General features: G+C 38.1%; 56 protein-coding genes (2 of these 56 running past the window's edge). 25 read left to right on the top strand and 31 right to left on the bottom strand.

What is annotated here, in order from left to right:
- Both HMPREF0014_RS14820 and HMPREF0014_RS14815 read left to right on the top strand, forming a co-directional pair.
- On the top strand, window positions 1-1,038 hold the 3' portion of the coding sequence (locus tag HMPREF0014_RS14820; RefSeq protein WP_002049115.1) for an MlaD family protein. Its footprint begins 630 nt before the window's first position; 1,038 of the gene's 1,668 nt are visible here — the last part of the coding sequence; its start codon lies beyond the left edge, outside the window; the stop codon is at window positions 1,036-1,038.
- Complete coding sequence (locus tag HMPREF0014_RS14815) at window positions 1,028-1,735, top strand: PqiC family protein (protein ID WP_004886380.1); 708 nt, start codon at window positions 1,028-1,030, stop codon at window positions 1,733-1,735. The genes HMPREF0014_RS14820 and HMPREF0014_RS14815 overlap by 11 nt, the downstream gene beginning before the upstream one ends.
- Window positions 1,736-1,791: 56 nt before the next feature.
- Here HMPREF0014_RS14815 and uraH read toward each other — a convergent pair whose 3' ends face one another.
- Window positions 1,792-2,193, bottom strand: a complete 402-nt coding sequence (gene uraH / locus HMPREF0014_RS14810; RefSeq protein ID WP_004886382.1) for a hydroxyisourate hydrolase — start codon at window positions 2,191-2,193, stop codon at window positions 1,792-1,794.
- Between the two features lie 13 nt (window positions 2,194-2,206).
- Window positions 2,207-2,695 carry a heme-binding protein gene (locus tag HMPREF0014_RS14805; RefSeq protein ID WP_004886384.1) on the bottom strand — a complete coding sequence of 163 codons (489 nt, stop codon included), beginning with the start codon at window positions 2,693-2,695 and terminating at the stop codon, window positions 2,207-2,209.
- A gap of 104 nt (window positions 2,696-2,799) precedes the next feature.
- On the opposite strand from HMPREF0014_RS14805, the gene HMPREF0014_RS14800 reads away from it, so the two are divergent.
- The 10 genes from HMPREF0014_RS14800 to HMPREF0014_RS14755 all read left to right on the top strand — a co-directional run bounded on the left by HMPREF0014_RS14800 (window position 2,800) and on the right by HMPREF0014_RS14755 (window position 13,112).
- On the top strand, window positions 2,800-3,471 hold the full coding sequence (locus HMPREF0014_RS14800; RefSeq protein ID WP_001221367.1) for a heavy metal response regulator transcription factor: 672 nt from the start codon (window positions 2,800-2,802) through the stop codon (window positions 3,469-3,471).
- On the top strand, window positions 3,468-4,859 hold the full coding sequence (locus HMPREF0014_RS14795; protein WP_004886387.1) for a heavy metal sensor histidine kinase: 1,392 nt from the start codon (window positions 3,468-3,470) through the stop codon (window positions 4,857-4,859). Before HMPREF0014_RS14800 ends, HMPREF0014_RS14795 begins: the two co-directional genes overlap by 4 nt.
- Window positions 4,860-4,966: 107 nt before the next feature.
- A complete protein-coding gene (locus tag HMPREF0014_RS14790; RefSeq protein WP_004708005.1) occupies window positions 4,967-5,533 on the top strand; it encodes a lipocalin family protein in 567 nt (188 codons plus the stop codon).
- Window positions 5,534-5,650: 117 nt separating this feature from the next.
- On the top strand, window positions 5,651-6,622 hold the full coding sequence (locus HMPREF0014_RS14785) for an acyl-CoA desaturase (RefSeq protein ID WP_004886389.1): 972 nt from the start codon (window positions 5,651-5,653) through the stop codon (window positions 6,620-6,622).
- The gene (locus HMPREF0014_RS25945; RefSeq protein WP_006580571.1) at window positions 6,619-7,881 is read left to right on the top strand and encodes an NAD(P)-binding protein; all 1,263 of its coding nucleotides are present in this window, start codon (window positions 6,619-6,621) and stop codon (window positions 7,879-7,881) included. The genes HMPREF0014_RS14785 and HMPREF0014_RS25945 overlap by 4 nt, the downstream gene beginning before the upstream one ends.
- A gap of 22 nt (window positions 7,882-7,903) precedes the next feature.
- Complete coding sequence (locus HMPREF0014_RS14775; RefSeq protein WP_004886394.1) at window positions 7,904-8,695, top strand: DUF1365 domain-containing protein; 792 nt, start codon at window positions 7,904-7,906, stop codon at window positions 8,693-8,695.
- The gene (locus tag HMPREF0014_RS14770) at window positions 8,692-9,891 is read left to right on the top strand and encodes a cyclopropane-fatty-acyl-phospholipid synthase family protein (protein ID WP_004886395.1); all 1,200 of its coding nucleotides are present in this window, start codon (window positions 8,692-8,694) and stop codon (window positions 9,889-9,891) included. Before HMPREF0014_RS14775 ends, HMPREF0014_RS14770 begins: the two co-directional genes overlap by 4 nt.
- A gap of 29 nt (window positions 9,892-9,920) precedes the next feature.
- Window positions 9,921-10,700 carry a DUF1295 domain-containing protein gene (locus HMPREF0014_RS14765; protein ID WP_004886397.1) on the top strand — a complete coding sequence of 260 codons (780 nt, stop codon included), beginning with the start codon at window positions 9,921-9,923 and terminating at the stop codon, window positions 10,698-10,700.
- Between the two features lie 8 nt (window positions 10,701-10,708).
- Entirely contained in the window at window positions 10,709-11,758 is a 1,050-nt protein-coding gene (locus HMPREF0014_RS14760) for a cyclopropane-fatty-acyl-phospholipid synthase family protein (RefSeq protein WP_004886399.1), read from the top strand.
- A gap of 28 nt (window positions 11,759-11,786) precedes the next feature.
- Window positions 11,787-13,112: a HAMP domain-containing sensor histidine kinase gene (locus HMPREF0014_RS14755; protein WP_004708017.1), complete on the top strand. Its 1,326-nt coding sequence runs from the start codon at window positions 11,787-11,789 to the stop codon at window positions 13,110-13,112.
- On the opposite strand, the gene HMPREF0014_RS14750 is transcribed toward HMPREF0014_RS14755, so the two are convergent.
- The 4 genes from HMPREF0014_RS14750 to yddG all read right to left on the bottom strand — a co-directional run bounded on the left by HMPREF0014_RS14750 (window position 13,109) and on the right by yddG (window position 16,041).
- A complete protein-coding gene (locus tag HMPREF0014_RS14750; protein ID WP_004708019.1) occupies window positions 13,109-13,804 on the bottom strand; it encodes a response regulator transcription factor in 696 nt (231 codons plus the stop codon). The genes HMPREF0014_RS14755 and HMPREF0014_RS14750 overlap by 4 nt on opposite strands.
- A gap of 17 nt (window positions 13,805-13,821) precedes the next feature.
- The gene (locus HMPREF0014_RS14745; RefSeq protein ID WP_004886410.1) at window positions 13,822-14,316 is read right to left on the bottom strand and encodes a chalcone isomerase family protein; all 495 of its coding nucleotides are present in this window, start codon (window positions 14,314-14,316) and stop codon (window positions 13,822-13,824) included.
- Window positions 14,283-14,855, bottom strand: a complete 573-nt coding sequence (locus HMPREF0014_RS14740) for a nuclear transport factor 2 family protein (protein ID WP_004886411.1) — start codon at window positions 14,853-14,855, stop codon at window positions 14,283-14,285. Before HMPREF0014_RS14740 ends, HMPREF0014_RS14745 begins: the two co-directional genes overlap by 34 nt.
- 274 nt (window positions 14,856-15,129) lie before the next feature.
- Window positions 15,130-16,041, bottom strand: coding sequence for an aromatic amino acid DMT transporter YddG (yddG, locus tag HMPREF0014_RS14735; protein WP_004886412.1), 912 nt, complete (start codon window positions 16,039-16,041; stop codon window positions 15,130-15,132).
- 350 nt (window positions 16,042-16,391) lie between these two features.
- Between yddG and HMPREF0014_RS14730 the strand changes: the two genes are divergently transcribed.
- Both HMPREF0014_RS14730 and HMPREF0014_RS14725 read left to right on the top strand, forming a co-directional pair.
- Window positions 16,392-17,765 (top strand): sorbosone dehydrogenase family protein, encoded by a 1,374-nt coding sequence (locus HMPREF0014_RS14730; protein WP_004886413.1) that lies wholly within the window; start codon window positions 16,392-16,394, stop codon window positions 17,763-17,765.
- Window positions 17,766-17,792: 27 nt separating this feature from the next.
- On the top strand, window positions 17,793-18,245 hold the full coding sequence (locus HMPREF0014_RS14725) for a GNAT family N-acetyltransferase (protein WP_004886414.1): 453 nt from the start codon (window positions 17,793-17,795) through the stop codon (window positions 18,243-18,245).
- Window positions 18,246-18,303: 58 nt separating this feature from the next.
- Here HMPREF0014_RS14725 and HMPREF0014_RS14720 read toward each other — a convergent pair whose 3' ends face one another.
- Window positions 18,304-19,506, bottom strand: coding sequence for an MFS transporter (locus HMPREF0014_RS14720; RefSeq protein WP_006580569.1), 1,203 nt, complete (start codon window positions 19,504-19,506; stop codon window positions 18,304-18,306).
- A 137-nt stretch (window positions 19,507-19,643) separates the two neighbouring features.
- On the opposite strand from HMPREF0014_RS14720, the gene HMPREF0014_RS14715 reads away from it, so the two are divergent.
- On the top strand, window positions 19,644-20,201 hold the full coding sequence (locus tag HMPREF0014_RS14715; protein ID WP_002049198.1) for a TetR/AcrR family transcriptional regulator: 558 nt from the start codon (window positions 19,644-19,646) through the stop codon (window positions 20,199-20,201).
- A gap of 479 nt (window positions 20,202-20,680) precedes the next feature.
- The gene (locus HMPREF0014_RS14710) at window positions 20,681-21,979 is read left to right on the top strand and encodes a dicarboxylate/amino acid:cation symporter (RefSeq protein ID WP_002049225.1); all 1,299 of its coding nucleotides are present in this window, start codon (window positions 20,681-20,683) and stop codon (window positions 21,977-21,979) included.
- 242 nt (window positions 21,980-22,221) lie between these two features.
- Here the strand turns inward: HMPREF0014_RS14710 and HMPREF0014_RS14705 are convergent, their stop codons facing one another.
- The 11 genes from HMPREF0014_RS14705 to HMPREF0014_RS14655 form a co-directional block, all read right to left on the bottom strand.
- On the bottom strand, window positions 22,222-22,425 hold the full coding sequence (locus HMPREF0014_RS14705) for a hypothetical protein (RefSeq protein ID WP_000758190.1): 204 nt from the start codon (window positions 22,423-22,425) through the stop codon (window positions 22,222-22,224).
- Window positions 22,426-22,780: 355 nt separating this feature from the next.
- Entirely contained in the window at window positions 22,781-23,512 is a 732-nt protein-coding gene (gene gloB / locus HMPREF0014_RS14700) for a hydroxyacylglutathione hydrolase (protein WP_004708027.1), read from the bottom strand.
- A 162-nt stretch (window positions 23,513-23,674) separates the two neighbouring features.
- On the bottom strand, window positions 23,675-24,370 hold the full coding sequence (locus HMPREF0014_RS14695) for a methionine ABC transporter permease (RefSeq protein ID WP_004708028.1): 696 nt from the start codon (window positions 24,368-24,370) through the stop codon (window positions 23,675-23,677).
- On the bottom strand, window positions 24,367-25,392 hold the full coding sequence (locus tag HMPREF0014_RS14690; protein ID WP_004708029.1) for a methionine ABC transporter ATP-binding protein: 1,026 nt from the start codon (window positions 25,390-25,392) through the stop codon (window positions 24,367-24,369). Before HMPREF0014_RS14690 ends, HMPREF0014_RS14695 begins: the two co-directional genes overlap by 4 nt.
- Window positions 25,393-25,467: 75 nt before the next feature.
- The gene (locus tag HMPREF0014_RS14685; RefSeq protein WP_004708030.1) at window positions 25,468-26,340 is read right to left on the bottom strand and encodes a MetQ/NlpA family ABC transporter substrate-binding protein; all 873 of its coding nucleotides are present in this window, start codon (window positions 26,338-26,340) and stop codon (window positions 25,468-25,470) included.
- 471 nt (window positions 26,341-26,811) lie between these two features.
- Window positions 26,812-28,098: a phosphoribosylamine--glycine ligase gene (purD, locus tag HMPREF0014_RS14680; RefSeq protein ID WP_004886419.1), complete on the bottom strand. Its 1,287-nt coding sequence runs from the start codon at window positions 28,096-28,098 to the stop codon at window positions 26,812-26,814.
- Between the two features lie 125 nt (window positions 28,099-28,223).
- Entirely contained in the window at window positions 28,224-29,798 is a 1,575-nt protein-coding gene (purH, locus tag HMPREF0014_RS14675) for a bifunctional phosphoribosylaminoimidazolecarboxamide formyltransferase/IMP cyclohydrolase (protein ID WP_004886421.1), read from the bottom strand.
- Between the two features lie 88 nt (window positions 29,799-29,886).
- Window positions 29,887-30,156, bottom strand: coding sequence for a DNA-binding transcriptional regulator Fis (fis, locus tag HMPREF0014_RS14670; protein ID WP_001086304.1), 270 nt, complete (start codon window positions 30,154-30,156; stop codon window positions 29,887-29,889).
- A gap of 376 nt (window positions 30,157-30,532) precedes the next feature.
- Entirely contained in the window at window positions 30,533-31,375 is an 843-nt protein-coding gene (locus HMPREF0014_RS14665) for a zinc-ribbon and DUF3426 domain-containing protein (RefSeq protein WP_004886424.1), read from the bottom strand.
- Window positions 31,376-31,388: 13 nt separating this feature from the next.
- On the bottom strand, window positions 31,389-32,294 hold the full coding sequence (gene prmA, locus HMPREF0014_RS14660) for a 50S ribosomal protein L11 methyltransferase (protein WP_004886427.1): 906 nt from the start codon (window positions 32,292-32,294) through the stop codon (window positions 31,389-31,391).
- A 155-nt stretch (window positions 32,295-32,449) separates the two neighbouring features.
- Window positions 32,450-32,752, bottom strand: coding sequence for a hypothetical protein (locus HMPREF0014_RS14655; RefSeq protein ID WP_002049150.1), 303 nt, complete (start codon window positions 32,750-32,752; stop codon window positions 32,450-32,452).
- Window positions 32,753-32,984: 232 nt separating this feature from the next.
- On the opposite strand from HMPREF0014_RS14655, the gene mnmG reads away from it, so the two are divergent.
- Together mnmG and HMPREF0014_RS26085 are read left to right on the top strand one after the other, a co-directional pair.
- Window positions 32,985-34,865 (top strand): tRNA uridine-5-carboxymethylaminomethyl(34) synthesis enzyme MnmG, encoded by a 1,881-nt coding sequence (mnmG, locus tag HMPREF0014_RS14650; RefSeq protein ID WP_004886430.1) that lies wholly within the window; start codon window positions 32,985-32,987, stop codon window positions 34,863-34,865.
- Between the two features lie 197 nt (window positions 34,866-35,062).
- Window positions 35,063-35,212 carry a hypothetical protein gene (locus tag HMPREF0014_RS26085; RefSeq protein ID WP_002049353.1) on the top strand — a complete coding sequence of 50 codons (150 nt, stop codon included), beginning with the start codon at window positions 35,063-35,065 and terminating at the stop codon, window positions 35,210-35,212.
- 33 nt (window positions 35,213-35,245) lie between these two features.
- Here HMPREF0014_RS26085 and HMPREF0014_RS26285 read toward each other — a convergent pair whose 3' ends face one another.
- Window positions 35,246-36,253, bottom strand: coding sequence for a WYL domain-containing protein (locus HMPREF0014_RS26285; protein WP_002049181.1), 1,008 nt, complete (start codon window positions 36,251-36,253; stop codon window positions 35,246-35,248).
- Between the two features lie 225 nt (window positions 36,254-36,478).
- Between HMPREF0014_RS26285 and HMPREF0014_RS14640 the strand changes: the two genes are divergently transcribed.
- The 4 genes from HMPREF0014_RS14640 to HMPREF0014_RS14625 are packed head-to-tail and all read left to right on the top strand — an operon-like array spanning window position 36,479 to window position 40,181.
- Window positions 36,479-38,029 carry a circularly permuted type 2 ATP-grasp protein gene (locus HMPREF0014_RS14640; protein WP_004886434.1) on the top strand — a complete coding sequence of 517 codons (1,551 nt, stop codon included), beginning with the start codon at window positions 36,479-36,481 and terminating at the stop codon, window positions 38,027-38,029.
- A gap of 22 nt (window positions 38,030-38,051) precedes the next feature.
- Window positions 38,052-38,648: an alpha-E domain-containing protein gene (locus tag HMPREF0014_RS14635; RefSeq protein WP_002049176.1), complete on the top strand. Its 597-nt coding sequence runs from the start codon at window positions 38,052-38,054 to the stop codon at window positions 38,646-38,648.
- A 2-nt stretch (window positions 38,649-38,650) separates the two neighbouring features.
- Window positions 38,651-39,430 (top strand): transglutaminase family protein, encoded by a 780-nt coding sequence (locus HMPREF0014_RS14630; RefSeq protein WP_004886437.1) that lies wholly within the window; start codon window positions 38,651-38,653, stop codon window positions 39,428-39,430.
- 16 nt (window positions 39,431-39,446) lie between these two features.
- On the top strand, window positions 39,447-40,181 hold the full coding sequence (locus HMPREF0014_RS14625; RefSeq protein ID WP_002049189.1) for a proteasome-type protease: 735 nt from the start codon (window positions 39,447-39,449) through the stop codon (window positions 40,179-40,181).
- Window positions 40,182-40,237: 56 nt separating this feature from the next.
- On the opposite strand, the gene alr is transcribed toward HMPREF0014_RS14625, so the two are convergent.
- The 12 genes from alr to ppsA form a co-directional block, all read right to left on the bottom strand.
- Window positions 40,238-41,308, bottom strand: a complete 1,071-nt coding sequence (gene alr / locus HMPREF0014_RS14620; RefSeq protein WP_006580568.1) for an alanine racemase — start codon at window positions 41,306-41,308, stop codon at window positions 40,238-40,240.
- 32 nt (window positions 41,309-41,340) lie between these two features.
- Window positions 41,341-42,786, bottom strand: coding sequence for a replicative DNA helicase (dnaB, locus tag HMPREF0014_RS14615; RefSeq protein WP_002049228.1), 1,446 nt, complete (start codon window positions 42,784-42,786; stop codon window positions 41,341-41,343).
- Window positions 42,787-42,988: 202 nt separating this feature from the next.
- Window positions 42,989-43,435: a 50S ribosomal protein L9 gene (rplI, locus tag HMPREF0014_RS14610; RefSeq protein WP_000382591.1), complete on the bottom strand. Its 447-nt coding sequence runs from the start codon at window positions 43,433-43,435 to the stop codon at window positions 42,989-42,991.
- A gap of 8 nt (window positions 43,436-43,443) precedes the next feature.
- Window positions 43,444-43,671, bottom strand: coding sequence for a 30S ribosomal protein S18 (rpsR, locus tag HMPREF0014_RS14605; protein ID WP_000090661.1), 228 nt, complete (start codon window positions 43,669-43,671; stop codon window positions 43,444-43,446).
- An 11-nt stretch (window positions 43,672-43,682) separates the two neighbouring features.
- Entirely contained in the window at window positions 43,683-44,066 is a 384-nt protein-coding gene (gene rpsF / locus HMPREF0014_RS14600; protein WP_002049107.1) for a 30S ribosomal protein S6, read from the bottom strand.
- A gap of 181 nt (window positions 44,067-44,247) precedes the next feature.
- On the bottom strand, window positions 44,248-45,126 hold the full coding sequence (gene cyoE, locus HMPREF0014_RS14595; protein ID WP_004886446.1) for a heme o synthase: 879 nt from the start codon (window positions 45,124-45,126) through the stop codon (window positions 44,248-44,250).
- A 10-nt stretch (window positions 45,127-45,136) separates the two neighbouring features.
- A complete protein-coding gene (locus tag HMPREF0014_RS14590) occupies window positions 45,137-45,466 on the bottom strand; it encodes a cytochrome o ubiquinol oxidase subunit IV (protein ID WP_000094534.1) in 330 nt (109 codons plus the stop codon).
- Window positions 45,466-46,086, bottom strand: a complete 621-nt coding sequence (gene cyoC, locus HMPREF0014_RS14585; RefSeq protein WP_002049203.1) for a cytochrome o ubiquinol oxidase subunit III — start codon at window positions 46,084-46,086, stop codon at window positions 45,466-45,468. The genes HMPREF0014_RS14590 and cyoC overlap by 1 nt, the downstream gene beginning before the upstream one ends.
- 4 nt (window positions 46,087-46,090) lie before the next feature.
- Entirely contained in the window at window positions 46,091-48,082 is a 1,992-nt protein-coding gene (cyoB, locus tag HMPREF0014_RS14580; RefSeq protein ID WP_002049358.1) for a cytochrome o ubiquinol oxidase subunit I, read from the bottom strand.
- Between the two features lie 3 nt (window positions 48,083-48,085).
- Entirely contained in the window at window positions 48,086-49,138 is a 1,053-nt protein-coding gene (gene cyoA, locus HMPREF0014_RS14575; protein WP_002049341.1) for a ubiquinol oxidase subunit II, read from the bottom strand.
- A gap of 315 nt (window positions 49,139-49,453) precedes the next feature.
- Window positions 49,454-50,209: an RDD family protein gene (locus HMPREF0014_RS14570; protein WP_002049111.1), complete on the bottom strand. Its 756-nt coding sequence runs from the start codon at window positions 50,207-50,209 to the stop codon at window positions 49,454-49,456.
- Window positions 50,210-50,273: 64 nt separating this feature from the next.
- Window positions 50,274-52,661 (bottom strand): phosphoenolpyruvate synthase, encoded by a 2,388-nt coding sequence (gene ppsA / locus HMPREF0014_RS14565; protein ID WP_170318176.1) that lies wholly within the window; start codon window positions 52,659-52,661, stop codon window positions 50,274-50,276.
- Between the two features lie 147 nt (window positions 52,662-52,808).
- On the opposite strand from ppsA, the gene HMPREF0014_RS14560 reads away from it, so the two are divergent.
- The 3 genes from HMPREF0014_RS14560 to pgaB all read left to right on the top strand — a co-directional run.
- Window positions 52,809-53,645 carry a pyruvate, water dikinase regulatory protein gene (locus tag HMPREF0014_RS14560; protein WP_000004354.1) on the top strand — a complete coding sequence of 279 codons (837 nt, stop codon included), beginning with the start codon at window positions 52,809-52,811 and terminating at the stop codon, window positions 53,643-53,645.
- 387 nt (window positions 53,646-54,032) lie between these two features.
- Window positions 54,033-56,471, top strand: coding sequence for a poly-beta-1,6 N-acetyl-D-glucosamine export porin PgaA (pgaA, locus tag HMPREF0014_RS14555; protein WP_004886452.1), 2,439 nt, complete (start codon window positions 54,033-54,035; stop codon window positions 56,469-56,471).
- On the top strand, window positions 56,471-57,671 hold the 5' portion of the coding sequence (gene pgaB / locus HMPREF0014_RS14550; protein ID WP_004886456.1) for a poly-beta-1,6-N-acetyl-D-glucosamine N-deacetylase PgaB. Its footprint extends 629 nt past the window's final position; 1,201 of the gene's 1,830 nt are visible here — the first part of the coding sequence; the start codon lies at window positions 56,471-56,473; its stop codon lies beyond the right edge, outside the window. The genes pgaA and pgaB overlap by 1 nt, the downstream gene beginning before the upstream one ends.

The following is a 57,671-nucleotide window of genomic DNA, read 5'->3' as shown; positions in this document are numbered from 1 at the left end:
ACCGCCTATAACTTAGCCGATGACGGTAAAAGCGTAGAGCTTCAGACTTTTATTCGTGCGCCGTATGATAAGTTTGTAACAACAGACGCTCGTTTTTGGCAGGCAAGTGGTATAGACGTCACCTTAAATGCTTCAGGCTTTAATTTAGATACTCAGTCGCTTGCAAGTATTGTCGCTGGTGGTATTGCGTTTGGTTTCCCTGAAAACTCAAATGCAACTGTAGCAGCCAATAAGAGTCACTTTAATCTTTGGGACTCAAAAGCTGAGGCTTTAAAAGAACCAGATGGACAACCGCGTGGCGTGATTATGTACTTTGATCATTCATTACGTGGGTTAGCAGTTGGTGCACCAATCGACTTCATGGGTATTGAAATTGGTAGTGTTAAATCAATTAATGCAGAGTTTTATAACAACTATAAGCAGATTCGTATGCGTGTTGAGGCGGTAATTTATCCGTCACGCGTTGAAAATGGCTTGGCACTCAATCCAAACAGTGAAATTTTCAAAGATTTTGTTGAGCATGGATGGCGTGCACAAATGAGAACGGGCAACCTCTTAACAGGCCAAAACTATATTGCGTTAGACAAGTTCCCTAAAGCTAAACCGGCAACTTTACAAACGCTAAATGATGGTCGTGTAGTGATTCCAACCACTGCAACAGAGCTAAGTGGTTTGCAGGCGCAGGTTTCTCAAATTGCTGACAAGTTAACCAAATTCCCGTTAGTAGAAATTGGGCAGGATGTTCGTAAAACGCTTAAGAACATGAATACAGCTATTGAGTCAACTGACAAGCTGGTTAAACAGTTAGACGGTAAAGTCGCACCTGGTTTACAGGCAACCTTAGACGATGTTCGTAAAACTGTAAGATCGTCCGAGTCTATCTTGTCGAGTGATGCGCCGTTACAACAAGACGTACGTAAAGCATTGCAACAGATGACTCGTGCGGCTGCTTCTTTACAGCTCATGTCAGATTATATTGAGCAACATCCTGAATCTATTATTCGTGGTAAGAGACCAGAGGCCAACGATGAAAAATAAAAAGAACCAATCATTTCAACACTTTCAAGTAGCCAAATGGCTGCTTGGGAGTGGGGTACTTTTAACAGCGGTTGCTATGACAGCCTGTTCTAGTTCGCCAACGCCAAACTACTATACGATTAGTCCTAAAGTAACTCCGGCAGTTAACTCAAGTATTCGAGTTATTGAAGTTCTACCGGTTGGTCTTCCAGACCGTTTAGATCGTGCGCCTTTGGTGCTACAGGACAGTAATGGCAAGTCAACAGTATTGGATAATGAGCGTTGGACTTCGACTATGAGTACACAATTACGTGATACCTTGTCGGCGGGTTTACAGCAAAAGTTAGGCGCTATTGATAGCTATAGCAGTGGGCTTGCTGGAAATAATCAGCCTTTATACCGAGTTTCTACAGACTTTTCTCATTTCGATATTGTAGATAACAGCAATATCAATGTTGCAGTGTCTTGGGTGGTGAAGCGTCAAATACCGCCTACTCAATTAGAATCATCTAATCCAAAAGTCATCACGAATGCGGGTTCGCAGCTCAATTGTCGAATTGCTTTTAAACAGCCGATTGATCAAAAAGCTAAAAAACTTGAAGCAATTGTTAGTGCTTCAAGTGAGGCAATGAGCCAAATTATTAATACGGTTTCTTCTTCTATTTTGGCGCTAGATTCAAATAAAAAAGTAGTCGTCAACAATGGTATTTGTTCGTAGCAAGATGTTTAACAAAACCCTTTATCTGCCTAAAAACAGATAAAGGGTTTTTTATTTTAGTTGCCTCTATAGGTTGAGTAACCGTAAGGGCTGAGCAGTAACGGAATATGGTAGTGATTTACACTGCCGTCCACTTTAAAAATCACGGGTACTTCGCTAAAGAACGTTTGCTGTTTGTTCTTTTTAAACCATTCTTCAGTTTTAAACGTAACTTTATAAACACCTTGTTCTAGTTTTTTATTTTCCGGATAGAGCGCAGTTATACGGCCATTTGAGTCTGTCACTTGTTGGTTGAGTTTCACCCACTGGTTATTGGTGTTTTTCTCCAAAATCACTTCAACCTGAGAAGAGGGTAAACCTGTCTCTAGGTTTAACACATGCACACTAAGCGGATTGGTTTGTGCAAATGTAGCTGAGGCTATAAATAAAGAAGATAAAGCAATAAATGATTTATTCATGTGATGTAGCTCCTTATGAGTTAAAAACGGTTTCAATGGCTTTGCTTGCACACTGATTGTCATTTTGCGCGCCGCCAGCACCCGCAACCCCAATCGCGCCGATCACTTGGTTCTCAAAACGGACAGGTATGCCACCGCCTAACAAAAGTAAATTTGCTACGGTGGTTAAATTTTTTGCATCGGGGTTTTGGTTACTGTTTTGGCTTAAAACTAAGGTCGATGTTTTGGTCGATAACGCGGTAAACGCTTTTTTCTCGGCAGCCATTAAATTATGCGGGCCTACCAACTCATGCCGCTCGGCAGTTAAAGTATTACCGCCACGATCTACCACAACGACCGCAATATTTTGATTTAGTTGTTTACATGCCTGTTTAGCACTGTCAGCTAGCAGATGGGCGGTTTTAAGATCTAACGAATAAACTTGATTCAAAGCAGGGGGCTGTGCAAAAGTACTATTTGCAAATAGCACTGTTGTGAGTAGCAGCCAGTTTATTTTGTTCATAATGATTGCCTCTATGTCGCTTTGAAAATCTTAAACAAATTGCCTAATTTCAAGCATGACAATCACATTACAAAGTTGTCATTTTTCTAATGAGTCTCTACAAAATGCGTATTCTTATTATTGAAGACGAGATCAAGATCGCCACTTATTTGGTCAAAGGGTTAAAAGAATCCGGATACCAAGCCGAGTGCGTACATTTAGGGCTTCAAGGTTTGGAAATGCTAAAAAGAGATCAATATGACTTGCTTATTCTTGACGTGATGTTGCCGGACATAGAGGGCTGGAGCGTACTACAGGTACTACGCCAGTTTTCAAAAATTCCGGTGATTTTCTTAACAGCAAAAGATCAGGTCATGGATAGAGTGAAAGGGTTAGAGTTAGGTGCAGATGACTACTTGGCTAAACCCTTTTCCTATATTGAACTCTTGGCACGCATTAAAAGTTTGTTAAGACGACAGCAGTATTTGCAAGAAAATGAGTTGTCTATAAGTGATCTAAAAATGGATTTGGTGGGGCATAAAGTATGGCGTAATGGCAACTTAATCGAACTGAGTAAAACCGAATTTAACTTATTACGTTATTTATTGGTCAATAAAGAACAAATCGTGACGCGTAGACAAATCGGTTCTGAGGTTTGGAATATTAACTTTGACACCGATACTAACTTTATTGACGTTGCAGTACGCCGTTTAAGAAGCAAAATTGATGAAGGATATGAACCAAAACTTATCCATACCATCCGTGGCTTGGGCTATAAAATTTCGGTTAGCTTATGAACTTTAAATTTCTGCGTTCGCTTGAAGTGCGTATTACCATACTGGTCACGCTTTGTTCGGCTCTCATTTTATGTTCAGTCGGCTTTATGACCTATTTAGGCATTAACCAAATTTTATTAAAGCAGCAAGATAAAGCTTTAGTAGACCGAATTAATCGTTTGGAAATTTTGCTACAAGACAGTGAAAATGTTGAGCAAATTATTGCGCGCCCTAAGCTGTATCAAAACATGCTTGGCAACCAAGACAACTTATTTTTACTTATTCATAAAGACAAAGCTTTAATTAATATCAATCCACTCCATATTCAGCTACCTCAGCTTGCAGAGCGAACAAATCTTCAATTTCAAGACTTGGCTAACAATTCATATCCAACGCGAATTGCGTGGAAAACCATCACTATTAATCAGGAACCTTATCTGCTTATTGCGGGTAAACAGTGGTCTGAGCGCATCAATATACTTTTACCATTTCAAAAGAATCTTTTGATGTATGTGGTAGGAGGAATTCTTGCAATTTTTGCTCTTTGTATTTTGGTATGTCATTTGGGATTGCGTTCGCTACAACGGCTTCGTAAGCAAACTCACTCAATTAACGTAAATCAGCTACAAAAACGTTTAAACCTATCAAATACATCTTTAGAAGTTGAGCTGCTTTCTAAAGATATAAACCATATGCTTGAACGTATTGAAAAGGGCTATACGCAGCTCAATCGTTTTTCTGAAGATATCGCACATGAGTTCCGTACGCCGTTAAATAACTTGATAGGGCAAACCGAGATTGCTTTAACAGATGAGCGTTCAGTAGAACAATATCAAGATTTGTTGGTGTCTCATTTAGAGGATTATCACAGATTAAAACGTATGATTGATAGCATGTTGTTCTTGGCAAGAGCCGATCAAAAAATGGTGCTTGTTAACAAACAGCAAATCAATATTCAGGACGTTTTAGATGGGCTATGCCAGATTTTTGAATATCAATTTGAGGAACAAGACTGCCACATTAGTTTTAATCTAGAAGTTCCAATGTTATTTGCAGATCCAGAGTTATTTCAACGAGCGGTTTACAACCTTGTTTTAAATGCGCTGGTTCATGGGGGCTATAACAGAACTATCTTGGTTACAAGTAAATATAAGACACTTGATCACAAGAAAATGGTGAGCCTAAGTGTGATAACCAGTGGTATTTCAATCGCTGAACATCAACTTGAACATCTTTTTGAACGATTCTACCAATGTCATTCAAGCCGAACTGATGAGAGCCAGACAGGCGGCTTAGGTCTATCTATTGTGGCTTCTATTATGGATTTACATCATGGCTCATACCGTGCTTATAACACGGCTGTAGGAGTATGTTTTGAGCTTGATTTCCCAATTGCAGATACTCCATAGAAATACAATTAACTACCTATTAATGTTGCTTAATTTTAAATTTCACACTTTGTTCACAACCCTCTGAAGTATGTTTAAACACATGAAATAAATATAGGAGGATCATGATGAAATTATTATTTAAATCAATTGTGATGAGTAGCAGTCTGGCCGTAGTTAGTCTATTGGCCCCTTTAAGTACCTATGCAGAAACTACCACTAAACCCGTAGCTGTTGACGCTATCGATATTAATAAATATGTAGGTAAGTGGTATGAGATTGCGCATTTGCCTATGTTTTTTCAGCGTAATTGTATAGCCAATACAACAGCAACCTATTCGATTAACGCAGATAAAACCGTGGGTGTTTTAAATAGTTGTACGAATAAAAAAGGCGAAGTGATTTCATCCGAAGGTGTGGCTTATCCGCAAAATGAAGGTAATAGTAAACTAGAGGTAAGCTTCTTACCTTCCGGTTTAAGATGGATTCCTTTTACCAAAGGTGACTATTGGGTGCTTAGAGTTGACCCAGATTATCAAGTCGCTTTGGTGGGTGGGCCAAGTACAGAATATTTGTGGATTCTTTCTCGTAGCCCTCAAATTGATCAAGCAACATATAACTCTTATTTGCAAACGGCAAAACATTATGGCTATGATGTTTCCAAACTCATTAAAACAACACAAACAAATTATTGAAATCGCTGATTATGTTGGCTTTTAAATTTGGCTCATAAATCTGTGAACTTCACATAAAATTCATTGCGCATTTTCTAAATTAGAACCAAAAGAAATGCTTTAGATCAGGAAGAATCAATGTCTAAATTTTTTCTACGCTGGATCGATAGCTGGTCAGATTCAGAAAATGCGCAAATGGATGCTTCTAGCGAATATGTCATTGAAAAGAAAATTCAATGGTTAAGAATCATACCTTTTATTCTATTACACATCGCTTGTTTAGCTGCTTTTTGGGTTGGGGTGTCTTGGTTTGCTGTGATCTTCATGCTTGGCTTTTACCTAATACGCATGTTTGCAATTACCGCTTTTTTTCACCGTTATCTTTCCCATAAAACTTTTCAAACTTCACGTATTGTCCAATTTATTTTTATCTTGATTGGAACTATGAGTGCACAGCGCGGACCGTTATGGTGGGCAGCACACCACCGTTATCACCATCATTTTACCGACACCGAACAAGATCCGCATTCAGCGAAAGCAGGTTTTTGGTATTCGCATGTAGGCTGGTTTTTAAACGAGCAGAATTTTGCCACTCGAAAAAAAGTCATTAAAGACTGGTTGAAGTATCCGGAACTGATTTGGCTTGACCGATTTAGCTTACCTGTTGTGATTTTGACGGCTTTGGCAATTTACGGTTTAGGTTCATGGCTGGCGCAGCGTTTTCCTGAGTTAGGTACCAATGGCTTACAGCTTTTGGTATGGGGTTTTGTGATTTCTACTGTGCTGTTAACACATGCGACTTTATGTATTAATTCACTTGCGCATCGTTATGGTTCACGAGAGTTTAATACGGCTGACGATAGCCGTAATAACTTTTTCCTCTCTTTAATTACCTTAGGTGAAGGATGGCACAACAACCATCACTTTTACGCGGGTAGTGTGCGACAAGGTTTTTATTGGTGGCAGATCGATATTACCTTTTATGTATTAAAAGTCATGTCTTTATTTGGTTTGGTATGGGGATTAAAGCCAGTACCAGAGAAGGTTTATCAATATAAAAAAATTAAAAATCTGCCGATAGAAAAAATTGAAAATGGGGAAGTGTTATGAAGATTGCCATTATTGGTTCAGGTATATCGGGGCTTTATGCGGCTTGGAAATTGTCAAAACAACATCAGGTTACGATATATGAAAAAAATAACTATTTTGGCGGTCATACAGATACGCGTGAGCTTGATATAGACGGCGCTAAGGTTGCGGTAGATAGCGGTTTTATTGTGTTTAACGACTATAACTACCCGTTATTTACTGACATGCTTAAAAATTTGGGAGTTGAAACCCAATATAGTGATATGAGCTTTTCGGTAAATAATTTGGTGAGTGGGCTTCAATATAATCCTTCAAAAAAATGGTCGCTCTTTGCTCGTCCGCAGAACTTTTTAAACCGTAAATTTCTACAAATGCTCTCAGACTTGCTGCGTTTTTACGATGATAATAAAGATATAGATGTGGCGGATATTGATCCAAATTTATCGATTGAAGACTATTTAGATCAACATAAATATAGTGCCGAGTTCCGCTATGAGCATCTTTATCCGATGTGCGGTGCATTATGGTCGGCACCGGTTGAGCAGGTAGGACAGATTCCATATCGATTTGTGGTAAGTTTTTTTCAGCATCATCGTATGTTGCAGCTAAAAGAGCGGCCACAATGGCAAACGGTTAAACACGGTTCGGCAAGTTATATTCGTGCTATTCAAAAGAGTTGCCCATCGCTTGAATGGAATTTTGCAGAAGTAAAAAGTGTGAGCCGTTCCCCTGAAACCGTGTGGATCGAAACTTCAGAAGGGCAAGCACAATATGACTGGGTGATTTTTGCAAGCCACGCTGATGATAGTCTAGATTTAATAAAAGATGCTTCATCGCTTGAACAAGAAATATTAAGTCAGTTTGGTTATCAAGATAATCATATGGTGGTACACCGCGATCTTTCAATTATGCCTAAAAGCCGTTTGCAGTGGGCAAGCTGGCATGTACATGTAACTCCTGCATCGCAAGTTCAAAACAATGAGTCTGCCATACATTATGGTTTTACTTATTGGATGAACAATTTACAAAACCTACCCTGCAAAACTCAGATTTTCTGTACTTTAAATCCCAATGTGCAAATTAAAGCCGAAGATATTTTGGTTGAACGTCATTATCGACATCCGGTATTTGATGCAAAAGCGATTCAAGCTCAATCTCGTTGGCAAGAAATTAGTGGGCAAAATCGTACTTCATTTTGTGGAGCATATTGGGGATGGGGTTTTCATGAAGATGGCGCTCGCAGTGCAGCACGTGTTGTTGAGCAACTCTTAGCGTTATAAAAATAAAACGGGAGCTTATCAAATGTTATTAAATAAACTGGCTATCGCTCCCGCACTTATTCGTCACAGACGTTATAGTCCCAAAACTCATCAATTTACATCAACCTTAAATTATTTATGGTTTGACCCAGATCAATTAAATGAAATTACACAAGATTGTTTATTTTGGTCGACTGATCATTGGAATGTATTAAAACTATCCGAAAGTGATTTTTTAAATATGTATAGCGGTTCGGTAAGGGATCGGGTAGGAAAAGCGCTACTGCAAAATAACAACTTATATATGGGTTCAGATTGGCAAATCAGAGTATTGGCTTTGCCTCGTTGTTTGGGTTTTCGGTTTAATTCAGTCGTATTTTATTTTGTTTTAAGTCAAACAGGCCAACCGTTATTTATTCTTAGCGAAATTACCAATACCCCGTGGAATGAGCGAAAAGTCTATACACACGACTGTATAAAACAACAAGGTCAGGTGGGTGATTATCAGAGTTTCGATTTTAACTTTGAAAAATCATTTCATGTTTCGCCGTTCATGCCCATGCAGTTGACTTACCGTTGGCGGTTTAGTTTTTCAGACTTACAAAATGTTATTCATATGCAGCTCTTTGAAGAGAAAAAACAAGTCTTTGATGCCACTATGCGCTTTGAACTTGTGCCCATCACATTTCCTTCACAGCAATATCGATATGCTCTTATCAACAGCCTAGCGCCTTTTAAAATGCTGTTTTCCATATATTTAGAGGCATTTAAGTTGTGGCGAAAAAAAGTTCCATTTTATCGTCATCCTAAAAAGATCAAGGTAGATAAGACATGATAAAAACATTTCTTTATGGTGAAGATGACTCGCTACCATTACTGCTCAAGAGTCTTCTTAAATTACGTCATGGACAGATTACTTTTCAGGGCGCGTGGAATGGGACGGTCGGTGAAGTTTCAGATCTTCACGCTGTAATTGAAGTTCATAATCCTCTACTGATGGATCTCATTTTAAAAAATGGTGTTTTAGGAGCAGCAGAAGGGTATATCCGTGGTGATTGGAGCAGTGAGCAACTTGTCGAGTTGATTCAGATATTAGCGCGTAATCGAGATGTATTAGACCAAATCAACCAGAATGTTGTTGCCCAAGCCAGTCAGTTTTTTCTTAAGGCGTGGTATCAAAACCGGAAGAATTCCATAAGTGGTAGCCGGAAAAATATTGCTGAGCACTACGACTTAAGCAACGACTTTTTTAAATTGTTTTTAGATCCGACTTTAATGTATTCGAGTGCAGTCTTTGAAAATGAAACCATGACTCTCGAAGAAGCATCCGATTTAAAAAAAGAGATTATCTGTAAAAAGCTCGATTTAAAACCAATGGATCATTTGGTTGAAATTGGAAGTGGGTGGGGTGGTTTTGCAATTTATGCAGCTCAACACTATGGCTGTAGAGTGACCACTATTACTATTTCACAGGCTCAATACGATGAAGCCATTACTCGCGTAAATGAAGCAGGACTATCTCACCGAATTGATGTACAACTCAAAGACTACCGTCTGCTTGAAGGTAAGTTTGACAAGTTGGTGTCAATTGAAATGGTTGAGGCAGTTGGTGCACAGTATTTATCGACATATTTTGATCAGTGTAAAGCACTATTAAAACCAAAAGGTTTAGCGTTTATTCAAGCCATTACCATTGAAGATTTCCGCTATAAAAAAGCACTCAACACTGTTGATTATATTAAACGCTATATTTTTCCCGGCAGCTTTATTCCTAGCATAACTGTATTGACTCAAACCGCGTCTGAAAGTGGTTTAAGGTTAAAGTCTTTAAATGACATTGGTCTAAGTTATGCGCAAACCATTCATCACTGGCGAGCGCGATTTTTAGCAGCCCGAGAGCAGGTTTTGGCTTTGGGTTTCGATGAAAACTTCATACGTATGTGGGATTTTTATTTATGTTATTGCGAGGGTGGCTTTAAAGAAGGTGTGATAAGCAACGTTCACTTGTTGTTTGAAAGTAGCAGTTACTAACTCAAACACATCAAGCAAGGAGAATGCGCATGTTATGGAATTTATTAATTCTGGATTTACTGATCATGTTGCTCAGTTGGCTACTTGCAACTCTAAATGGTCGTGCCGGAATTGTAGATGCCGCATGGGGTTTCTGTCTGGCAGTGAACATTATTGTTTCTTCTTTACTCATTTCGGTTGCTCCTGTCGAAGTACGACTGTTTATTGGTCTTTTCAGTGGATTATGGTTTTTAAGATTATTTTGGCACTTGTTAAGACGTTATCAATCTGAACAGAATGAAGATGGTCGTTACGCCAGTATGCGACAGGCAATGGGTAAGTTTCAGCATTTAGGTTTTTTCTTATTTTTTATCTTTCAAACCTTTTTAGTGCTTTTATTCTTTTTGCCGATGTGGTTGTTACTCAATGTAGAGGCACCTGCATGGGACAGCGGATATAAAATTACCCTAATTATTGCTGCTGTAGTCATGGGAATCGCCTTTATAGGAGAGCAGCTCGCTGATCAGCAGCTATACCGATTTAAATTAAACCCAGAACATCAGGGTAAAACCATGGACCAAGGTTTATGGCGCTATTCCCGTCATCCCAATTATTTTTTTGAATGGTTACACTGGTTTGCCTATCCAATTATTGGTTTAGCAGCAGGCCAATATTTATTGTGGATTTATCCGGTACTCATGTGGCTATTTTTATATTACGTCACGGGTATTCCATTTAGTGAAAAACAGGCAATTAAAAGCCGCGGTCAAAATTATCTTGATTATCAACAAAAAACTTCAATGTTTATACCGCGGAAACCAAAAAAATAGGTGCGCATATGGATTTTATCGTTCATCAGTCTTTGAAAATTGTTGAAAGTGGTGTGATTCCAGACCATGCAATTCGGGCTGCAATTCGAGCTTTAAGCAAAAAGCGTTTAATTCAGGAAGGCCGCTATGACCCTGAACAAGGGGCACAGCGCTATATGGATGTGCTTAATATGCTGAAAAAGAGCGAAATCGCCGTTGAAACAGATAAGGCAAACGAGCAGCACTATGAGTTACCAACCGAGTTTTTTCAGGCGGTGCTTGGAAAAAGACTTAAATATAGTGCATGTTACTTTCCCACTAAAACAACAACTTTAGATCAGGCAGAAGAGCTTGCACTTCAGCTTTATTGTGAAAGAGCACAACTTAAAAATGGTCAACACATTTTAGAGTTAGGTTGCGGTTGGGGTTCTTTAACTTTGTGGATGGCAGAAAACTATCCACGATCACAGATTACGGCTGTTTCAAATTCTGCAACCCAGAAAAAGCATATTCTCGGGCAAGCAAAGTTAAGAGGTTTAAGCAATATTGAAGTACTGACCTGTGATGTGAATGTTCTCGAATTAGACCAAGCCCGATTTGATCGTGTTGTATCGGTCGAAATGTTTGAACACGTTCGAAACTATCAGCGACTTTTTGAAAAAATTCAGCAGTGGTTAAAGCCGGAAGGATTACTCTGGTGTCATATTTTCTGTCATCGCTTTTTGCATTATCCTTTTGAAGTAAGATCAGACTATGATTGGATGTCTAAGTATTTCTTTACTGGCGGTTTAATGCCTTCGACTTCAACTTTTTTGCATTTTCAAGAGCATTTAGAGTTGGCTCAACATTGGCAATGGTCGGGTGAGCACTATATGAGAACGGCAAATGCTTGGCTTAATAATATGGATAATCAAGAGGAAGAGCTCAAGCCACTGTTTAAAAAGATCTATGGGAAAGATGCCAATATTTGGTGGCAACGCTGGCGTATTTTCTTCATGGCTTGTGCTGAACTTTTTGGTTTTGAACAAGGACAAGAGTGGGTCATTGGTCACTTTTTATTTAAAAAGAGATCATTGTAATTTCGATAGCCTATCTCGGCGATAAAATATGATAAGAACTCGAAACGATGGCAAAGCTCATCCATTAGCCCAAATGTTCAATCGATATTATTGGTTGCAGATTGGTCTAATTGCCTTATCAATTGTGGTCGGGTTGGCTTGTAGTGCTTGGGTGATTAAAGGCTCTTTACTTAAAACCGCTTTAGAACAGGAAATGGAACATTACTGGTTGCGTATAGAACGTAACCCAAATGCAGACCTGCCAGATACTAAAAATTTATATGGATATCGGTGGAATACTCAAGTAGCCCCACAACCTTTTAAAGATATGCATCTAGAAAGTGGGGTACATCGGATATTTGTTGATGGCAAAGAACGTATGACGGTATATGGTGAACGTAATGGTCAGCATGTACTGTTGGTATTTGGCGAAAGTAATGTCAATAAGCTGGTTTGGCTTTTTGGTCTCGCACCACTTATGTTTAGTTTATCTGTTTTATATAGCTTTTTGTGGTGGTCAAATCGAAGAGCAAGACGCTATTTTTCCCCTATTACCCGTTTGGCAAATGCATTAGAAAATATTGATTGGGCACACCAAGATACACAAGCTTCACCTTTTAAAGACATCAATACCAATGGCAATATGGAGGCGGAATATCTCAAACAAGCGTTGGAAAAATATCATCAGGTTTTAAGTGAATTTATTCGACGCGAGCGAGAATTTACCGGCGATGTCAGCCATGAGTTACGCACGCCGCTCACGATTTTAAAAGGCAATGTACAACTTTGTCAGACTAAATATGGAGAAGACAAATCTTTAACTCGTCTTCACAATACAATTGAAGACATGCAATTGCTCGTCGACACCTTGCTCGCAATTGCCCGTAATACGGTAAAAAATTTACCGTCTGAAAAGAATTTATTATCTGAAATTGTGAGGGATTTAGTCGAAAGTTTAGAAGGGGTAAGTGTGAGTAAAGGTATACATATTCATATTCACCCGGACTCAGCCGAACAACCACGCTGGTTGTATCCCTCTATGACTAAAATGGTTTTAGGCAATATTTTGCGTAATGCTCTGAATTATTCCCAAGGTTCACAAATCGATATTATCCAACAAAAAAACAGCTTGATTATTGCTGATAATGGTATCGGAATTTCTTTACCTAATGATATGAAAGTTCAGGAACTTAGCGACTCGCAACTTTCTTTAAAAGCCAAAGGACACGGCATCGGGTTGCAATTGGTCCAAAAGCTTTGCAAACAATTAGGTTGGCGAGTTGAGTTGTTTGATCGGCAATATTACTTAACGACTCATCCTGAGCTGGACTTAGAGATGACCACAGGTTTAATAGTAGTCGTCTATTTAAATTAATCGGCAGTATCGTCTAAAGCAATTTTTAAACCGACGCCTGCTACTGTATGTAATAGTTTAGGGTCAAAAGGTTTATCTATCATTTTCCTTAAGTTATAGATGTGGCTGCGCAAAGCATCACTTTCAGGTTCTTCATCACCCCATAGCTCCATCATAAGTTCCTGTTTAGTTACTACTTTAGGAGACTGACGCATCAAAATTTTTAATAATTTAAATTGAATAGGGGGTAATTCGATATTGTTTCCGGCACGAATAACAGTTTGAGTTGCGCTGTCGAGAATTAAATCATGAATTTGAATTTTATGATTTGCGACTTCACCAGCCGCTCTCTTGATCAGTGCTCGAATACGCATGACCAACTCATTAAAATCAAATGGTTTAACTAAATAATCATCCGTGCCAGCAGTAAATCCTTTAAGTTTGTCATCTAAAGTATCTCTAGCAGTGAGCATAAGAATTGGCATATCAATGCCTTGTTCGGTTCGTAGCCAGTTACACAAGTCATAACCTGAGCCATCGGGTAAGTTGATATCGAGCAACAAAAGATGATAATGCTGTGACTTAAGAAAAGAACGTGCCGCATCTAAATTACGCGCATGATCGATGACGTAACCATGTACTTCAAGAAATTCACACACGGTCGCCGCCAGTTCAAAATGGTCCTCAACCATGAGGATAAAATGATTACCCATGAGATTTTATTAAGCCATTAATTTAATAGTTGTTGTTTTAATTTAGCATTAAATGGTTCAGTACCAAACCAGATTTTAAAATATTGATTTGCATTCGGATTAATTATAGAACCGAGTAGCTTCTGGTTTAATTTTAGCTCTAGTTTTTGATTTTCATGGTGATAAGAAAGACTATATAAATCTCCGCTCTTGATTGGTCTATAAAGCTCATTAATATGATTAAGCGGGGATTTCGCATCAAATCCACTAATATTCTTCTTTAAATAGTGAGTTGCTGCTCGCTTAAATGCCCACTCAGGAATATCTCGGTTATAACTAAAGTCCATTTTTATGCTTTGGTTCTGCCAACTTTTTAGGCAATCTTCAGAAAAGTAGCTAACATTTCCGACTTTTTGACTCGTTACCATTAAAGGAGCTGAACTGCATTTTTTCAGTTCAGCAGCATTTGCATGAGACGCAATTAAAATACCCAGTAGTATTAAGATTCGACTTTTTTGAATGGCAATATCCATTTATAAACTCCTCCAAATACAGGTAAAGAACGGTAGAGACCATTCGCAGGGTCCCAGAAGTCTTGTTGGAAAATAATTTGTTGTTGTTCATTAATTTTGATTTGACTAATGCCATAAGAAGCCATGGTTTTTGTACGGCCTAGCATTTTAAAGTCATAAGCCATATACCAATGAATATAGGCTGTATCTTGATGGTGAGTTGCGCTAATCAGTTTTACAGTGACGTTACTTACTCGTGCGTTCATACCCTCAAAGTGTTTAATTAGATCTTTTTTTTGCGAGAACTGGGAAAGTGTATCGTTGATATAGAGCTGATCCGCATAAAGTTGACTCGCATTACTTACAAAAGAAGGTGTGCCTAAAGTGTTAAACGCAGCAACAAAACGGTGACCAATCTCCAGTGCTTGCTCATCATTTAATGTGACGCCAGTAATTTGTCGTTCGGCTTTATCATAATCACCTGAGTAACTAGGCACGCTTTTGCATGCTGTTAGACCTACTAAGGTAATCAGCCCTAGGGCAGTGGTTATAATTTTCATATTTAAATCCTAGCCAACTTTATAAAATTAACTTAAAGAGGCTGTCGTGAAATTTGCGTGAATTCTTGAGTTTTTAGTTTTCACGTTAAAGGGAGAACTACAGATTCTTGTTTGCTTGTTTGAAGATAATTTTGAGGCTGTATATTTTTTAATATTAAAAATAACTAGGCTAAGAAAAGATAAACAGCAATTTCCTTCTAGTCATGCCAAAGAAGCTGTAAATTTTGCTTTAGAGCAAAAAAACTAATGCTAGTTCTGTTACTCATCACTGCTTTTAATTCTTTTTGAAATAAGAGCGGATTACTATCCAATTTGTTGAAAGCCAGCAGATGAGTGAACCGGCTGTAACCATAGCGGTTCCTTGCCAAAAGCTGATTGATAACTCGGTTTGTAAAACCAGCATGGCCAGTAAAGATGAAATGATTGGAGTGAAGTAAGAAGCCACCACTAGCATCGTGGTGTTGCCATGAATAATGCCAATATTCCATGCTGCATAACCTAGTCCAATTGCTGTAGAGGCAAAGACGAGAGATAAAGTCGTATTTAAATCGAGTGTAGGTAAAACAGCTTGACCGCTAAAGAATAGCTTTAACCACAATGTTAGAGCGACGCCAATAAAGAAAATAGAAATAGGGTTTTGTCCTTTACCTATTTTCTTGGTTAATACACAATACAAAGCCCAAATAATTGCACCTATAAAAGCCAAAATATAACTTAGAGGATTACTATAAAAATTGTCTATAACTCGACTTAGACTAAAATCGCCATTTCCGGTCTGAATAAAAGTAATGCCGAAAATCGAAATAATTAAACCTAAAATAATAAAGATATTAAATTTTAGCTCTTTAAAAATAACAAAAGCTAAAACAGTCAAGCTTGGCCAAAGGTAGTTCACAATGCTGACTTCAATCGCTTGTTGCGCTGTCTTTGAATAGGCAAGTGCAAACGAAAAGCAGAGTTCATAAGCGATAAATAAAATTGCACCTAAAATTAAATATTTTTTAGAAATTAACTTAAAGTTTGGCACTCTAAAAATAATAAGCAGTAGCAACGCACTTAGTGAATAGATCAGTGTAATGCCAACATCTGGTCCAATCACGGTCGTAATATGTTTTACAAAACCCACCATAGAGGCCCACATCAGGATGGCACTTAAACCAATCAATGTTGCTAAATTTTTTGACATAAGAAATAAATGAACTTAGTTGAACACCTGAGCTACAGTGAAAGTTAAAATAATTAAAGTAAGTCAGGGTAAAGGAATTTTTAATTAAAAAATAGGCACGGATAGATAATTACCTAATAAATGATTATCAGCAAACATAAATACTTTAGGTAATTAAACTAAATGTAAGGTATCAATTTAAAGCTAAGCATTAAAGTAATGCTAAACGTCTAGAAAACACCCAGTTATGTATTAAAAGTTTAAAAATATAGCCGTTAATGCCGAGCACAGTTAAATAAATAAACTATAAGTCTCTCTCCTAAAGCATTACCCTGTGCATATTGCGAAAAAATAAGAAATGGAGATAAAAGATGCTTACACGTTTTTTACTGCCGACTTTAGGTACTACCGTTGTATGTGTACTTACAGGATGTGCTTCATCCTCTCAATATCCAATTACCGAGAGTTACGGTCCAGAACCAAAGTTACCTGAACCAAAAACAAGCTTAATTCCAACCGTAAATATAGCACCAGCGAAGGGCTGGCCTAGTGGTGTTGCACCAACTCCGGCAGAAGGCTTAAAGGTAAAAGCATTTGCTAAAGGACTTGAACATCCACGTTGGCTCTATGTATTACCGAATGGTGATGTATTGGTCGCTGAAACAGATGCTCCGCCTAAACCAGAAGACAGCAAAGGCATTAAAGGTAAAATTATGACTTTTGTGATGAGACGAGCAGGATCATCTCATCCGAGTGCTAACCGTATTACTTTACTTCGTGATACCAATGGAGATGGAATAGCTGACCACAAAACCGTATTTCTTCAAAATCTAAATTCACCATTTGGTATGGCACTGGTGGGGAACTATTTGTATGTTGCCAATACAGATTCACTTATGCGTTTCCCTTACCAAGAAGGCGCAACCAAAATTACTGCCAGTGGTACTAAAGTACTAGATTTACCGGGTGGTCCTTTAAATCATCATTGGACCAAAAACGTCATTGCCAATCGTGAAGGGACAAAGCTCTACATTACCGTCGGCTCCAATAGTAATGTAGCTGAAAATGGTTTAGATCAAGAAAAAGGCCGCGCACAAATTATGGAGTTTGACATCGCAAGTGGGCAGTCACGTCCATTTGCAACTGGACTGCGTAATCCAAATGGTATGGCTTGGCAACCTCAAAGCGGTAAACTCTGGACGGTGGTTAATGAGCGCGATGAAATTGGTAGTGACCTAGTACCAGACTATATGACCTCAGTTCAAGATGGCGCTTTTTACGGCTGGCCTTATAGCTACTATGGTCAACATGTAGATGTACGTGTAAAACCACAAAATCCTGAAATGGTGGCTCGGGCAATTAAACCTGACTATGCATTAGGTAACCATACTGCTTCTTTAGGCCTCGCATTTTATGCAGCCGAATTGATGCCACAATTTAGAGGTGGGGCGATCATCGGTCAGCATGGTTCATGGAACCGCAAGCCTCATAGTGGTTATAAAGTCATTTTTGTACCATTTAGAAGTGGTCAGCCTTCTGGTCCACCGCAAGATATTTTGACGGGGTTTTTAAGTGATAAAGGCAAAGCGTATGGGCGTCCAGTTGGGGTGGCAATTGATTTTTCAGGAGCTGTGTTAGTTGCAGATGATGTCGGTAATACGATTTGGCGTGTTTCACCAGTTGCTGAAACAACGTATGAGAGTCCAACCCAACAAACCATTAGTAGTTCAGTGACTCAACCTTAAAAAGGTTGGACAGAATAGGTCTATTTTATGCAAATATTACGGTTATCTGATTACCCTCAATACAAAGAAATGGCTGCACAGTGGTTCTCTGAAAAGTGGCAAATCCCTGTGGAAGCCTATCTTGAGAGTATCCAGATTTCCATCGATCAAAAGCATGCTATTCCACAGTGGTACATTGTTTTAAATGAAAATAAGCATTTAATTGCTGGAGCGGGAGTCATTGATAATGACTTCCATGAGCGTAAAGATTTAACCCCAAACTTATGTGCTTTATTTGTAGAAGAGAACTATCGAAACCAAAACATTGCAAAACACATTTTAGATTTTGTACGTGAAGACTTGAGTAATCAGGGCATCCAAACACTTTATTTAATAACAGACCATACCGAGTTTTATGAAAAATGTGGTTGGCGGTTTTTAACGTTGGTAAAGGATGAGGAAGGCGAGATGGTGCGTATGTATGTCGCAGATACTTTTTAATAGAATTTAAAAAGCGTCTATTAAAAAAATAGCCTCGAGTGAGGCTATTTTTTATGACTTATTTATTTTTAAAATTTTTAATAATCATCAGAAGGGCAACCAGTGACAATAAAATAATAAAACCAATATAACTATTTGCTGTACTCATCAGCCCAATTTTACCTACAAAATACCCCGCTAAAATCGCTGGAATACTAAAAGCCAAATAGCTTTCAACAAAAAAAGCAGCCATAAGGCCCGCACGTTCTTCAGGAAGAGCCAATGGCATTACACTACGAATGGCCCCCATAAACGCCGTACCAAAACCAACTCCAGTAATAATAGAACCTAAAAATAGAACTACAGCATTGGTTAGGTTAATGGCGATGAATAAGACAATAGCACCGATAGCAATCGAGAGCGTACCGGTTAATAAAATACGGAAATTTGTCGACTTTCTAAGCGTTAATATACCTGCCGCACCTGAAAGGGCGAGCGCCATAAAGGTAATACCATTTAGCCATGCAGATGAAGTATGGAAAATTTTTGCCAATAACGATGGCATGAGTGACAAGAAGAAACCACTAACCATCCATAGTGCAATATTAATTGGACTAATAGTCAATAAAGCGCTTTTCGTTTGTGGAGGAATCGCCATCGCAGGTTTTAAAGAGGCAAGTGCGCCGGATCTTTTTTGCGCTGTTTCAGGAGTAAGAAAACTTAAAATGAGTTCCAAAATAAGAAGAAAGCATAAGAACTCAAAAACTACCCGTAAGGGTTGAGTAGAAAACTGTAAAATAGAACAGGTCAGAAAAATCCCAACAGCCATGCCTATCATGGGTGCGATACTATTAATCAGTGAACCATGTAACTTACTAAAATCTAAAATTGCTGCCCCTATAGCAGAAACTGCAAGACCAGTTGCTATACCTTGTAAGCCTCGTGCAATAAATAACATTGAAACATCTGATGCAAATAAGAAAAAACTCATCGAAATAATTTGCAGAGAAATAGCGGCAATGATGACTGGACGACGTCCAATATAGTCAGACAGTGACCCAATAATGAGTAATGATCCCAGCAGTGTAAAAGCATAGGTTGCAAAAATTAAAGTCAGTGTGACAGGTGAAAATTGCCAGAGCTGTTGGTATAGGCGGTAGAGTGGGGTTGGTGCACTAGATGCAGCCATAAATGTCATGAGCGTAATTGTATTGAGTGTCAAAGCACTCGCGGCATCTAATTGAAAAACAGCTCTTGACCGTTTTGAACTTGAATTGTTCATAGAACATGAATAACATAAAAGCGAATATTTAGCTTTTATACATTATTTTTACACTAAAGCAAATCCTTAGCTTTAGTGTATTTTGTATATAGATATAAATATTTATAAATTTTTCGAGACCTTTACAGAGTTTATAAATGGCAAAAGTTGTTACTGGATTACGCCCTGGTGGCCGTAGCGAAAGAATACAAACCGCGGTACATAATGCTGTAAAAGAATTACAAAAAGATTTCGAGCAAAGCCAGATTACCATTCCAATGATCGCTTCACAGGCGGGAGTAACACCTTCAACTATTTATCGTCGATGGGGAGACATCAATCAGTTATTTTCAGATGTCGCTTTAAATGAACTTAAACCTGATATGGAACCCAAAGATTTAGGTTCGTTTAAACAAGATATCACAGCATGGGTTGAGCAATATTTTGAAGAATATGCTTCGGAGGTGGGACAAGATTTATTACGAGATGTTCTGTATACATCAAATTCGGATTCTAATGCACGTATGTGCGAAAGTTTAATTATTCAGCAACTCGACATTATTCAAAATCGTGCAAAATTACGAAATGAGTTCACTATACCGAACCAAGAAATTATCGAAACTGTAATTGCTCCCATGTTATTTCGGATTCTATTTACCAATCAGGAATTAAATTTAGATTATGTACGTAGTCTTTTAAAACGCCTATTTATTTAAAATCATAGAAATATGTTCGTCTTTTTAGTTAAAAATGGCTCATTTAATTAGCCTAAGCATATAGGTTTTTGTTTTTATTAAACAATTATATATCAATATTTCTTATTATTTAAAAATTAAATTCTCATAATTTAGAATAAATATGAATTTATTTTAATCATTTACTTTTGAAATGATGATTTTAGTCATTATAAGATTAATACTGAAAGCATTTAAGGAAGTTTTAAAGAATATAAATCATATAATAAACATTGAGTTATCTTGAATTTTAATTATTTTTAAGAAATTTAATTTTTTAAAAATTCCGTAAAATAATTGTTTTGTATACAAAAATATACATGATTTTTGAATTTAACATTTTTTAAATTTATGACACAGGGTGTTTTTTATTCTTTACAATGACTTCACTTCCTTTAAAGCAGCTTGTGGTGCACGCTTTATATTTTATTTTTTATCCCCATCGAACAGGTATTTAGATAATGGATTTCAATACCCTTGACCAAGAAACGGTACAGAAAAAACAGAAGTTTCACCAAATTTTGTATGTACAGGTCATTTTTGCAATTATTTTAGGCGTTTTAATAGGTCATTTTTACCCTGAACTTGGACAAAGCTTAAAACCGCTTGGTGATGCATTCATCAAGATCGTTAAAATGATTATTGCTCCCGTAATCTTTTTGACCGTGGTTACTGGTATTGCCAGCATGACGAACATGAGTCGAGTTGGACGTGTGACTGGTAAAGCTATGCTATATTTCATTACTTTCTCAAGTCTTGCACTTGTGGTTGGTATGATTGTGGCAAACATCATTCAACCTGGTAAAGGCCTAAATATTGATCCAGCGACCTTAGTCAGCGATAAAGTAAATACTTACGTTGAGAAGGCTCATGCTACCAATATTACTGACTTCTTCATGAATATTATCCCGCAAACACTGGTAAGTCCGCTTGCTGGTGGTGAAATCTTGCAGGTTCTATTTGTGGCGGTGTTATTTGGTATTTCTTTAGCTGCTTTAGGTGATCGTGCGCGTCCAATCACTGATTTCCTAAATAACCTTACTGCTCCAGTTTTCTACTTAGTTGGCATGTTAATGAAACTTGCGCCAATTGGTGCTTTTGGGGCTATGGCATTTACTATCGGCGCATATGGGATCGAATCAATTGGTAATCTATTACTGTTGATTATGACTTTCTATATTACAGCTGTGCTGTTTGTATTAATTGTTCTAGGTGCTGTGGCGCGCTATAACGGCTTTTCAATTATTGCTTTGATTCGTTATATCAAAGACGAGCTTTGGTTGGTTTTAGGTACAAGTTCATCTGAAGCTGCTTTACCTTCCCTCATGGATAAAATGCAAAAAGCAGGTTGCGAAAAATCTGTAGTGGGCTTAGTCATTCCTACAGGTTACTCATTTAACCTTGATGGTACTAATATTTATATGACTATGGCTGCTTTATTTATTGCACAAGCATGTAATGTAGACTTATCCATTAGTGAGCAGCTTGCATTACTTTTAGTGGCAATGGTGAGTTCAAAAGGTGCAGCAGGGGTAACGGGCGCAGGCTTTATTACACTGGCCGCTACTTTGTCGGTTGTTCCATCTGTACCAGTGGCAGGTATGGCGCTAATTTTAGGTATTGACCGTTTTATGTCTGAGTGTCGTGCTTTAACTAATTTAATTGGTAATGCATGTGCAACAATTGTTGTTGCTCGTTGGGACAAAGCTCTGGACAAGGACGTTCTAGATAAAGCATTAGGAAAATCTAAAACGAATTAATTATTTAAAATTTTAATTCGAAATAAAAAACCTGTAGCAATTGGCAATTTGGGAGAGGCGCCATGCTACAGGTTTTATTTTATCTAGTCGAAAATTTAATTTAAAAAAACTATCTTCTATGTAAATGCTTAATTATGGGAGGTCAGTATAAAATTTCTCACAAACTCTCATATAGATCTACTTATGAAGTAGAACTTTTGAGGTGCCTATACTAAAAATAGTATATGCAAAACAGCTCAAGCTTACGCTTTTAAGTGATCCTCAAACTCTTCACCTAATTGCATCGCTAAGGCATTACCAGCCAAATCACACGTGACTAAACCATATTCTTTTTTAAAACTGAAAGTGAAACCTTTTCCATCGGCAAGATTTTTAACCGAATATCCTAATTTTTCTAACCAAATACGGAACGCAATTAAATTTTTAGCTTTAACAACCTTTTTCACGTGAGAACTCCTTCTATCCGTGTCTTACACCTTATTTATTAATAGGGATTTACTAGGATTTTTTAAAGGGGGAAAACTTTGTTTTATTTTGCAACTTGTAAAAAAAGTAATAGAGATAAACCAATCTTCTTCATTTTATGAATTTATTCAGTTTTTGTGTAATCATTTTTATCACTAATAAAATTTAACTATTTAATTTTTATAATTATTTTAAAATATAAGAATTAGAGTAAATTTTAATCAAAACAAATTAATTTAAAATCAATAAATGTAAAAAATAATTTCACGAAACATGCCTTATTCAAAAAGATACAGTTCTTAAAATTAAACTGTATCTTTATATAAAGCCAAAAAATTAGAAATTATCTTTTAAACTACGTAATTGAGCGAACTCATCTACACTTTCAGCACGTAAAAATGGATTGGTTGCCAACTCAAGTTCAATACTACTTGGTAGGGTAATTTTACCTTCCGTGCGAAGCTTACGAACTTGTTCTGCACGTTCTTGTAAGGCATGATTTTCAGGTTCTACGCTTAAAGCAAACTCAGCATTAGAAAGCGTATATTCATGTGTGCAATAGACTTTAGTTGTGGTTGGAAGGGCAGCAAGTCGATTTAAAGAGTGATACATTTGTTCTGCCGTACCTTCAAATAGTCGGCCACATCCCATTGCAAACAAAGTATCTCCACAAAAGAGCGCATTCAACTCTTCAATAAAATAAACAATGTGTCCTAAGGTATGACCAGGTGTCGCAATAATCTCTGCTTTTAAATCATTAAACTTTAGATGGTCATCATGTTGAAGGGGATGGGTAATACCAGGAATTTTACTTAATTCGTCTCTTGGACCATATACAGCTAGAGTGGAATTTGCCATTAAATCTGCAACGCCACCAATATGATCTTTATGCCAATGTGTAAGCCAAATTTGCTTTAAAGTTAAATGATGCTCATCACAAAATTGAGTGACTAACTCAGCTTCTGTTGGATCAACTGCAACAGCTTCATGAGTTTCAGTATCTTCTAAAATCCAGATATAGTTTTGTAGGGCATTTTGCACATCAATAAAATGAATTCTATAACGCATTGTTTTTATCCTGAAACTAAATCCAAAGAGTAAATGAGTAATCGCTAATTCTGATGATAACAGAAAATGCTATTAAGCCACGTACTCAACTGTTTGATGACAAAAACTTCTAAAAACAAAAAAAGCCCCCGTTTAGGGAGCTTTGATTTGTATATAAATGATTTAACGTATCTTAGAGAGCCAGTTGCCCAAAGTCTGTACAATCTGTACTAAGAGCAAGAGGATAATCACTGTTAAAATTACGACGCTTGTATCAAAACGTTGATAACCATAAGAAATTGCTAAGTCACCAATACCACCAGCACCAACCGCACCCGCCATAGCAGTCGCGCCGATAAGGCTAATCGTAGCAGTTGTTAAGTTCAAAATAAGAGAACTGCGAGCTTCAGGTAAAATAAAGCGTGAAATAATCTGCCAAGGCGTTGCACCCATTGCTTGAGCAGATTCGATAATTCCTTCATTTACTTCAAGTAGGGAAGTTTCAATAAGTCGGCCCATATATGGTCCAACATAAATCGTTAAAGGAACGATTGCCGCCCATGTACCAATCGAAGTACCTACCAAGAACTTTGTAAGTGGAATAACTGCAATAAGTAAAATAATAAATGGCAGAGAACGCAATGCATTTACAATTGGGTTAAGCAAATGATAAATGAATTTGTTTGGTAAGATCCCTTCAGGGCGAGTTACAAGCAGAATAATGCCTTGGATGAAGCCCCAAATACCACCAAATATAAGTGCAAAGAACACCATATTAAAGGTTTCTTGTAATGCAGTTACAAACTGGTCCATAGAAAGGGAACTTTGCCAGAAAGGCTGAGTAAGTTCAGTTAACCATTGTACGATTAAATCTCTCATACTTGATCTCCTGATTGAACTACGCTCACTTCATTTTTCTCTAAAAACTCAATCGCTTGACTGATCAACTGCGGGTCACCTAAAAGCTGTACAAACATTTGACCAATCACTGTGCCATTAATTTCAGTCATATTGGCAAATAAGATATTTAAACTAATATCATATTGTTTAATAAGTGACTGAATTACAGGTTCTTGAGCCGAACGTCCTAAGAATTGTAGGCAATAGATGCTGTGGTGATGCTGATTTTCTAATTGATTTAGAATGTTAACTGGTAACTGCTGATGTAAAACAGTTTGTATAAAGTTTTTAGTTGTTGGATGCTGAGGATTACTAAAAATATCAATAGTTGAGCCTTGCTCAATCACTTTACCAGCTTCCATAACTGCAACATGGTCACAAATAGATTCAATGACATCCATTTCATGAGTAACCATAACAATTGTGATTTTCTGTTCTTGATTGATTTTCTTTAAAAGCTCTAGAACTGATTGAGTAGTTTGCGGATCTAGTGCAGATGTGGCTTCATCACATAATAAAATTTTAGGATGGTTTGCTAAAGCACGCGCAATACCAACACGTTGCTTTTGACCGCCAGAGAGTTCATCTGGATAGGCATCTTTTTTATGCTTAAGATCAATAAACTCTAATAATTCATTTAAACGCTTTTCACGTTCTGCTTTTTTATAATTTAGCAGGCGCATTGGCATTTCGATATTTTCAGCAACTGTTTTGGTTTGAAGCAAATTGAAATGCTGAAAAATCATACCAATATTTGCACGCTCCTGACGTAATGAACGTGCATCTAAAGCAGTGAAGTCCTTTTGATTAATAATAATCTGACCTTCATTTGGTCGTTCGAGTAAATTAATCAGGCGAATTAAAGTACTTTTACCTGCACCACTATAGCCAATAATGCCGAAAATACTGCCCTCTGGAATCTCTAAATTGATTTGATCGAGTGCGCGTATGGTTTGGCTTTTGAGCTGATAGTGCTTTGAAATGTTTTTAAATTGAATCATATCGTCAGAAACTATGCTTGAAAGAAAAAACAGGCAAAGATAATTTGCCTGTTTCACGTTTGGGCTATTATATTACTATTTAGCTTCTGAGAGATAGCTGATTGGTTTGTCTACGTCAACTTTTGTTCCACCAAAGTGTTCTTCAATGTATTTTTTAACAGCTGCAGTGTGGTAAAGCTTACCAACTTTTTGCAAGACAGGATCATTTTTACGTGATTCAGCAGTTGCTAGAACGTTTACACTAATTTTTGAGATTTGATCAATAGGTTCATAGAACATAGAATCTTTGAGTACGTTTAAACCTCCCTCGAGTGCTATGGTATTATTTAATACAACTGCATCAAATTCATTTTTAAGACGTAATGCAGTTTCCATTTTGATTGGTTTGATGTTGATCTTTTTGGGATTTTCGATAACATCAATTGGACTGCCCTGAACAGGATTATAGTCAGCTTTAAGCTTGATTAAGCCAGCAGTTTGTAACAAGAGTAGCGCACGAGATTCGCTGGCAGCATCATCCGGGATTGAAATAATTGCACCTTCAGGAAGTTCTTCAATTTTTTTGTATTTACTTGAATAAATCCCCATTGGCTCAATATAAGTGGTAGAAACCGCTGCAATCTTATCCGGGTTTGAATTATTAAATACAGTAAGATAAGAATAAGCTTGGAATGCGTTCAAATCTACTTCTTTATTTGCAACTGCTGTATTCATTGAAACGGAGTCTGAGAAGTTTTTTACTTCTAACTTCAGTCCAGCAGCTTGGGTTTCAGGTAAAGATGCGATATAACGCCAAATGTCAGCATCCGAACCTGTAGAGGCAATTACTACCTTTTGTACTTTGGAACTATCATTGTTTTGTTCGGCTTGTTGAGCATTTTCTTGTTTGCTACATGCTGTCAATAATACTACTGACATGCTTAAAAAAAGGCTGATCAGCTTTTTCATTTAAAAAAGTCCTGATTAAGATATAGAACAATAACGATTGATCTATATCAATATGAAAAAAGAGGAGTTGGAATTACAACTAGTCTAAACTCTGTGATCTTTTTCTGGGGTTCCATAATTTGCTTGCATATTTTGGCTATAACAGAGGGTAATTGTTTAATAAACAAAAACTGTTTCCCCAAACAGTTCATCCCCAACAGTAGCCAAACGAGCATTCATAAATTTAGAATATTAAAAAACTCTCTACAGGCATAATTTGTAGAGCAAGTCTTTATGGAAATTATTAAAACAGCAGTGTCTGATGACAGTTACAACTATGTACTAATGATAGCAATAAAAATGTAGTTGATATAGAGGGCTTTTTTCTATTTGTTGATATCTTAATAAATCTTATAAAAATTTATATCATTTTCTTCTATTGGTGTACAAAATAAAAAAGCTCCCTAAATAGGAAGCTTTTTTTGCTAACTTTTATTCAGCTTTTTCACGTGCAATCGCGCGGTAACCGATGTCACTACGGTATTGCATACCTGTGAAAGTTACTTGGCCGCATACTTCTAAAGCATTAATTTGTGCTTCAAGAACGCTGTCACCTAAAGCAGTTACGCAAAGTACACGTCCACCAGAAGTCACAATGTGACCATCTTCACGAGTTGCAGTACCTGCGTGGAAGATTTTAGTATCTTCTGGTGATTGGCCGATACCAGAAATCACATCGCCTTTACGTACGCTATCTGGGTATCCTTCTGCTGCAAGTACAACACCGATTGACTTACGCTCATCCCACTCAGCTTCGCTTGGTAAGTTACCCGCGATACCTGCTTCAACCAAATCAACAAGAGATGACTTTAAGCGCATCATGATTGGTTGAGTTTCAGGATCACCGAAACGGCAGTTAAATTCGATTACGCGTGGTTGACCTTGTTCATCAATCATTAAACCAGCATACAAGAAACCAGTGTAAATATGACCGTCAGCAGCCATACCATCAACAGTTGGACGCATAATTTCAGTCATCACACGTTCAAATACGTCTGGAGTTACAACTGGAGCAGGAGAGTAGGCACCCATACCGCCAGTGTTTGGTCCTTGGTCGCCTTCAAAAATACGTTTGTGATCTTGTGAAGTTGCCATTGGTAAAATATTTTTACCATCAATCATACAAATGAAAGAAGCTTCTTCACCAGCGAGGAATTGTTCAATTACGACACGTGAACCTGCATCACCAAATTTGTTGCCTGCAAGCATGTCATCAATTGCTGCAAAAGCTTCTTCGTTGGTCATTGCAACGATGACACCTTTACCTGCCGCTAGACCGTCAGCTTTAATTACAATTGGTGCGCCATTTTTTTCAACGTAAGCTTTCGCTGCATCAACTTCAGTAAATACTTCGTAAAAAGCAGTTGGAATGTTATGGCGTTTTAAAAAATGTTTAGCAAACGCTTTTGAGCCTTCAAGCTGCGCTGCATATTGAGTAGGGCCCCAAATTTTTAAACCAGCTTCACGTGCAGCATCTACTACACCATTTACTAATGGTGCTTCTGGACCAACAACAATCAGCTCAACATTATTTTCTTTAGCAAAAGCAATAATTGCAGGGTTGTCCAAAATATCAAGTTGGACGTTAACGCATTTTGCTTCTGTTGCCGTTCCGGCATTACCAGGCGCAACAAAAACTTGAGTAACTTTGGTATCTTGCGCGATTTTCCATGCTAAAGCATGCTCACGACCACCACTACCTAAAACTAAAATATTCATTTTTAATTTGTTCCTTAACTTTAATCCTTTTTCATCCCCCTCTATTTCTCGAAGTGGAGAGATAGTTCCATTATTGTGGAAAACCCTCCTGAATAAAAGGAGGGTTAGGGAGGACTAAATTTAAATTAGTGGCGGAAATGGCGCATACCAGTGAAGACCATTGCAATACCAGCTTCATCAGCTGCCGCAATAACTTCTTCATCACGCATAGAACCACCCGGTTGAATGATACATTTAATGCCAGCTTTAGCTGCATTATCAATACCGTCACGGAATGGGAAGAATGCATCAGATGCCATAACAGCGCCTTCAACAACCAAACCAGCATGCTCTGCTTTAATTGCAGCAATACGTGCTGAGTTAACACGGCTCATTTGACCCGCGCCTACACCAATAGTTTGACGGTTTTTTGCATAAACAATAGCGTTTGATTTTACATATTTCGCAACTTTCCATGCGAAAATAAGGTCATCAATTTCTTGTTCAGTAGGAGCACGTTTAGTAACTACTTTAAGATCATCTTTAGTGATCATGCCCAAGTCCTGGTCTTGAACAAGTAAGCCACCGTTAACGCGTTTATAGTCAAGTTGCGGAGCACGTGCATCAATTGCAGGTAATTCGCCACATAATAAAACACGAACATTTTTCTTCGCACCAGTTACCTCAAGTACGCCATCAGCAATGCTTGGAGCAATAATAACTTCGACGAATTGACGGTCAACAATTGCTTGAGCAGTTGCAACATCTAACTCACGGTTAAATGCAATAATGCCACCGAAAGCAGATTCTGGATCTGTTGCATAAGCTAAATCATAAGCAGCTTTAATACCGTCTAAAGAAACCGCAACACCACAAGGGTTAGCATGTTTTACGATGACACAAGCTGGTTTAGCAAATGATTTAACACATTCAAGTGCAGCATCTGTGTCAGCAATATTGTTATAAGACAATTCTTTGCCTTGTAATTGTTTTGCTGTAGAAACAGAAGCTTCTTTTGCGTTTGCTTCAACATAGAAAGCAGCAGATTGATGTGGGTTTTCACCGTAACGTAAATCTTGTGCTTTATTTAATTGAGTGTTGAACGTACGAGGGAATAAATCAGCTTCACCTTCGGTCTTACCAACGCGAGCGCCTAAGTAAGAAGCGATCATACCGTCGTATTGAGCTGTATGTTCAAATGCTTTAACCGCTAAATCGAAGCGTGTTTCATAAGAAAGTGAACCTGTAGCTTTTAATTCGCTAATCACTGTATCGTAATCTGAAGCATTTACAACAATACCTACAGAGGCATGGTTCTTAGCAGCAGCACGTACCATTGTCGGACCACCGATGTCGATATTTTCGATAGCATCAGCAAGAGAGCAGTTAGGTTTAGCAACTGTAGCTGCAAATGGATAAAGGTTGACAACAACTAGATCGATTGGATCAATGTTGTGTTCTTGCATAACTGCTTCGTCTAGACCACGACGAGCTAAAATGCCGCCATGAATTTTTGGATGTAGTGTTTTTACACGGCCATCCATCATTTCTGGGAAACCAGTATGTTCAGATACTTCAACAACAGCAATGTTATTATCTTTAAGCAACTTGTATGTGCCGCCTGTAGATAATAATTCTACCCCTAAAGCTGCAAGGTTTTGAGCAAATTCGACAATTCCTGTTTTGTCTGATACAGAAATCAAAGCACGTTTAATAGTCATGATGTTCAAGTCAACAATTTCAAGTCTACGGATTAAAACCAATTAGAAGCATAAAAAAATGCCCACGACGTCGTGAGCATTTTATCATTTATTCACTCATTAAACCGTGAGCTTTTAACTTTTTGCGTAAAGTGCCGCGGTTTAGTCCAAGAATCTCTGCGGCACGTGTTTGGTTGCCACGAGTATATTCAAGAACTACAGATAAAAGAGGTTTCTCCATTTCTGCTAGCACCATGTCATATACCTGAGATGGTTGCTCACCTTGCAATTGTGCAAAATAATGACGAACTGCGCGATCCACGTGGATGCGAAGAGCAACATCAGATTGTGCAGTAAAAATAGGAGATTTGCTATTCATGCGAGTTAATCCGAAAATCAAATACTAGCTTGGGTAAAGTAGTATATAAATGTGGTCTAAAAATACGGAGTCCTGTTTTAGATCCTAAAACAGTGACTCTAAAACATAAGAACAATTAGCTTGCCATAAATCTTCGTATTGAGTAAAAAATAAGCGTAACAATAGTTAAATATTTGTTACAGCCCCCTCAAAAACAAAAAAAGTTAGGCTATGCGCTTAATTTAGAAAAGCACACATGCTTAACAGTATATTTTTTGAATTGAGAGCGAGGAGTATATGAGTCAAAGCTTTCGTGGCGCGTATCATACCATTGTCTAGGAAAAAGTGAGCAAATTAACTGCATTTTTTTTTATTTTTTTTTCACTTTTTTTACAAATTAGGGGTGGACAATTTCTAATCGATAATTTACTAGGCTTTTTTTGCTTTTATTTAAATCAAATTGAAATTTAAACGGTGTATTAGTTGGGATACGTTGAATGCCTCGTAAATTTTCAACCAAGTATTGTTGAGGAGTAAAAATGATCTCTTCTTGATTGCCTTCTTGACCAAAACTTAATTTTAGGTTTGGTAACTCAATACTTTTATTATTTTGATTGACTAGAACGCCAGAAAATCGAGTATGTTCTATATCTATTCTACGTAGCTTTACCTTTTCTATATAAAGAAGTTGATATTGTTCAGCTGACTTACTGCAGTGCAGTATTTGACAGACATAATTAAATGCATGGCTAATAGCAGGGCTTTGCTGCATAAGTTTTGGGTTGAACCAGAGAATCTGAAAAGTAAAAACTAAAATCAGAATCAGATTCGCAGAACTCCAAAGTGTATAGTACAACCAGCTATGCTTTTTACCATTATCCTGTTCGGGTGAAGTTGCTTGTTCAGCTAAGTTGAGGTTGGGAAGAGCATTGATGGGCTCGTTGTGGAAGTAATTTAAATTATTTAAATATGTCAAAAGATCAATATTAGAGTTTTCAACTTTCTGATCAAAGATATCTAACACATGAGAATGTGTCATATATCGTGTTTGAATCGAGCCGTCAGCTAAAACAGATGAGTTTGTTGCTTCTGGGAGCTCAACGTTAACCAAGTTGGTAAGAGCATTAAAATTTAAATTACATTTAGGGCAACAAACCATACCCTGAGCAACAGTTAACTGGGTAAGAGAAACTTTATAAACTGTTAAACACTTAGGGCAGCGGGTTTGTTTTTCATTCATGAGTTAAATAATCTCAATTTATTGTTTTACGTTTTCCTGAAATGCGGCACCAGTTTTCTTCGCGCTTTTCGACATCTAATATATCAAAAAATTCAGAATAAACACCTGAAACATCAGCTACTTGCTCTTCAATTACACCAGCAAGTGCGAAATCACCATTAGATTTCAGTAATTGTGCAAACTCTGGCGCAAGTGCCATGAGCGGTCCTGCTAAAATATTTGCAACTAAAACGTCTGCCTGTTGAGGTTTGAATTCTTGATCGAACTCTTCAGGAAGACCCACATATAGGCGGTCTAAAACCCCATTGAGTTCTGCATTTTGTTTTGTCGCAAGAACAGCTTGAGGGTCAATATCTGTAGCATAGACTTTTTTAGCACCTAATAATAAAGCTGCAACGCCTAAAATGCCTGAACCACAACCATAATCAATAACGATTTTATCTTTTACATCGGTTTTACCTAACCATTGTAAACATAAGAATGTACTTGCATGGTTACCTGTACCAAAAGCAAGGCCTGGATCAAGTTTAATATTAGTCGCATCTGCTTCTGGTGGTTCTAGCCACTCAGGTACGATCCAGAATTTTTCCCCAATTTGAATCGGTTCATAATAATCCATCCATGCACGTTCCCAAACTTGGTCTTCAAGTTCTTCATGACGCATAGGTACATCTGGAAGTTGAGCTTTTAAGAAAGCTTCTAAAGTGTCAACATCAATTGGGTCTTGTTCGTCTTGTTGATAAATACCTGTAACAATAACTTTATTCCATAAAGGTGTTTCGCCTGGTAATGGTTCAAGCAAAGCCTGATCTTCAGCATCATCCAGCGTTACGCTTACCGCACCTAGAGACATTAAAAGTGTTTCTGTGAATTCAACTTGTTCTTGATCAACGGTAATGTGTATTTGTAACCACTTCACGAAAAGGACCTAAAAATTTTATTTAAAGGTGTATTGTAGCCGACTAGAATGGTTTAAAAAAGAAAACGGCCCATCTTTAATGGACCGCTTTTTGAAAATTTCGCTGTGTTATAGAAAAATTAAAACTTTTTTCTATACCTTAGGTTCAAACTATATTAGGGAGCAGGGGCCTTAAATTGTAGTTTGCCATTTTCGTTTGGTTGGCAAGTACCATTGAAGGTTGCACCATTATGGCTGTAAGAAACCCAATCACCCTGACGTTTTTTAGCACAAGCTCTCAGTTCTTTTTGCGTTACTGATGTACCTGACTCTGCAGCATGCTTGCTTGTTTTAGCAGTATGACTCGATTTAGTAGTATGAGTCGATTTGGCATTATGATTAGTCGCAGCGTGGGTCAACGTTACGCCTGAAAAACAAAGGAGAGATGCAGTTAAGATTTTTAACATGGTCGTTTTCATTTTGTGTTCCTTCTCGTTGCGTTAATTTTAAAGTCGTAGAAGTGCTGTACGTTTTTTATTCTAGAATGAAAAATTTTTAAAAACATTCACTTTGTATTGAATTCCTGAAACAAAATGTCAAAACATGTGGTGTAGCGTAAATCATGTGATGACAATTTTGTAATTATGTACATCAATAAGCAGATAATTTTGCTATAATGTTCCGTCTTTTTTTTCTGGTGTTTTTGTACTCATGCACTATCCTAAAGTTTATGATGTTATCGTTATCGGTGGCGGTCACGCAGGTACGGAAGCGGCACTTGCTGCGGCGCGTATGGGACGACAGACTTTGCTTTTGACCCATAACATTGAGACTTTGGGTCAGATGAGCTGTAACCCAGCAATTGGTGGTATTGGTAAATCACACTTAGTACGTGAAATTGATGCACTTGGTGGTGCAATGGCATTAGCTGCCGATAAAGGCGGTATTCAATTCCGTATTTTAAACTCGCGTAAAGGTGCCGCAGTGCGTGCAACACGTGCTCAGGCAGACCGTGTCCGTTATAAAGCTGCTATTCGCGAGACATTAGAAAACCAAGCAAATCTTGATATTTTCCAACAAGCGGCCGATGACCTGATTGTGGAAGGCGATACCGTTAAGGGTGTTGTGACCCAAATGGGTATTCGCTTTGATGCAAAAACTGTTGTATTGACTACAGGTACATTCTTGGGTGGTGTTATTCACGTTGGTTTAGAAAAATCAAGCGGTGGTCGTGCAGGAGATCCTCCTTCTATTGCTCTTGCTCAGCGTCTGCGTGAATTAAAACTACCAGTAGGTCGTTTAAAAACAGGTACTCCACCGCGTATTGATGCCCGTTCAGTTGACTTCTCTGTTATGACACCACAACCAGGTGACTTCCCATCTCCGGTGATGTCATTTATGGGGGATGCTTCAATGCATCCTGAACAAGTGAACTGCTATATCACACATACCAATGAAAAAACCCATGACATTATCCGTGGTGGTTTAGATCGTTCACCAATGTATACCGGGGTTATTGAGGGTGTAGGTCCACGTTACTGCCCATCAATTGAAGACAAAATTCATCGTTTTTCTGATAAAGACTCACATCAGGTGTTTTTAGAGCCAGAAGGTCTTGATACACATGAGCTTTATCCAAATGGTATTTCGACTTCATTACCATTTGATGTTCAGTTTGAACTTGTACGCTCAATTCGTGGTATGGAAAATGCCCACATTTTGCGTCCGGGCTACGCAATTGAATATGACTATTTTAATCCGCAAGCATTGAAATTTACCCTTGAAACCAAAGCTATTAACGGCTTGTATTTTGCTGGTCAAATTAATGGTACTACCGGTTATGAAGAAGCTGGTGCCCAAGGTTTACTTGCAGGTCTAAATGCTGCTCGCCGTGCCTGGGAGCAAGAAGAATGGACACCGAAACGTGACCAAGCTTATATGGGCGTATTGGTTGACGATTTGATCACCTTGGGTACGAAAGAACCATACCGCATGTTCACTTCACGTGCGGAATATCGTTTGATGTTACGTGAAGATAATGCCGATCAACGTTTAACAACTATTGGTCGTGAGCTTGGTTTAGTTGATGATGTTCGTTGGGCTGCTTATTGTGAAAAAATGGAAGCAGTTGAACGTGAAACATCTCGATTACAGCATTTATGGGCAGCGCCTAATAACCCAATGGGTAAAAAGTTTGTCGAAATGACTGGTGCTGACTTGAGTAAAGAATGTAGTGCGATTGATTTACTCAAACGTCCTAATATTAGTTTTGCTCAAATCGCAGAACTTACGGGTTCAGAAGTTTCAGAACAAGTGGGTGAGCAAATCGAGATCGCGGTTAAATATGAAGGTTATATTAACCGTCAGCATGAAGATGTAGCTCAGTTAAAGCGTCTTGAAGAAACCAAGATTCCTGCCGATTTTGATTATGATGTTGTTTCAGGTTTATCTCGTGAAATTACTCAGAAGTTAAAAACTGTGCGTCCGGAAACATTGGCTCAAGCAAGTCGTATTCCTGGTGTTACCCCAGCAGCTGTTCAACTTGTAATGATCACGATTCGTAAAAATAACATGGTCAAAAAAACAGCTTAATCATTTAGTAATTAAAAAAGCCCAGTTAAGACTGGGCTTTTTATTTTCTTATCAAAAAATATATGGAAACTTCCTAAGGAAGAAAATAGATTTCACTTCCTTTTTTTCTTATTTCACATGTTTTAAAACGAACGTTATATTGAATTCACGTTCAAACAAGAGGGCTTTAAACATGACAATGAAATCAATTCGCTATAATGGATATGATTTGGCATGCCAATGCTCATGTTCAACATAGCGCAAAAGAAGAAGCAGATCATTTTGGTGGAGGAGAACAGAATGATCTGAAAATAAATAAAACTATAAATACTAATATAAAATTAAGAAAATTATTATTCAAAATCTAAAGAGAACCTGACGGTTCTCTTTTTTATATCTAGTCATTTGTTATCAGGTTCAATTTCTCGTACTGCATTGTGTACTTGAACTGGTTCAATATGGAGCAACTTTTTACCGAAACTTCGTAACCACCAGACGAGTTGAGATGTAAAAGGAACAGTTGCCGTAACTTCGACAATGTTTTCTTCAATTGGAGTAATTGTCTGATCTTTACTTAACTGACTTTCATAAAAAGTTTTGGCAGTTTGTTCAGTCATGGTTAAGGTGAGCTGTATCAATTCAGTAGGTTGGTTGTAGTCTACCCTGAAACCTAAAGCACCCGAGTCAATATAGTGATCAATATCAAAATTAACGGGGTGGAGCGCACGACTTTCTAAAACCTTAGCGGATTTGAAGCGGTGTAGGGCAAAGGTTTGTACTTCGGTTTTATCATGGCGGGTGCAAATTAAATAAATAACAGCACCTTTTTGGACCAATGCAAGCGGATTTAAAATATAAGTTTTATCTTCGCCTTGATTTACACGGGCTTGATAAACACACTCAATTTGTTTGTCTTGCAGTAAGCCTTCGTAAATTGCTTGTTGAGCAGCACGGTCGACTACAGGTGGAATCAGTGGTTGGCTTGCTGGCACAATACGGACACGATTAATCCATTGTCTTACATTATTTTGTGTAGACAGACTACGTTTTGCTAAGTCAAACCAAGGACCCATCTCATCAAGTAGACTTGGTGGGAGCAAATGTTTGAGATGTTCTTCAACCATCATAAAGGTTACTGCTTGAGAGCTTGTCATATGCGGTAAGCTTTGAATTGGTGCATCTGATTGCCACCGCCAGCCTTGAGGCACAGCTTTATTACTTTCAATTGGAAAACGCTGAGCAATTTGATTTAAATCACGCTGAATTGTCCTTAAACTGATTTCGATACCTTCACGCTCAAGCATTTCTTGCAATTCTCGAGTCCCGATCCATTTACCGGTAGGAAGGCGAGATAGAATCTGCCACTGGCGATATAAACTATTTGAAGTTTCTTTTTCTATTACAGACATAAGCGTAATACATCTATATCCAATTGCTTTGGTGTCAACACAATAAAAAAACTTTACACATTTAGCAAGTTTGTCAGATTCGGTTTATGGCACCTTTTACAATCAATGCTAAAATTTAAAAGAAAGTTATAACAATGAAAGCCAATAAGCATTATAGATATATAAGTGGCACTGAAATTGCTTATTTAAAAATGAAATATAGATAAATGATAAGACGAGGTTGCTATGTCAGAACAAGAGAAAGACCTACAAGCCGATATTGATTATTTTTTACAAGAGCAGGCGACCACCGCATTACTTAACCAGACTTCGTTTATGGACAATCTTTCGGTACAAACGAACTTATTTGAACAGCTAAAATCGCAGTTTTTTAACGAAATGCTAGACGATGTGACATCTAACGGTGCTGCTTCTAAAAAAATTGAGCAATGGTTGAGCATTCGAACTTTAGATGAGCTTAAGCAGTTAAATACGGAGGCCAAACAACATTTTCTCTATCACGGTATTACATTTAATGTTTACGGCGATAAAGAGGGTGTAGAGCGAACCATTCCTTTTGATTTAATCCCGAGGGTAATTGAAAAAAAACAGTGGGAAAAAATAGCAGCTGGATGTGCACAGCGAGTTAAAGCTTTAAACTATTTTTTAGATGATATTTATCATGGACAACATATTTTAAAGGAACAGTTAATTCCAGAAAATCATATTATTTGTCATGAGGCTTTTCAGCCACACATGCTCAAGCACAAGCTTAAAGGTAAAATTTATTCTCAAATTAGCGGCATAGATATTATACGAGATGGCGAAGGTGAATTTTTTGTACTAGAAGATAATTTAAGAACACCTTCTGGCGTCTCTTATATGATTGAATGTAGAAATATTAGTCAGCAACTCATGCCTGAACTTTGTGCTGCAAATAATTTGCAAGGCATTGAACATTACCCAAGCTTATTAAAAGAAATACTTCAAGAAAACTCAGAAGTTGATTGTCCTTTTATCGTAGTTTTAACACCAGGGCGTTTTAATAGTGCTTATTACGAACATGCCTTTTTGGCGCGTGAAATGGATGTGCCACTGGTTACTAACCGAGATTTATTTGTAGAAAATGATCAAGTTTTTGTAAAAACAATTCGTGGACGTCAAAAGGTTGATGTGATTTATCGTCGGTTAGATGATGATTTTTTAGATCCGCTTGCCTTTAGACCTGATAGTGCCCTAGGGGTAGCAGGTCTTATGTCCGCTTATTTACAAAAAAATGTAGTGATTGCAAATGCACCTGGTACTGGTGTAGCCGATGATAAATCGATTTATCCGTATGTTGATCAGATGATTCAATATTATTTAGGTGAAACACCAATTCTGAAGAATGTCCCTACTTATCAATGCCGAGAAAAAGAACATTTAGACTATGTATTGTCTCATCTAGATCAATTAGTGATTAAGGAAGCTCAAGGGTCTGGTGGTTATGGCATGTTAATTGGTCCTAAGGCGAGTGCATGTGAAATTGATGAATTTAGAAAAAAATTGATTGCTACACCACACGAATATATTGCACAGCCAACATTAGCTTTATCTGTTGCACCGACTTTAACGACATCAGGAGTGGCTGAGCGCCACATCGACTTACGTCCGTTTGTATTGAGTTCCCCATATCGCACTGAAATTGTACCGGGAGGCTTAACACGAGTGGCCATGCAAGCAGGATCTTTAGTCGTAAATTCCTCACAAGGAGGAGGCATTAAAGATACATGGGTCGTTGAAACGCTACATTCCTAATAGTCGGTTAAAGAGGAAATTTATGGTTTTACTCAATTCGAGTGCACACCACATTTATTGGTTGGGCCGTTATTTAATGCGGATTAAATTTGCTGTATCACATTTACCATTTACCGATGATGAAAAAGCAACTCAATTTGCAGCGGCATTTGGACTGGTCATTGAGCAAGCAGAATTACTGAACTGCTATATGTTGGATACGAAACAAACATATTCATTACTGAACCAGTTCATGATTGCTAAAGATAATATTCAAGAGTTAAGAGGGATACTATCTTCTAGCGCTTATGCCGAACTGAATCATGCGATTAAGTCACTTCAAGCTCATCCTGATTCATTAAATAAAGCTTTAGCTCAATGTAATCAAATACTTGATTCTGAAAATGAAGATATAGCCTTATTTCTGAATTTAGGAAAGAAAGTAGAGCAATTAGATATACAACTACGTTTTCAGCAAGACCTTACGGGACTTTTACAGGAGCTAGAAAAATTGCTTCAACAGCTGAATGACTTAGGATGGGAGAAGCTAAATCAATCTTGGCAATTATTAAAAGATCATCCGTCTTGGGATGCTTATTATAATTTTACTCAGCAGCTGGAATATATGTTCGAGGCATGATTATGAAATTGATGATTAATCATCAAACGCATTATAACTATACTGAAACTGCTAAAAACAGTATTCAGTATATTAAGATGATGCCTCAAACATCGCTGCATCAACATGTTGTGAATTGGGCAATCAGTGTGCCAGGTGATAAGACACTCAAAAGAGATATTTTTAATAATATTTGGTTAACCGCTACGCAGCGTTATGAATACCAACATCTTACTTTTATGGCGCAGGGTATTGTTGAGCTTTTAAATACAGAGATAGGTGGAGTAGATGTACCTATACCATCAAAAATATTTCTTCAAAGTACAGCGGCCACTCAATATGATTCTGAAATGTTGGATTTTGCCCAGAAAATTGTAACCGTCAAAGATCGACAACACATTGCTTTGCTCAGTGAAAATATTCTGCAAAAGATGCCATATCAACCAGATAGTACATCTGTTCATACGACTGCCACGCAAGCCTTTCATGCAGCTCAAGGAGTATGTCAAGATCATGCACATGTTTTAATCGCCATGTGTCGTGCGTTACAATTACCAGCACGTTATGTCTCTGGTTATTTATTTGATCAAAATTATCCGCACCTTGCCAGTCACGCTTGGGCGGAGGTATTTTTAGATAATCAGTGGTATTGTTTTGATGTAAGCAATCAATTGTTTACGCCAAAGCATCATATTTATCTCGCAGTTGGACGGGACTATCTTGATGTTGCCCCAATTAGAGGTGTGCGAGAACAGGGTGGTATTGAAAATATGATGTCTGTGGTTCAAGTGTTGGCTTGTTGAATGTAAAGAGAACGAAATGACCTATTGTTGTGCGCTGAGATTAGAACAGGGTTTGGTGTTTATAAGTGACACTCGAACTAATGCAGGGGTCGATCATATTTCTGTATTTCGTAAGCTTCATACTTTCGGTGTAACGGGAGAGCGTTTTATTGCCTTGCAAACAGCAGGTAATTTAGCAACGACACAAGCGGTTATCGGGCATTTGCAAAATGCGCTTACTTTGCAGCAAGAGCCTAATTTATATAGTATTAATACAATGTTTGAAGTGGCTGATTTAGTCGGTAAAACTTTAAAAAATGTTTTAGAAGATATTAGCTCAGATACTCAAGAACAAATGAATTATGCTTGTAGTATTTTGGTGGGTGGACAAATTAAAGGCGGTGATATGCAGCTTTATAATGTTTATCCGCAAGGTAATTTTATTTGTGCTACAACCGACACGCCTTACTTTCAAATTGGTGAAAGTAAATATGGTAAGCCTATTTTAGATCGTGCTTTATATTATGCAATGCCGTTAGATGATGCTCTACGCTGTAGTTTAATCTCATTTGACTCAACACTGCGTTCTAATGTGTCGGTAGGTTTACCATTAGATGCCTTGGTCTATAGCAGAGATAGTTTTGTGATTCCTATGGGTAAACGAATTAGTGAAGATGATCCATATTTTTCACAAATTAGTCGTCAGTGGTCGGATACTTTACGTCGTGGTTTACAGGAAATGCCTAAACCTACAGATGATTATTGGCGTTAAAAGGTATTTCAAATAAAAAAATCCAAGCAAGCTTGGATTTTTTATTTACTAAATTATTAAGTACTTTGGCGGACTGGACGAGTGCTTAAGCGGCAAAGTAATTCATAACCAATTGTGCCGTTAGCTTCAGCAACGTCATCAACTAAACGATGATTACCCCAAAGTTCCACTTGGGTACCAAGTTTTACCTGAGTATTTGTGACATCAATCGCTATCATATCCATACTTACACGTCCTACAACTGGACAAAGTTTGCCATCAATAGCGACAAAGTTTTGCTTAACATAAGCTCTTGGATAACCATCACCATAGCCAATAGAAACTATGGCAATATCCATAGCCTGTTGAGCGCAAAAAGTTGAACCATAACCCACATGTTCACCAGCTTGAATATGATTTAACGCGATAACTTCTGCTGTGAAAGTCATGACTGGTTTTAAATCAAGCTCATGTACTGTTTTATCTGCAAAAGGTGAAGCACCGTAGAGCATAATACCCGGTCGTACATAGTCAAAATTCATTTCTGGCCATTTAAAAATAGCCGCTGAATTACAGCAAGATGCTAAAACTGGTTCACAAGCTTGTTTTACTTGCAAAAATTGCTGTTTTTGTTGTTCATTTAAAGGATGGTCTACATCTGCATTGGCAAAATGCATAGCAAGTACACAGGTAAATCCTTCAGATTTTAAAGTTTTAATGATTTCAATAACTTCTGGGTTCTTAAAACCTAAACGGTTCATACCGCTATTTAATTTAACCCATACTTTTAAGCCTTGGGCAATGTATGCTTGTTTGTGTTTAATTAACCATTCAAACTGTTGTTGATGATGAATAACACATTCAAATTTTTGCTCAATTGCGACGGGCATTTCATCTTCAGAAAATACGCCTTCAATTAAAGTAACTGGTTGTTCGAAACCAAGTTCACGGATTTCTAATCCTTCTTGTAGGCAGGCGACACCAAAGGCATCTGAGGCATTTAAGGCTGCTAAACAGTCTTTGACTCCATGTCCGTAAGCATTGGCTTTTACCATACTTACGATTTTTGAATTTGCTGCGAGTTGTTTGACACGGTTTAAATTATATTGAAGCGCTTGGCGATCAATATAAACTGTTGCTTGACGCACCCTCATTTACTCCTTTGGGCTAGAGATAGAGTTTATTCTTCATCATCATATTGGCTGTAATACTCAGGAGAGAGATTACTAAAACGAGTATATTGACCTTCAAAGGCAAGGCGAACAGTACCAATAGGGCCGTTACGCTGTTTACCAATGATAATTTCTGCGGTGCCTGCTTCTTTAGATTCTTTGTTATAGACTTCATCACGGTAAATGAACATGATTAAGTCGGCATCCTGTTCAATCGCACCCGATTCACGTAAGTCGGACATTACTGGGCGTTTATTTGGACGGTTTTCCAGACTTCGGTTAAGCTGGGAAAGTGCAATCACAGGACAGTGCATTTCTTTTGCCAAGGCTTTTAAGCTTCGTGAAATTTCCGAGATCTCGCCAACACGGTTATCGCCCATACCCGGAACTTTCATTAATTGTAAATAATCGACCATGATACAGCCGATTTTACCATCATGCATTTTTGCAATACGTCTAGCTCGGGCACGAACCTCTGTTGGTGGTAAAGCTGACGAATCATCAATGTATAAATGCATTTGTTGAAGCTGCAAAATAGTACCAGTAACTTTAGTCCACTCATCTGCATCTAAATTACCTGAACGTAAATGTCCTTGGTGAACTTTACCCATTGCAGAGATTAGACGCATTGCAATTGAGTCGGCTGGCATCTCCATAGAGAATACGAGAGCAGGGAGTTTATTGTATTGCAAAACACTTTCAACCAAGTTCATGGCAAAGGTAGTTTTACCCATAGACGGACGTGCCGCGACAATAATTAAGTCTCCAGGTTGCATACCGGAAGTTTTATTATCGAGTTCTAAGAAGCCAGTAGTTAAACCAGTAATATTGCCATCGAGTTTTGAAAGTTCATCAAGTTTACTAATTACATCGGCTGTTACAGAGCTAATTGCTTTAGGGCCAGAATCTTTTTTATTGTTATTGTGCTGTTCAGCTAAAGAGAAAATACTGGTTTCGGCTAAATCTAAAATTTCACTAACACCACGCCCTTTTGTGTCATAAGCATTTTGTAAAATTTCAGTACTTACCTTGATCATACTGCGTAGTGTAGAGAATTCTTTAATTTTGGTTGCATAGGTTTCAAGGTTATAGAAACTTGAAGGTGAATCAGCCATAAGCTGCATTAAGTATTCTTCACCACCAATAGCATCAAGTAAGTTTTGTTTTAAAAGCCAGTCATTCACTAAGACCGCATCATAAGGTGAATTTTCCTGCGCTAATTTTTCAATTGCGCGGTAAATATATTTATGACGAGTGGCATAAAAATCATTTTCTTTGAGTAGGTCACTGATTTGTTCAAAAGATTCAGCAACGGTCATCAATGCAGCAAGCACTGCTTGTTCAATGGCTAAATTGTGTGGGGGAGTGCGAAACTCTTTAAGTTGGCCTGATTCACTCGTCTTATTTTCTGTTGGAGATGAAAGCGTTAAAGAAGTGGCATTCGCCTGAGACATAATTAGACCTGATGATAAAATGTGTGCACAAAAAAAGGGTTTTAAGCCGAGAACTATCTTAAAACAAAAATAAATAAACTACCTAATTAAAAAACCAATTAAACTGAAGAACTGATCAGGAATTAATATATCTAATTTTATTTCATAAATTTAAGAGATAAAAAAAGAGCATGCGTGAGCATGCTCTTTTTTTGATGAGAAATTACTCAGATACGATAGTAACGAGAACTTCTGCAACAACATCATGATGCAATTGGATTGCGATGTTGAATTCACCAGTGTGACGAAGCGCACCGTTTGGTAAACGAACTTCTGCACGGTCAACTGTAAGACCAGCATTCGTTAACGCGTCAGCGATGTCACGAGTACCGATAGAACCGAAGAGTTTACCTTCGTCACCAGCTTTAGCAGTGATAACGATGTTAACTTCATTCAATTGTTCAGCACGTGCTTGAGCAGCAGCTAATACTTCAGCTTCTTGCTTCTCAAGTTCAGCACGACGAGCTTCAAAAGCAGCAGTGTTAGCTTCAGTAGCTGCAACTGCTTTACCTTGAGGGATAAGGAAGTTACGGCCGTAACCAGCTTTAACTGATACTTTATCGCCTAATTTACCAAGGTTCTTAATGCGTTGTAATAAGATAACGTCCACAGATCACCTCACTTATGGTTGTCAGTGTACGGAATCAAAGACAAATAGCGAGCTTGTTTGATAGCAAGTGCTAATTGACGTTGATAACGAGCTTTAGTACCAGTGATACGGCTAGGAACAATCTTGCCGTTTTCAGTGATGTACTGTTTTAAAGTGTCGATATCTTTGTAGTCGATGTACGCAACATTCTCAGCTGTAAAGCGGCAGAACTTGCGACGACGGTAAAAACGTGCCATTGATGTTCTCCTTATTCAGCTTCTTGAGCAACTTGCTGTGCTTCTTCGCGTTGAGCTTTACGCGCACGCTTTTCTTCAGCACTCTTAGCAAGCAATGACTCTTCAGTGATTGCGTGTTCACGACGGATGATAAGGTTACGAATGATCGCGTCGTTATAACGGAATAATTCTTCTAACTCATCAAGCGTAGTTTGACCACATTCAACATTCATAAGAATGTAGTGCGCTTTGTGAATTTTGTTAATTGGGTAAGCCAATTGACGACGGCCCCAATCTTCTAAACGGTGAATTTGACCATCAGCTTCTTTGATCTGAGAGATATAGCGTTCAACCATACCTACAACTTGATCGCTTTGGTCTGGATGTACCAAAAGTACGATTTCGTAATGACGCATTGTCAGCTCCTTACGGTTTAAACAGCCCCTAAAAAATTAGAAGCAAGGAGTCATAGCTAAAATATAAATAGCTACGTCGCAAAAAATGCGAAGGCTGAATTATAGGTAAAAATTAGACTAAAAACAAATCTTTTGATAAGAAATATGAAAAGTTGTTTTTGAGGAGGAAATCCTCCCTTAATTAAAAGAGAGGAAGATTTGGAGCAGGGGATTGATAGGTAAAGCTAAAGCTCAAACTTAACAGGGTAATTAATATGACCGAGTAGAGGAAAAAACGTTTAGCCCAAAGTTGATCGTTTTCGGCTTTGAATCCAATAATCGATAAATAGAACCAGTATGCAGTTAAAGCATTAAAGGTAATTAAAAAGAATACATTGGTATAACCAAAACAATATAACCCGTTCAAAACAGCTGCAAATAACAGGATATATATTACACATTCAATTTTCGTACGATAAATAGAACGTGCTACAGGCAAAATTGGAATTCCTGCATTTTTGTAATCATCAAAACGATAAATTGCAATTGCCCAAGAGTGAGGCATTTGCCATAAACCGTATGCTAAAAACAAAAGCAAGGCTGCCACATCAAATTGATGAGTTACCGCTGTATAACCAATAACAGGAGGACTCGCTCCGGAGATACTACCAATAACGGTTTGATGGATTGAGGTACGTTTGGTCCACAAGCTATAAAAACCGACATAGACAACAAAACCAATTACTGCAAACAAAAATGCGTAACCATTTACACCAAACCACAAAATGCTAAAACCAATTATCCCAAGTACAAACGCATATATAAGCGCAACAGTAGGAGAGATGGTTTTTTTAACAAGTGCGCGGTTTTGAGTGCGCTGCATCTTTGTATCAATATCTTGATCAATAACATTATTGACGACACAACCTGAGGCAACGACTAACGTTGTTCCAATGAGAGTGAGCAATAATAATAAGATGTCTATAGAGCCTTGGGCGGCTAAGAAGAAGCCGCCCAAAGTGGTAACGAAATTACCGAAGAGAATTCCTGGTTTAGTCAGGAATAAATACTTTTTCAACATGACAATCAGTTTAGATCATCATATTGTAGTGAAGATAATTCATAATCCACACAGAACCGATTAACAGTACAGCGATACATAGGATCGTGTAGATAAATGCAATCATATTCCAACGTTGTTCAGATGATGTATTCATGTGTAAGAAGTACACAAGTTGTACAAGAACCTGAGCAACGGCAGTAATTGCAATCACTGTAACTAAAAGACCACGGCTGAAACCGCCTGCCATCACCATCCCGAATGGGATGATGGTAAGGATAACAGATAGAATAAAACCTACAGTGTATTGCTTAAAGTTACCGTGTGACGCACCAGCAGCATTATGCTCATGACTACTCATTAGAGAACTCCCAGTAAGTAAACGACGCTGAATACACAGATCCAAACGATGTCAAGGAAGTGCCAGAACAAGCTTAAGCAAGCAAGACGACGTGTATTCGGTAAAGTCAAACCTTTAGTTTTGATTTGATACATCAATACCAACATCCACACTAAACCAGAAGTTACGTGGATACCGTGCGTACCAACCAAAGTAAAGAACGATGACAAGAATGCACTATGAGTTGGACCATGACCTTCCTCTACAAGGTGATGGAATTCATAGAGCTCCATACCGATGAAGGTTGCACCAAAAAGGAATGTAATAAATAACCAAGTAATAACTTGATTTACATTCTTTTTATAAGAGGCAAGTACAGCAAAACCGAAAGTTACCGATGAAATCAATAAGGCAAATGTTTCAGTTAACACGTAGCCTAATGAATTATGGAACAGGTCATATGCACTTGGAGTCCCTGCTGGAACATGACTGCTTAATACAGCGAACGCAATGAAGAGTGATCCGAAAAGAATCAAGTCACTCATCAAGTATGTCCAGAAACCAAAGACCGTTAAATCTGTATCATCATGTTCATGATGACCATCGTGGCCATGGTTGTCGTGATGAAGTACTTCAGCCATTTCCTTAGTCCTTCTTCAAGTGTTTTTCAAGTAAAGCATAGCGTTCGTTTTCAATACGCTCAACTTCAGCAGCTGGAACATAGTAATCAACATTCTTAGTGAATGAGCTTACGATCAAGCTAATAACAGCTGAAACGAATGAAACAACAACGAGCCACCAAATATGCCAGATAAGTGCAAAGCCAAGAAGAGTAATGAACATTGCAATGACAAAACCAGCAGCACGATCAGTCGGCATGTGGATGTCTTCATATTTAGTATTACGTGCGTATGCTACACCGTTTTCTTTGTCAGTCCAGAAACGGTCAATACCGCTACCATCTGGTTCATGCGCAAAGTTGTAGAATGGAGCAGGGGAAGAAGTAGCCCATTCAAGTGTACGTGCATCCCATGGATCGCCTGTGTGGTCCATGTTTTGGTGACGTTGTAAGAAACCAACGATGATTTGCATTAAGAAACATGCAATACCAATCGCAACAAGAACAGCACCAAATAATGCAATCGCAAGGTATGGATCCCATTCAGGGTTGTCATATGTATTCAAACGACGAGTCATACCCATGAAACCAAGGATATAAAGTGGCATGAATGCAAAATAGAAACCAAAGAACCAGAACCAGAATGCAGCTTTACCCCAAGCTTCATTGAGCTTCCAACCAAACATTTTTGGCCAGTAGTAAATGATGCCGGCAAACATACCAAACACCACACCACCAATAATTACGTTATGGAAGTGAGCGATCAAGAATAATGAGTTGTGTACCAAGAAGTCCGCAGGCGGAACAGCCATAAGTACACCAGTTAAACCACCGATACCGAATGTTACAAGGAAGCCGAGCGTCCATAACATTGGAGTAGTAAAGGTGATGCGACCTTTATACATGGTGAATAACCAAGAGAAGATTTTCACACCAGTAGGAATCGCAATAACCATGGTCATGATACCGAAGAACGCGTTAACGTTCGCACCAGCACCCATGGTAAAGAAGTGGTGAAGCCATACAACGAATGCTAATACAGTAATTGCAATTGTTGCATACACCATAGACTTGTAACCGAACAACGCTTTACGAGAGAAGGTTGCAACGATTTCTGAGTATAAACCAAATGCTGGTAATACCAAGATATATACTTCAGGGTGACCCCATGTCCAGATCAAGTTCACATAAAGCATTGGGCTACCGCCAAGCTCATTTGTGAAGAAATGGAAGCCAAAGTAACGGTCTAATGTAAGCATTGCAAGCGTACCTGTTAATACAGGGAATGATGCAATGATTAATACTGCCGTACAAAGTGAAGTCCACGTGAAAATAGGCATGTCCATTAATTTCATGCCAGGTGCACGCATCTTGATGATGGTAACGAAGAAGTTAACACCGGATAAAAGCGTACCTAGGCCAGAAACCTGAAGTGCCCAGATATAGTAGTCAACACCTACACCAGGAGAATATTGAATACCAGACAGAGGAGGGTAAGCCATCCAACCAGTCGCAGCAAATTCACCTAATACAAGTGAAAGCATCATTAAACCAGCAGCACCAGCGAATAACCAGAAGCTTAAAGAGTTCAATAATGGGAAAGCAACGTCACGAGCACCAATCTGTAAAGGAACAGAGATGTTCATCATACCTACAACGAGACCCATTGCTACGAAGAAGATCATGATTACACCGTGTGCGGTGAAGATCTGGTCGTAATGGTCAGGATGTAAATAACCTTCACCACCGCCTTTAGCGAGGAAAAGTTGTAAACGCATCATGATCGCATCGGCGAAACCACGCAAAAGCATGACGACAGATACGATGATATACATGATACCAATTTTTTTATGATCTACAGTTGTAAACCATTCTTTCCACAAATATCCCCATTTTTTGAAATAGGTGATACCGCCAAGCACAGCAATTGCACCAAGTGCCATAAAGACCATGGTGACAAGTACGATTGGCTCTGTCGGGATAGAGTCCCAACCCAATTTACCAAAAATCATATCCATGTCTTATTCCCCTTGAGCAGCGTGTTCAGCTGCAGCATGAGTTTCTGCTGTTGCATGCCCAGCAGAGTGGTCAGCACCATGATAGTTACTCATATAATGGTTGATAACTGTTTCAAACAGTTTTGGTTCAACTGAAGAGTAATAAGTCACAGGGTGTGGCTTAGTCGGGAACGGTTTCATCGCTTCTGCTTTAGCAAGCGCTTCTTGATCACCAGCAGCTTTAGCACGATTGACTAAATGCTCGATTTGGTGCTTAGAACGATCGCCATCACGTAAGGTTGCCAATTCAGCTTGGTCAAGCGTAGCTTTTTGCACTGCTTCTGGATTAATAGTTGAACCATTACCAGCTTTAACTGCTGCTACCCATTCGTTGAATTGTTGCTCTGTAACGCTATGCGCTTTGAAACGCATTTGAGAGAAACCATAGCCTGAGTAGTTAGAAGAGAAACCACGATATACACCAGTTTCATTTGCTAACAAATGAAGGTGAGTTTGCATACCTGCCATCGCGTAAATCTGGCCACCTAACTGTGGAATGAAGAATGAGTTCATTGTGAAGTTAGACGTGATTTTGAAACTTAACGGAGTTTTTTCTGGGAAACGTACTTCGTTAACAGTCGCAATGTTTTGTTCAGGATAAATAAAAATCCACTTGAACTGTTCAGCAATAACCTGAATAGTTAAAGGTGCTTTATCTGATTCTAAAGGACGGTATGGGTCATACTTGTGGGAACCCCACCAAGTTAACCAAGCTAAAATACCAATAATAATGACAGGGATACCCCATACTACAACTTCAATTGCAGTTGAGTGTGCCCATGTAGGTTTATAGTCTGCATCTTTATTTGACGCACGATATTTCCAACCAAACCATAATGCCATGATGATTGAAGGAATCACCACGAGTAACATTAAATAGATCGCAGTCATCATAAGGTCACTTTGACCTTGACCAACTGGACCTTTAGAGTTTAGAAGTACCATATCACCACCACACCCAGTCAAAAGTGCGGCAAGCGTTGATAAAGACAATACAGCTAAAATCGTTTGTCTCATTTTACAACCTCGGTGAAGAGTCCCATTCCCTAATTAAATATGGGATAGCGATTAAAGTGTCGCATGATTGAGAACGCTAGTCTTAAAATTTAGACTTCTCAATGATGCGACACCGCTACGTTGTAGGGCATTATGCCTCATATCGACAAACTAAGCTACATGTAAAGCAGCTTGAAATAATTGTTTTAAAACCCGATTTTTTTTGTAGGGTATCGAATTATGATGGAGCTTTTATTTAAATATCAACTCTCTATAGAAAAAAGGAGGCGGGGCGCCTCCTTTTTTTTAGACATTAAATGAATCAGTCATTCACTGTCATTTGATCACTTTTGTTCTTGCAATTTTGTCATGTAAAGCCTGTCGCTTTTGTCCTAATGCAAAAGCATAGTCAATAATTGTACTAATTGGCATAAATAGTAAGTTTAATATAATGAAAACGATACTTCTGAGTAAGAAGATACGTGTTAGATTAACTTTACCATTAGTTTCAGCATCGACAATTTTAATTCCGACAATTTTTTTACCAATACTTTGCCCAAACTTGGTCAACAAAAATGCTTGAATAGCGAGCATTATTACTACATAAAGTAACATTGTATGCCACGCTTCCACTGGAATTAGTGTAAAAAGCTGCTGCTGAAGTTCAGCTGCTTTGGTTGATGCAACTTCAGCAGACTGCATCTGTTTTTGTAACTCAAAAAGTTGTTTATATTGAGCTTCGTTAAAGAAAAAAGACGGAATGGCTGCAATAGGTAACCAAAGTAATAAGTCAATAATTTTTGCAAGCGCACGAGATGAAATTGAAGCAAGCTCATGTGTCTTAGTCTCGACTCGAATTTGCTGGATAGTCTCGTTATAAGGCGTATTTGTATTTGCCGAAAAAGCAGAATAACCCGTAGGTTGATATACAAGTTTACCTTGGGTTAATTCTCCTAAAGCTTTCCATTCTGTCATGCCTTCATGCCAAGCTAAATCAGTAAGTAAAACTTGTTGGCTTGCCAACATCTGATTTAGTTGCTCTAAGGTATAAGGCCCAGCTTGTTGATTATTACGTGCCAAGTAAATTTGCATAAGTAAAAATTCTCTATTCTAAAGATGAAAAAAGACCCACGGATGGGTCTTTTTCTATAACAAATTAGATTTGCTTGATTTTTTCTTCAGCAAGGAAGAACCATGTATCTAAAACTGAGTCAGGGTTTAAAGACACTGATTCAATACCTTGTTCCATTAGCCATTTTGCAAGGTCAGGGTGGTCAGATGGTCCTTGACCGCAAATACCGACATATTTACCGGCTTTACGACAAGCATGAATTGCCATAGAAAGAAGAGCTTTTACAGCAGCATCGCGCTCATCGAATAAGTGAGAAACAATACCAGAGTCACGATCAAGACCAAGTGTTAATTGAGTTAAATCGTTAGAGCCGATAGAGAAACCATCGAAGTGTTCAAGGAATTGTTCAGCTAATAATGCGTTAGTTGGTAATTCACACATCATGATGACTTTTAATCCATTCTCGCCGCGCTTTAAGCCATTTTGAGCCAACAACTCAATCACGCGTTTTGCTTCAGATACTGTACGCACAAATGGAATCATGATTTGGATATTGGTTAAACCCATTTCATCACGAACTTTTTTAAGCGCGCGGCATTCAAGTTCGAAACAATCACGGAAGTTGTCCGAAACATAACGGCTTGCACCACGGAAACCAAGCATTGGGTTTTCTTCTTCTGGCTCGTATAACTTACCGCCAATAAGGTTTGCATATTCGTTTGACTTAAAGTCAGACATACGAACAATGACTGGTTTATCAGCAAAAGCAGCTGCAAGTGTTGCAATACCTTCAACTAGTTTTTCAACATAGAATTCTACAGGTGATGCATAGCCAGCTGTACGTGTCATTACAGCAGCACGAGTTTCACGAGGTAAGCTTTCAATGTTAAGGAGGGCTTTAGGATGGACCCCAATCATTCGGTTAATAATGAACTCTAAACGAGCAAGACCAATACCTTCATTTGGAATTTGAGCAAAGTCAAAGGCACGGTCAGGGTTACCTACGTTCATCATGATTTTGAATGAAAGTTTAGGCATAGATTCAATAGAGTTACGCTGAACTTCAAAATCTAATGCACCTTCATAGATGAAACCAGTGTCACCTTCAGCACAAGAAACAGTAACTTCTTGACCATCAGTTAATACTTCAGTTGCGTTACCACAACCTACAATTGCTGGTACACCAAGTTCACGAGCAATAATTGCAGCATGACACGTACGACCACCACGGTTAGTAATGATAGCCGCAGCACGTTTCATTACTGGTTCCCAATCTGGGTCAGTCATGTCTGATACAAGTACGTCACCGTCTTGTACTTTGTCCATTTCTTTAATTGAGTTAACAATACGGACTTTACCAGAACCGATACGCTGCCCAATTGAACGGCCTTCACAAAGTACAGTACCTTTTTGCTTGAGTAGGTAACGTTCCATTGTGCCAACATTTTGGCGGCTTTTTACGGTTTCAGGACGAGCTTGAACAATATAGATTTGACCATCGTCACCATCTTTTGCCCATTCAATATCCATCGGAGCGCCATAATGTTGCTCAATAATAAGCGCTTGTTTAGCTAACTCTTGTAATTCATGATCATTTAATGCGAACTGTTGACGTTCTTGTTTTTCAACGTCGACAACAACAACAGACTTACCTGCTGAGCCTTCTTCACCATAAATCATTTTCTGGTGCTTAGAGCCAAGATTACGGCGTAATACCGCATGTTTTCCAGCATTTAATAATGGTTTAGAAAGGTAGAATTCATCAGGGTTAACCGCACCTTGCACAACCATTTCACCTAAACCGTAAGATGCAGTAATGAATACGACATCACGGAAACCAGACTCGGTATCTAGGGTAAACATTACACCCGCAGCGCCAGTTTCAGAACGGACCATACGTTGAACACCCGCAGATAATGCGACAACATCATGATCGAAGCCTTGGTGTACACGATAAGAAATAGCACGGTCATTATATAAAGAAGCAAATACTTCTTTGATGGCGATAAGTACGTTATCAATACCGCGAATATTCAAGAAAGTTTCTTGTTGTCCCGCGAAAGATGCATCTGGTAAATCTTCAGCAGTTGCAGATGAACGAACGGCAACCGCGATATCAGGGTTGCCGTTAGAAAGTTCTGTAAAAGCGGCGCGAATTTCTTGTTCTAAGGTTGCAGTGAGTGGAGTCTCTACAATCCATTGACGAATTTTAGCGCCTGTTTCTGCAAGTGCATTTACGTCATCAACGTTAAGCTGTGCAAGTTCTGCTTGAATTCGAGCGTTAAGACCGCTTTGGTCTAAGAACTCACGATAGGCCTGTGCAGTTGTTGCAAAACCACCAGGTACCGATACACCAGCATTTGATAAATGGCTGATCATTTCACCCAAAGATGAGTTTTTCCCACCTACGAGTTCGACATCGTGTTTCCCTAATTTTTCTAGACCGATTACGCGCGCTTCCAAAGTTTTCACTCCACTTTTGCAGTATTAATGTCTATCTTGGCATGAAATTAAAAAAATAAAGTGCTTAGTTGAGAATTTTACTAAGCGACAGTCATGTAAGATCAGTTTACTATAAAGATTATATAGCACTAAGACAAATGTTTAAGGAGAATTTTAATGTCAGAAAGTAAACAATTTAAGCGGAGTGTTTTTTTTATTTCTGATGGAACTGCGATTACTGCCGAGACCCTTGGACATTCGTTATTAGCCCAATTTCCCAATGTAGATTTTGATATTCACATCATGCCTTATATTACAACTGAAGAGGCAGCAATGGCAGTTGTGGTTGAGATTAATAAATGTCAAACCAGAGATGGATGTTTACCATTGGTATTTGATACTTTAGTTGATCCGCATGTACGAGAAATTATTAATACGGCTAAAGCAGTTAATCTGGATGTGTTTGAAGGATTAATTAGTAAGCTAGAGCAGGAACTCGGTACACCACCAACGACACTGGTTGGGCAAACACATGCGGTAACTGACTCTGAATATTATAAAGCCCGTATTGATGCTGTTCACTTTGCACTTGATAACGATGATGGGGCACGCACCCGACACTATGACAAAGCTGATTTAATTTTAATTGGTGTGTCTCGTTCCGGAAAAACTCCGACTTCTATTTATCTATCTTTACAGTTCGGTATTCGTGTTGCTAACTATCCTTTAACCGAAGAAGATTTAGATGATAACCGTTTACCAGCAGTATTAAGAGAACACCGTAGTAAGCTCTTTGGTTTAATGATTGACGCAGAACGTTTAGTGGCGATTCGAAGTGAGCGTAAAGCGAATAGTCGATACGCAAGTTTTAGCCAGTGCCAAATGGAATTAAGAGCGATTGAAGGTATTTATATTTCAGAAGGTATTAAATATTTAAATGTAACTGAAATGTCGATTGAAGAAATTTCTACTCGTATTTTACAAATGACTGGTTTAAAGCGACGTATCGGTTAATTAAATCAAATATTTATTTAAACCATTCAATTTGAATAATATTAATATATTGGAATTGAATGGTTTTTATTTTTAATACATATTGAAAATAAAAGTTTTAAATATAAAACGCTAAGTTAATAAATAGTTTCTGATTAGTTATCAGCGTGTAAATTTTTTATAGGGAGTTTGTGAGATAAAATAAGCTTTTTGAAAAGAAATGTATATAAAATAATAATCTATATTTTAATAAATAGTTGTTTTTAATTATTTTTTAAATAAACAAATACTTTTTTTCTACACATTTTTCGTTTGTTAACTCTATCGCTTGTTATTTATTTATTGTGATGCATTTCACATTTTTAACTATAATTTCCCATCTCGATATGGGACTATCCGATTATCAAAATGCTAAAAAAATGTGTTTTTTCATTGGTATATCTCTTACCAATTCATTTATACGCAGCTCAAGTTGATGTACTGCGTGAGCAAGCTGTTCAAAATTATAGAGCAGGCCAAACTCAACAGGCTGTTTCTCAACTCGATCAATTGTTAAAACATTATCCGTATGATCAAAAATTGCTTGCTGATTATTTAATTGTTATGTCAAGTGAAAAAAAGGATCTGACGAATTTTTCCAATTTTTTAGAAAATATTAATTATGTGAATTTTCCTGAATATGCAAAGTTACCTTTAATTCGAAATTTTCGTGATTTTAAACATTTTCAAACAGCAATTGATTGGTCAAATAAACTTAATATTCAAAAATCAGTCGATGGGCGTATCTTACTATCGGTTTTATATGCTGAAGCTCAGGACTCAACGAATGCTAAAACTCAGTTATCAAATATCAACATTAAAGGTTTAAATACTGATCAGTTGGTACAGGTTGCATATGCTTACCGTTTAATAAATTTGCCCGTAGAGGCCTTAGCTACAATTGAACAAGCTTATCAGCAAAATTCTAAGTCTTCAGCTGTTTTGCAAGAGTATGTTTATGACTTGGCTGCTATTGGGGCATATAAAAAAGCCCAGCAATTACTTCAAGTAAACGAAAAAAATCAGCAAACTGAGCAGTTACAGCAAACTTTACAAGTCAGTGAGTTTTCTCAGCATGTCAATAATGCAATTGCCCGCTATAAATACTTAAATCGCCAAGGCTTATCAGATGCAGAAAGCTATGCTGAATTAGATGCTGTTTTAGAACAAGGGCAAAAAATACAACAGCAAATGTCACCAAACAACCCTAACTATTTAAGGTTTCACTACGATTATTTGTATGCGCTAGATTTTAGAGGGCGTTCAAAAGAGGTTATAGAGAATTTCACCCAGTTGAATATTCCACTCGAAAAATTACCGGCATATGTACGTCATGCAATTGCTGATAGTTATTTGGCGGAGCAGAAGCCAAAGCAAGCTGAACTTGCTTATAAGACACTTCTAAACGAAAAAAATTATCCGGATATGATCGTCTATACCGGATTGTATTATTCCTATATTGAACAGGAAAAATATAAGGAAGCTGAACAGCTTTTGGCAAAAGTTGATCACCTTATTCCGACTTATAAATATAGTCAGGCGAAAGGTGTAGATAAAACAAGCCATCCTGATCGTGATGATTATATTGCTTTAAAAGGGATGCATTTAGCCTACGCTAATCATCTGGATCAAGCTGAACAGCACTTTCAAAAAACAGTCGAGCAAGCACCTGCGAATGAGAGCCTGATTAATAATCTTGCGCGTGTAGAACGGTGGAGAGAAAAACCGCTAGAGGCAAAAAAAACAATTTCCCGGTTAAATGGTATAGATCCGATTGCTAAAGACACTCGCATTAATGAAATGCAGAATGCTCAAGCTTTAGGTGATATTCCGACATGGCGGAAAACCACTCAAAACTTAGAGCAATATTATCCTGATGATAGTGGTGTCATAAAAAGCCGCAAAGAGTTGGATGATCGTAATAGAGCCACAATTTCACACTCAACTACTTGGGGCCAAAGTAAGGCCGACAATAGTGATACTGTAAGTGGGCAGAATGGTTTAAAAGACCGTGAAATGGAAACACGTCTTAATAGCCCTTGGATTAAGGATAATTATCGTTTATTTGCTTGGTATCAAGATCGTTATGGCGAATATAATTTTGGTGACGTGCATAACCAGCGCTATGGTATCGGGGCCGAATGGCAAGCTAATCGTAAGGCATTGTCTGCGATCTTGTCGCAAAGTACAGATGGCGGACAAGCAGGTGTTCGTCTTGATTGGTCTCAGTGGTTAAACGATCACTGGCAGTATCAATTGCAATATAACAGCCAGGCTGACATCCCTCTACAGGCAATTGATGCGGGAGAAGATGGCCAGTCTTACCGAGCTGCTTTGACATGGCAAAAAGATGAATCACGTCAAATTGGCGCAAGTTACGGTCTGACTGATATCAGTGATGGTAATAAACAACAAGAATTTTCAACTTTTTGGCGTGAAAGACTATTTGCGGCGCCGCATCACATTACTTATGGCACTGTTCGTGGTTTTTACGGCAGTAATAGTCAAGATCAAACTACTTATTTTAGCCCAAGTTCGCATTACAGCGCGGAGTTGAACTTAAGCCATGACTGGGTGACTTGGCGTGAATATGAGCGTTCATTTAAACAGCATTTCGAGGCTGGAGTGGGGCTTTATAAACAAGCCGATTATTCCACTAAGCCAACCTATTCTTTGCAATATCAACATCAATGGCAACTATCACGTACATGGCAACTCAATTATGGAATTGGTTGGCAATACCATCCTTACGATGGACATGATGAACAGCATACCTATGGTATTTTCGGATTTGAAGGGCGTTTTTAATGAATAATTTATTTTCGAAAATGTTGAGCTGTGCTTTAGCTTCAACATTGTTACCTCTGCAATTTACATATGCCCAAATAGAAAAAGATTTACCAAAAAATCATACAGTTTCTTTAACTTTTCATGATGTCAGAGATGATGTTTTAAAAGAAGGCGATCGGGATATTTATGCAATTCAAACTAAAAATTTAGCGCAATTCTTTGACTGGTTGAGTCAATCTGACTGGAAGCCAATTCGCCTGAAAGATATTGAAGAGGCTCGTAAGCAAGGTAAAGAACTACCTCATAATGCTATTTTGTTAACCTTTGATGATGGTGCTTTAAGTAGCTACAGTCGTATATTTCCATTGCTCAAGCAATATCGGATTCCGGCAGTTTTTGCACTCCCAACCAGTTGGCTTAACGGTAATACAAAAGCTGGCTATGAAGCCTATGGACAAGGGAACTTAGTCAATTGGAAGCAAGTACGAGAAATGCAGGCTTCTGGCTTAGCTGAGTTTGCGAGTCATAGTGATGATTTGCATCATGGTGTGCTTGCTAACCCTCAAGGGAATGAACAACCCGCAGCAACTTCTTATATGTATTTAAAATCACAAGCGCGTTATGAAACGGATGTGGAATATCAGCAACGTATTTTAAAAGATTTAAAAAAATCTCATGATGTTTTAAAAAAGGAATTGGGTGTAGAGCCGAAAGCAATTGTATGGCCGTATGGTGCGGTCAATCAGCAGTTAGAAAAACTAGCTCAACAGGCAGGTTTCACTTTTTCTTTTAGTTTAGGACGTGATGGGGTAAATCAGATTAATGACGTTACCTTTAAACGTAGTCTTATGGTGGATAACTCTACAGCTGAACAGTTGTCTGAGACCTTACTCAATATCTTGAACTCGGCAGAGAAAGATTTATATAAACAGCCAAAACATTTTGTGAGTATGGATTTAAAACAATTAGCTGCTTCAACCAATATTCAGTCAGATGAAAAATTAGGGGCATTGTTATCCAAACTTTATAGCTTAAAAAACAATACGCTGATATTGAAGCCTTTAGATGATCAAGATGGAGATGGGCAATATGACGTTGCTTATTTCCCAACAACTCAAATGCCAGTTAAACAAGATATCTTAAACCGTAGTCTATGGCAGGCACAGACTCGTGCAGGACAAGCGGTCATTTTAGAGTTACCTGTATATCCTCAAAAAA

This window comes from Acinetobacter sp. RUH 2624, from assembly GCF_000162375.2.
Lineage (GTDB): Bacteria > Pseudomonadota > Gammaproteobacteria > Pseudomonadales > Moraxellaceae > Acinetobacter > Acinetobacter nosocomialis.
Note: the sequence above shows the minus strand (reverse complement) of the source record. Positions and strands in the feature narration are given on the sequence as shown.

Excerpts from the sequence above, each read along its gene's own strand:
- HMPREF0014_RS14815 (WP_004886380.1), top strand. The coding sequence starts at position 1,028 with ATGAAAAATAAAAAGAACCAATCATTTCAACACTTTCAAGTAGCCAAA.
- uraH (WP_004886382.1), bottom strand. The coding sequence starts at position 2,193 with ATGAATAAATCATTTATTGCTTTATCTTCTTTATTTATAGCCTCAGCT.
- HMPREF0014_RS14805 (WP_004886384.1), bottom strand. The coding sequence starts at position 2,695 with ATGAACAAAATAAACTGGCTGCTACTCACAACAGTGCTATTTGCAAAT.
- HMPREF0014_RS14800 (WP_001221367.1), top strand. The coding sequence starts at position 2,800 with ATGCGTATTCTTATTATTGAAGACGAGATCAAGATCGCCACTTATTTG.
- HMPREF0014_RS14795 (WP_004886387.1), top strand. The coding sequence starts at position 3,468 with ATGAACTTTAAATTTCTGCGTTCGCTTGAAGTGCGTATTACCATACTG.
- HMPREF0014_RS14790 (WP_004708005.1), top strand. The coding sequence starts at position 4,967 with ATGAAATTATTATTTAAATCAATTGTGATGAGTAGCAGTCTGGCCGTA.
- HMPREF0014_RS14785 (WP_004886389.1), top strand. The coding sequence starts at position 5,651 with ATGTCTAAATTTTTTCTACGCTGGATCGATAGCTGGTCAGATTCAGAA.
- HMPREF0014_RS25945 (WP_006580571.1), top strand. The coding sequence starts at position 6,619 with ATGAAGATTGCCATTATTGGTTCAGGTATATCGGGGCTTTATGCGGCT.
- HMPREF0014_RS14775 (WP_004886394.1), top strand. The coding sequence starts at position 7,904 with ATGTTATTAAATAAACTGGCTATCGCTCCCGCACTTATTCGTCACAGA.
- HMPREF0014_RS14770 (WP_004886395.1), top strand. The coding sequence starts at position 8,692 with ATGATAAAAACATTTCTTTATGGTGAAGATGACTCGCTACCATTACTG.
- HMPREF0014_RS14765 (WP_004886397.1), top strand. The coding sequence starts at position 9,921 with ATGTTATGGAATTTATTAATTCTGGATTTACTGATCATGTTGCTCAGT.
- HMPREF0014_RS14760 (WP_004886399.1), top strand. The coding sequence starts at position 10,709 with ATGGATTTTATCGTTCATCAGTCTTTGAAAATTGTTGAAAGTGGTGTG.
- HMPREF0014_RS14755 (WP_004708017.1), top strand. The coding sequence starts at position 11,787 with ATGATAAGAACTCGAAACGATGGCAAAGCTCATCCATTAGCCCAAATG.
- HMPREF0014_RS14750 (WP_004708019.1), bottom strand. The coding sequence starts at position 13,804 with ATGGGTAATCATTTTATCCTCATGGTTGAGGACCATTTTGAACTGGCG.
- HMPREF0014_RS14745 (WP_004886410.1), bottom strand. The coding sequence starts at position 14,316 with ATGGATATTGCCATTCAAAAAAGTCGAATCTTAATACTACTGGGTATT.
- HMPREF0014_RS14740 (WP_004886411.1), bottom strand. The coding sequence starts at position 14,855 with ATGAAAATTATAACCACTGCCCTAGGGCTGATTACCTTAGTAGGTCTA.
- yddG (WP_004886412.1), bottom strand. The coding sequence starts at position 16,041 with ATGTCAAAAAATTTAGCAACATTGATTGGTTTAAGTGCCATCCTGATG.
- HMPREF0014_RS14730 (WP_004886413.1), top strand. The coding sequence starts at position 16,392 with ATGCTTACACGTTTTTTACTGCCGACTTTAGGTACTACCGTTGTATGT.
- HMPREF0014_RS14725 (WP_004886414.1), top strand. The coding sequence starts at position 17,793 with ATGCAAATATTACGGTTATCTGATTACCCTCAATACAAAGAAATGGCT.
- HMPREF0014_RS14720 (WP_006580569.1), bottom strand. The coding sequence starts at position 19,506 with ATGAACAATTCAAGTTCAAAACGGTCAAGAGCTGTTTTTCAATTAGAT.
- HMPREF0014_RS14715 (WP_002049198.1), top strand. The coding sequence starts at position 19,644 with ATGGCAAAAGTTGTTACTGGATTACGCCCTGGTGGCCGTAGCGAAAGA.
- HMPREF0014_RS14710 (WP_002049225.1), top strand. The coding sequence starts at position 20,681 with ATGGATTTCAATACCCTTGACCAAGAAACGGTACAGAAAAAACAGAAG.
- gloB (WP_004708027.1), bottom strand. The coding sequence starts at position 23,512 with ATGCGTTATAGAATTCATTTTATTGATGTGCAAAATGCCCTACAAAAC.
- HMPREF0014_RS14695 (WP_004708028.1), bottom strand. The coding sequence starts at position 24,370 with ATGAGAGATTTAATCGTACAATGGTTAACTGAACTTACTCAGCCTTTC.
- HMPREF0014_RS14690 (WP_004708029.1), bottom strand. The coding sequence starts at position 25,392 with ATGATTCAATTTAAAAACATTTCAAAGCACTATCAGCTCAAAAGCCAA.
- HMPREF0014_RS14685 (WP_004708030.1), bottom strand. The coding sequence starts at position 26,340 with ATGAAAAAGCTGATCAGCCTTTTTTTAAGCATGTCAGTAGTATTATTG.
- purD (WP_004886419.1), bottom strand. The coding sequence starts at position 28,098 with ATGAATATTTTAGTTTTAGGTAGTGGTGGTCGTGAGCATGCTTTAGCA.
- purH (WP_004886421.1), bottom strand. The coding sequence starts at position 29,798 with ATGACTATTAAACGTGCTTTGATTTCTGTATCAGACAAAACAGGAATT.
- fis (WP_001086304.1), bottom strand. The coding sequence starts at position 30,156 with ATGAATAGCAAATCTCCTATTTTTACTGCACAATCTGATGTTGCTCTT.
- HMPREF0014_RS14665 (WP_004886424.1), bottom strand. The coding sequence starts at position 31,375 with ATGAATGAAAAACAAACCCGCTGCCCTAAGTGTTTAACAGTTTATAAA.
- HMPREF0014_RS14655 (WP_002049150.1), bottom strand. The coding sequence starts at position 32,752 with ATGAAAACGACCATGTTAAAAATCTTAACTGCATCTCTCCTTTGTTTT.
- mnmG (WP_004886430.1), top strand. The coding sequence starts at position 32,985 with ATGCACTATCCTAAAGTTTATGATGTTATCGTTATCGGTGGCGGTCAC.
- HMPREF0014_RS26085 (WP_002049353.1), top strand. The coding sequence starts at position 35,063 with ATGGATATGATTTGGCATGCCAATGCTCATGTTCAACATAGCGCAAAA.
- HMPREF0014_RS26285 (WP_002049181.1), bottom strand. The coding sequence starts at position 36,253 with ATGTCTGTAATAGAAAAAGAAACTTCAAATAGTTTATATCGCCAGTGG.
- HMPREF0014_RS14640 (WP_004886434.1), top strand. The coding sequence starts at position 36,479 with ATGTCAGAACAAGAGAAAGACCTACAAGCCGATATTGATTATTTTTTA.
- HMPREF0014_RS14635 (WP_002049176.1), top strand. The coding sequence starts at position 38,052 with ATGGTTTTACTCAATTCGAGTGCACACCACATTTATTGGTTGGGCCGT.
- HMPREF0014_RS14630 (WP_004886437.1), top strand. The coding sequence starts at position 38,651 with ATGAAATTGATGATTAATCATCAAACGCATTATAACTATACTGAAACT.
- HMPREF0014_RS14625 (WP_002049189.1), top strand. The coding sequence starts at position 39,447 with ATGACCTATTGTTGTGCGCTGAGATTAGAACAGGGTTTGGTGTTTATA.
- dnaB (WP_002049228.1), bottom strand. The coding sequence starts at position 42,786 with ATGTCTCAGGCGAATGCCACTTCTTTAACGCTTTCATCTCCAACAGAA.
- rpsR (WP_000090661.1), bottom strand. The coding sequence starts at position 43,671 with ATGGCACGTTTTTACCGTCGTCGCAAGTTCTGCCGCTTTACAGCTGAG.
- rpsF (WP_002049107.1), bottom strand. The coding sequence starts at position 44,066 with ATGCGTCATTACGAAATCGTACTTTTGGTACATCCAGACCAAAGCGAT.
- cyoE (WP_004886446.1), bottom strand. The coding sequence starts at position 45,126 with ATGTTGAAAAAGTATTTATTCCTGACTAAACCAGGAATTCTCTTCGGT.
- HMPREF0014_RS14590 (WP_000094534.1), bottom strand. The coding sequence starts at position 45,466 with ATGAGTAGTCATGAGCATAATGCTGCTGGTGCGTCACACGGTAACTTT.
- cyoC (WP_002049203.1), bottom strand. The coding sequence starts at position 46,086 with ATGGCTGAAGTACTTCATCACGACAACCATGGCCACGATGGTCATCAT.
- cyoB (WP_002049358.1), bottom strand. The coding sequence starts at position 48,082 with ATGGATATGATTTTTGGTAAATTGGGTTGGGACTCTATCCCGACAGAG.
- cyoA (WP_002049341.1), bottom strand. The coding sequence starts at position 49,138 with ATGAGACAAACGATTTTAGCTGTATTGTCTTTATCAACGCTTGCCGCA.
- HMPREF0014_RS14570 (WP_002049111.1), bottom strand. The coding sequence starts at position 50,209 with ATGCAAATTTACTTGGCACGTAATAATCAACAAGCTGGGCCTTATACC.
- HMPREF0014_RS14560 (WP_000004354.1), top strand. The coding sequence starts at position 52,809 with ATGTCAGAAAGTAAACAATTTAAGCGGAGTGTTTTTTTTATTTCTGAT.
- pgaA (WP_004886452.1), top strand. The coding sequence starts at position 54,033 with ATGCTAAAAAAATGTGTTTTTTCATTGGTATATCTCTTACCAATTCAT.